This is a genomic window from Corynebacterium tapiri (assembly GCF_006334925.1).
Lineage (GTDB): Bacteria > Actinomycetota > Actinomycetes > Mycobacteriales > Mycobacteriaceae > Corynebacterium > Corynebacterium tapiri.
In genome coordinates this window covers 173014-230684 of the sequence record NZ_VDHJ01000002.1, presented here as the reverse complement: position 1 = coordinate 230684, position 57671 = coordinate 173014, and the positions used below count along the sequence as shown (strand labels likewise).

At 60.6% G+C, this 57671-nt stretch carries 51 protein-coding genes and 1 tRNA gene (1 of these 52 running past the window's edge); 16 read left to right on the top strand and 36 right to left on the bottom strand.

The window, feature by feature from the left end:
• Positions 1-247: 247 nt before the first annotated feature.
• The 13 genes from argS to uvrA all read right to left on the bottom strand — a co-directional run bounded on the left by argS (position 248) and on the right by uvrA (position 15185).
• A complete protein-coding gene (gene argS / locus FHE74_RS02125) occupies positions 248-1900 on the bottom strand; it encodes an arginine--tRNA ligase (RefSeq protein WP_139464770.1) in 1653 nt (550 codons plus the stop codon).
• 103 nt (positions 1901-2003) lie between these two features.
• Complete coding sequence (locus tag FHE74_RS02120) at positions 2004-3335, bottom strand: dihydroorotase (RefSeq protein WP_139464769.1); 1332 nt, start codon at positions 3333-3335, stop codon at positions 2004-2006.
• A gap of 59 nt (positions 3336-3394) precedes the next feature.
• Positions 3395-4327 carry an aspartate carbamoyltransferase catalytic subunit gene (locus FHE74_RS02115; protein ID WP_139464768.1) on the bottom strand — a complete coding sequence of 311 codons (933 nt, stop codon included), beginning with the start codon at positions 4325-4327 and terminating at the stop codon, positions 3395-3397.
• Positions 4328-4347: 20 nt separating this feature from the next.
• A complete protein-coding gene (gene pyrR / locus FHE74_RS02110) occupies positions 4348-4923 on the bottom strand; it encodes a bifunctional pyr operon transcriptional regulator/uracil phosphoribosyltransferase PyrR (protein ID WP_139464767.1) in 576 nt (191 codons plus the stop codon).
• A 137-nt stretch (positions 4924-5060) separates the two neighbouring features.
• Positions 5061-5540 carry an arginine repressor gene (locus tag FHE74_RS02105; protein ID WP_139464766.1) on the bottom strand — a complete coding sequence of 160 codons (480 nt, stop codon included), beginning with the start codon at positions 5538-5540 and terminating at the stop codon, positions 5061-5063.
• Positions 5541-5686: 146 nt separating this feature from the next.
• On the bottom strand, positions 5687-8203 hold the full coding sequence (gene pheT, locus FHE74_RS02100) for a phenylalanine--tRNA ligase subunit beta (protein WP_139464765.1): 2517 nt from the start codon (positions 8201-8203) through the stop codon (positions 5687-5689).
• 18 nt (positions 8204-8221) lie between these two features.
• Positions 8222-9283, bottom strand: coding sequence for a phenylalanine--tRNA ligase subunit alpha (gene pheS, locus FHE74_RS02095; protein WP_139464764.1), 1062 nt, complete (start codon positions 9281-9283; stop codon positions 8222-8224).
• A gap of 86 nt (positions 9284-9369) precedes the next feature.
• Positions 9370-10179, bottom strand: coding sequence for a TrmH family RNA methyltransferase (locus FHE74_RS02090; protein WP_139464763.1), 810 nt, complete (start codon positions 10177-10179; stop codon positions 9370-9372).
• A 111-nt stretch (positions 10180-10290) separates the two neighbouring features.
• Positions 10291-10680, bottom strand: coding sequence for a TM2 domain-containing protein (locus FHE74_RS02085; RefSeq protein WP_139464762.1), 390 nt, complete (start codon positions 10678-10680; stop codon positions 10291-10293).
• Between the two features lie 151 nt (positions 10681-10831).
• Complete coding sequence (gene rplT / locus FHE74_RS02080) at positions 10832-11215, bottom strand: 50S ribosomal protein L20 (protein WP_139464761.1); 384 nt, start codon at positions 11213-11215, stop codon at positions 10832-10834.
• A gap of 58 nt (positions 11216-11273) precedes the next feature.
• Positions 11274-11468: a 50S ribosomal protein L35 gene (rpmI, locus tag FHE74_RS02075; protein ID WP_139464760.1), complete on the bottom strand. Its 195-nt coding sequence runs from the start codon at positions 11466-11468 to the stop codon at positions 11274-11276.
• A 45-nt stretch (positions 11469-11513) separates the two neighbouring features.
• Positions 11514-12035 carry a translation initiation factor IF-3 gene (gene infC / locus FHE74_RS02070; RefSeq protein ID WP_139464759.1) on the bottom strand — a complete coding sequence of 174 codons (522 nt, stop codon included), beginning with the start codon at positions 12033-12035 and terminating at the stop codon, positions 11514-11516.
• 300 nt (positions 12036-12335) lie between these two features.
• Positions 12336-15185, bottom strand: a complete 2850-nt coding sequence (gene uvrA / locus FHE74_RS02065) for an excinuclease ABC subunit UvrA (RefSeq protein WP_139464758.1) — start codon at positions 15183-15185, stop codon at positions 12336-12338.
• A 124-nt stretch (positions 15186-15309) separates the two neighbouring features.
• Between uvrA and FHE74_RS02060 the strand changes: the two genes are divergently transcribed.
• The 6 genes from FHE74_RS02060 to FHE74_RS02035 all read left to right on the top strand — a co-directional run bounded on the left by FHE74_RS02060 (position 15310) and on the right by FHE74_RS02035 (position 21059).
• A complete protein-coding gene (locus FHE74_RS02060; protein ID WP_139464757.1) occupies positions 15310-15918 on the top strand; it encodes an MBL fold metallo-hydrolase in 609 nt (202 codons plus the stop codon).
• Positions 15919-15986: 68 nt separating this feature from the next.
• Complete coding sequence (locus tag FHE74_RS02055; RefSeq protein WP_139464756.1) at positions 15987-16982, top strand: DoxX family protein; 996 nt, start codon at positions 15987-15989, stop codon at positions 16980-16982.
• 135 nt (positions 16983-17117) lie between these two features.
• The gene (locus tag FHE74_RS02050; RefSeq protein WP_139464755.1) at positions 17118-19310 is read left to right on the top strand and encodes a HelD family protein; all 2193 of its coding nucleotides are present in this window, start codon (positions 17118-17120) and stop codon (positions 19308-19310) included.
• A 78-nt stretch (positions 19311-19388) separates the two neighbouring features.
• Complete coding sequence (locus FHE74_RS02045; protein WP_139464754.1) at positions 19389-19919, top strand: hypothetical protein; 531 nt, start codon at positions 19389-19391, stop codon at positions 19917-19919.
• Positions 19920-20123, top strand: a complete 204-nt coding sequence (locus FHE74_RS02040; RefSeq protein WP_139464753.1) for a helix-turn-helix domain-containing protein — start codon at positions 19920-19922, stop codon at positions 20121-20123.
• A 36-nt stretch (positions 20124-20159) separates the two neighbouring features.
• Positions 20160-21059, top strand: a complete 900-nt coding sequence (locus tag FHE74_RS02035; protein ID WP_139464752.1) for a hypothetical protein — start codon at positions 20160-20162, stop codon at positions 21057-21059.
• Between the two features lie 149 nt (positions 21060-21208).
• Here FHE74_RS02035 and FHE74_RS02030 read toward each other — a convergent pair whose 3' ends face one another.
• Genes FHE74_RS02030 through coaE form a run of 4 tightly spaced genes read right to left on the bottom strand, consistent with a single transcriptional unit; the run spans position 21209 to position 24859 of the window.
• The gene (locus FHE74_RS02030; RefSeq protein WP_139464792.1) at positions 21209-21646 is read right to left on the bottom strand and encodes a universal stress protein; all 438 of its coding nucleotides are present in this window, start codon (positions 21644-21646) and stop codon (positions 21209-21211) included.
• A gap of 35 nt (positions 21647-21681) precedes the next feature.
• On the bottom strand, positions 21682-22128 hold the full coding sequence (locus tag FHE74_RS02025; protein WP_139464751.1) for a universal stress protein: 447 nt from the start codon (positions 22126-22128) through the stop codon (positions 21682-21684).
• 14 nt (positions 22129-22142) lie between these two features.
• Entirely contained in the window at positions 22143-24227 is a 2085-nt protein-coding gene (gene uvrB, locus FHE74_RS02020; protein ID WP_139464750.1) for an excinuclease ABC subunit UvrB, read from the bottom strand.
• A gap of 41 nt (positions 24228-24268) precedes the next feature.
• Positions 24269-24859, bottom strand: coding sequence for a dephospho-CoA kinase (gene coaE, locus FHE74_RS02015; RefSeq protein ID WP_139464749.1), 591 nt, complete (start codon positions 24857-24859; stop codon positions 24269-24271).
• 51 nt (positions 24860-24910) lie between these two features.
• Between coaE and FHE74_RS02010 the strand changes: the two genes are divergently transcribed.
• The gene (locus FHE74_RS02010; protein ID WP_139464748.1) at positions 24911-26023 is read left to right on the top strand and encodes an AAA family ATPase; all 1113 of its coding nucleotides are present in this window, start codon (positions 24911-24913) and stop codon (positions 26021-26023) included.
• Here the strand turns inward: FHE74_RS02010 and FHE74_RS02005 are convergent.
• Entirely contained in the window at positions 26020-28083 is a 2064-nt protein-coding gene (locus FHE74_RS02005) for a glucose PTS transporter subunit IIA (protein WP_139464747.1), read from the bottom strand. The two genes, FHE74_RS02010 and FHE74_RS02005, sit on opposite strands and share 4 nt — an antisense overlap.
• 175 nt (positions 28084-28258) lie before the next feature.
• Positions 28259-29722, bottom strand: coding sequence for a 30S ribosomal protein S1 (gene rpsA / locus FHE74_RS02000; RefSeq protein WP_139464746.1), 1464 nt, complete (start codon positions 29720-29722; stop codon positions 28259-28261).
• A 247-nt stretch (positions 29723-29969) separates the two neighbouring features.
• Between rpsA and FHE74_RS01995 the strand changes: the two genes are divergently transcribed.
• Positions 29970-30725: a class I SAM-dependent methyltransferase gene (locus FHE74_RS01995; protein WP_139464745.1), complete on the top strand. Its 756-nt coding sequence runs from the start codon at positions 29970-29972 to the stop codon at positions 30723-30725.
• Here the strand turns inward: FHE74_RS01995 and FHE74_RS01990 are convergent.
• Both FHE74_RS01990 and polA read right to left on the bottom strand, forming a co-directional pair.
• Positions 30722-31417, bottom strand: a complete 696-nt coding sequence (locus FHE74_RS01990) for a DUF2786 domain-containing protein (RefSeq protein ID WP_139464744.1) — start codon at positions 31415-31417, stop codon at positions 30722-30724. The two genes, FHE74_RS01995 and FHE74_RS01990, sit on opposite strands and share 4 nt — an antisense overlap.
• A 148-nt stretch (positions 31418-31565) precedes the next feature.
• A complete protein-coding gene (gene polA / locus FHE74_RS01985; RefSeq protein WP_246049149.1) occupies positions 31566-34172 on the bottom strand; it encodes a DNA polymerase I in 2607 nt (868 codons plus the stop codon).
• 158 nt (positions 34173-34330) lie between these two features.
• On the opposite strand from polA, the gene FHE74_RS01980 reads away from it, so the two are divergent.
• The 5 genes from FHE74_RS01980 to ehuA all read left to right on the top strand — a co-directional run bounded on the left by FHE74_RS01980 (position 34331) and on the right by ehuA (position 37502).
• Positions 34331-34407 (top strand) — tRNA-Leu (locus FHE74_RS01980).
• A gap of 88 nt (positions 34408-34495) precedes the next feature.
• A complete protein-coding gene (locus tag FHE74_RS01975; RefSeq protein WP_139464742.1) occupies positions 34496-34864 on the top strand; it encodes a hypothetical protein in 369 nt (122 codons plus the stop codon).
• 43 nt (positions 34865-34907) lie between these two features.
• Positions 34908-35807 (top strand): ABC transporter substrate-binding protein, encoded by a 900-nt coding sequence (locus tag FHE74_RS01970; protein ID WP_139464741.1) that lies wholly within the window; start codon positions 34908-34910, stop codon positions 35805-35807.
• Positions 35804-36739: an amino acid ABC transporter permease gene (locus tag FHE74_RS01965; RefSeq protein WP_139464740.1), complete on the top strand. Its 936-nt coding sequence runs from the start codon at positions 35804-35806 to the stop codon at positions 36737-36739. The genes FHE74_RS01970 and FHE74_RS01965 overlap by 4 nt, the downstream gene beginning before the upstream one ends.
• Positions 36732-37502, top strand: coding sequence for an ectoine/hydroxyectoine ABC transporter ATP-binding protein EhuA (gene ehuA, locus FHE74_RS01960; RefSeq protein ID WP_139464739.1), 771 nt, complete (start codon positions 36732-36734; stop codon positions 37500-37502). Before FHE74_RS01965 ends, ehuA begins: the two co-directional genes overlap by 8 nt.
• Here the strand turns inward: ehuA and FHE74_RS01955 are convergent.
• Genes FHE74_RS01955 through FHE74_RS01920 form a run of 8 tightly spaced genes read right to left on the bottom strand, consistent with a single transcriptional unit; the run spans position 37495 to position 44812 of the window.
• Positions 37495-38247 (bottom strand): sulfite exporter TauE/SafE family protein, encoded by a 753-nt coding sequence (locus tag FHE74_RS01955; RefSeq protein ID WP_139464738.1) that lies wholly within the window; start codon positions 38245-38247, stop codon positions 37495-37497. The genes ehuA and FHE74_RS01955 overlap by 8 nt on opposite strands.
• Positions 38244-38720, bottom strand: coding sequence for a pantetheine-phosphate adenylyltransferase (gene coaD / locus FHE74_RS01950; RefSeq protein WP_139464737.1), 477 nt, complete (start codon positions 38718-38720; stop codon positions 38244-38246). Before coaD ends, FHE74_RS01955 begins: the two co-directional genes overlap by 4 nt.
• Before the next feature lie 3 nt (positions 38721-38723).
• Positions 38724-39293, bottom strand: a complete 570-nt coding sequence (locus tag FHE74_RS01945; RefSeq protein ID WP_139464736.1) for an RsmD family RNA methyltransferase — start codon at positions 39291-39293, stop codon at positions 38724-38726.
• Positions 39290-39499, bottom strand: a complete 210-nt coding sequence (locus tag FHE74_RS01940) for a biotin/lipoyl-containing protein (protein ID WP_139464791.1) — start codon at positions 39497-39499, stop codon at positions 39290-39292. The genes FHE74_RS01945 and FHE74_RS01940 overlap by 4 nt, the downstream gene beginning before the upstream one ends.
• A gap of 26 nt (positions 39500-39525) precedes the next feature.
• Positions 39526-41619 carry an ATP-dependent DNA helicase RecG gene (locus FHE74_RS01935; protein ID WP_139464735.1) on the bottom strand — a complete coding sequence of 698 codons (2094 nt, stop codon included), beginning with the start codon at positions 41617-41619 and terminating at the stop codon, positions 39526-39528.
• Between the two features lie 6 nt (positions 41620-41625).
• Complete coding sequence (locus FHE74_RS01930) at positions 41626-43194, bottom strand: DAK2 domain-containing protein (protein ID WP_139464734.1); 1569 nt, start codon at positions 43192-43194, stop codon at positions 41626-41628.
• 11 nt (positions 43195-43205) lie between these two features.
• On the bottom strand, positions 43206-43850 hold the full coding sequence (locus tag FHE74_RS01925; protein WP_139464733.1) for a uracil-DNA glycosylase: 645 nt from the start codon (positions 43848-43850) through the stop codon (positions 43206-43208).
• 2 nt (positions 43851-43852) lie between these two features.
• Positions 43853-44812, bottom strand: coding sequence for a thiamine-phosphate kinase (locus tag FHE74_RS01920; RefSeq protein WP_139464732.1), 960 nt, complete (start codon positions 44810-44812; stop codon positions 43853-43855).
• Positions 44813-44850: 38 nt separating this feature from the next.
• On the opposite strand from FHE74_RS01920, the gene FHE74_RS01915 reads away from it, so the two are divergent.
• Positions 44851-45786, top strand: a complete 936-nt coding sequence (locus tag FHE74_RS01915) for a DUF3515 domain-containing protein (RefSeq protein WP_180339650.1) — start codon at positions 44851-44853, stop codon at positions 45784-45786.
• Here the strand turns inward: FHE74_RS01915 and FHE74_RS01910 are convergent.
• Both FHE74_RS01910 and FHE74_RS01905 read right to left on the bottom strand, forming a co-directional pair.
• Positions 45761-46870 carry a D-alanine--D-alanine ligase family protein gene (locus tag FHE74_RS01910; RefSeq protein ID WP_180339649.1) on the bottom strand — a complete coding sequence of 370 codons (1110 nt, stop codon included), beginning with the start codon at positions 46868-46870 and terminating at the stop codon, positions 45761-45763. The genes FHE74_RS01915 and FHE74_RS01910 overlap by 26 nt on opposite strands.
• A gap of 20 nt (positions 46871-46890) precedes the next feature.
• A complete protein-coding gene (locus tag FHE74_RS01905; RefSeq protein ID WP_139464731.1) occupies positions 46891-47946 on the bottom strand; it encodes an NAD(P)H-dependent glycerol-3-phosphate dehydrogenase in 1056 nt (351 codons plus the stop codon).
• Positions 47947-48024: 78 nt separating this feature from the next.
• On the opposite strand from FHE74_RS01905, the gene FHE74_RS01900 reads away from it, so the two are divergent.
• Positions 48025-49047 carry an NUDIX hydrolase gene (locus FHE74_RS01900; RefSeq protein WP_139464730.1) on the top strand — a complete coding sequence of 341 codons (1023 nt, stop codon included), beginning with the start codon at positions 48025-48027 and terminating at the stop codon, positions 49045-49047.
• Between the two features lie 7 nt (positions 49048-49054).
• Here the strand turns inward: FHE74_RS01900 and leuD are convergent, their stop codons facing one another.
• Together leuD and leuC are read right to left on the bottom strand one after the other, a co-directional pair.
• Positions 49055-49642 carry a 3-isopropylmalate dehydratase small subunit gene (leuD, locus tag FHE74_RS01895; protein WP_139464729.1) on the bottom strand — a complete coding sequence of 196 codons (588 nt, stop codon included), beginning with the start codon at positions 49640-49642 and terminating at the stop codon, positions 49055-49057.
• Between the two features lie 31 nt (positions 49643-49673).
• Positions 49674-51101 carry a 3-isopropylmalate dehydratase large subunit gene (gene leuC / locus FHE74_RS01890; RefSeq protein ID WP_139464728.1) on the bottom strand — a complete coding sequence of 476 codons (1428 nt, stop codon included), beginning with the start codon at positions 51099-51101 and terminating at the stop codon, positions 49674-49676.
• Positions 51102-51175: 74 nt separating this feature from the next.
• Here leuC and FHE74_RS01885 point away from each other — a divergent pair, with 74 nt between their 5' ends.
• On the top strand, positions 51176-51910 hold the full coding sequence (locus FHE74_RS01885) for an IclR family transcriptional regulator (RefSeq protein ID WP_139464727.1): 735 nt from the start codon (positions 51176-51178) through the stop codon (positions 51908-51910).
• Here FHE74_RS01885 and FHE74_RS01880 read toward each other — a convergent pair.
• The 3 genes from FHE74_RS01880 to FHE74_RS01870 form a co-directional block, all read right to left on the bottom strand.
• Complete coding sequence (locus FHE74_RS01880; protein WP_139464726.1) at positions 51907-54528, bottom strand: FAD/NAD(P)-binding protein; 2622 nt, start codon at positions 54526-54528, stop codon at positions 51907-51909. The two genes, FHE74_RS01885 and FHE74_RS01880, sit on opposite strands and share 4 nt — an antisense overlap.
• On the bottom strand, positions 54525-55502 hold the full coding sequence (locus FHE74_RS01875; protein ID WP_139464725.1) for a pyridoxal-phosphate dependent enzyme: 978 nt from the start codon (positions 55500-55502) through the stop codon (positions 54525-54527). The genes FHE74_RS01880 and FHE74_RS01875 overlap by 4 nt, the downstream gene beginning before the upstream one ends.
• Positions 55503-55574: 72 nt before the next feature.
• Positions 55575-57671: the 3' portion of a vWA domain-containing protein gene (locus FHE74_RS01870; protein ID WP_139464724.1), read on the bottom strand. The gene runs 942 nt beyond the window's last position; only the last 2097 of its 3039 coding nucleotides appear in the window; its start codon lies beyond the right edge, outside the window; the stop codon is at positions 55575-55577.

Below are 57671 nucleotides of genomic sequence, written 5' to 3'. Positions count from 1 at the left end.
TAGACTCCCCCATCGCTGCACGTCCACCGGCCGAACGGTCATTTCCAGGCATGCAAATATTCCACTTCGGGCAACTTACTAACCCCAAGTGGATTTTGTGAGATGGTGCACAGTGCGCGATCCAAGCGTTCCATCCCACTTCAAAAACCGCCCCGCGCTCATTCTTCTGTTCCCACGACGACGGTCCTCAAAAAAAGAAAACCCGCTGGCCAGGAGGCCAACGGGTACAGATGAAGCGAAGTACGCGTTACATCTTTTCGGGGGCAGACACACCGATCAGGTTCAACGCATTGCGCAGGACCTGGCGCGTCGCCAGTGCCAAGGCGAGGCGAGCCACGTGGATCGGGGCCACGTCTTCGTCCGACTTAGGCAGGATCGGGCAGTTGTCGTAGAACTTGTGGAACGACGCAGCCAGAGTCTCTGCATAACGGGCGATGCGGTGCGGCTCCCGCAGGTCAGCCGCAGTCTTCACCACTCCCGGGAAGTCTCCGAGGGTCCTGATTAGGTCGCCCTCAGTCTCGTGCGTGAGCAGCGAGGTGTCTGGGTTCTCGGCCGAGATGCCCAGTTCCTCCGCCTTACGTGCCAGCGAGCACAAACGGGCGTGACCATACTGCACGTAGAACACGGGGTTATCTGAGGACTGCTTAGCCCACAGCTCCATGTCAATATCCAGGGACGTATCCACAGAGGAACGAAGCAACGAGTAGCGCGCAGCGTCGACGCCCAGCGCCTCGACGAGGTCCTCAAGCGTGACGACGGTTCCCTTTCGCTTGGACATACGAACGGCCTCGCCGTCGCGGACCAAGTTCACCATCTGACCGATCAGCACCTCCAGCTGGTCCGGGTCGTACCCCAGGGTTCCAGCGGCGGCCTTCAGACGGGTGACATAACCGTGGTGATCGGCACCCAACATGTAGATGAGGAGGTTGTGCCCACGCTCAAACTTGTCGACGGCGTAGGCGAGGTCGCCAGCAATGTACGCGTGGTTGCCATCAGACTTGATGACGACGCGGTCCTTTTCATCGCCGTATTTAGTCGTCCGCAGCCACCAGGCCCCGTCCTCGGGGTAAAGGTTGCCGCTCTCCTTCAAGTAATCGATGGCCTTTTCCACGGCTCCCGCCTCGAAGAGCGAGTTCTCGTGGTAGTAGACGTCAAACTCGGTGCCGAAGTCAGACAGCGACTTCTTGATCCGGTCGAACATCATGTTGACGCCGAGCTCGCGGAAGATCTCCTGACGCTCTGCCGGATCCTTGTCCACTACTCCGGGTGACTGCTCTACGACGGCCTGAGCGATTTCATGAATGTACTCTCCGCCGTACCCATCCTCCGGAGTGGGCTCGTTCAACGCGGAGGCAACAAGGGAGCGCGCGAAGCGATCGATCTGCTCACCGTGGTCGTTGAAGTAGTACTCACGGGTAACCTTGGCGCCGTTGGCCTCGAGAACCCGACCCAAGGAATCGCCAACAGCTGCCCAGCGGGTGCCACCAAGGTGAATCGGGCCAGTGGGGTTAGCAGAAACGAACTCCAGGTTCACGGACAGATCCTGGTAACGAGTGTTCCGTCCGAACTTCTCCCCCTGTTCCAGGATCGTCTGGACGATCTCACCCTGGGCTGCTGCAGCCAGGCGAATGTTGAGGAATCCAGGACCCGCAATCTCCGCCTGGGAAATGGCAGCATCCTCTTGGAGCAGATCGGCAATCCACTGTGCCAGATCTCGCGGAGCCACCCCGGCCTGCTTAGCGATACGCAGGGCGATGTTCGTCGAGTAGTCACCGTGCTCCGGATTGCGCGGACGCTCGACGACGACGGTATCGGGGATGAGGCTGGCATCGAGCTCGTGGACCTCGAATGCACGCTTCACCGCGCGAACAATTAACTCTGATAGCTCTGAAGGGGTCATAGTTAATTACCTTACTCTCTCGGGTTTTGCGATATTGCGTGGAATAGAAAAACTGCCTCCTCGAGGAAACCCCAGGAAGCAGTTCACGCGGAGACGATTCGGCCTATTGCTCGTTAAAGGTGACCTTGCCTCGCAGGATGGTGGCGGCTACGCGGGTGTGGAACTCCATTCCCTCGAAAGGAAGGTTGTTGGCCGGCGATTCCACATCCTCAGCCTTAGCAGTCCACGTGCAGTCCTCGTCCACCAGAGTCAGGTTGGCCGGCTCACCCTCGGCAATGGGCCGGCCGTGGCCCGGAAGCTGGGTAATCTCAGCAGGCTGCTCGGACATGACCTTGGCCACAAAGCGCCAGTCGGCCTTACCAGACTTGACGAAGGTGTCCGCGATGATTGCCAGGGACGTCTCCAGCCCAAGCATGCCAGGGTTAGCGTGCTCAAACTCGCAGGCCTTGAACTCGTCCGCATGCGGAGCATGGTCGGTGGCAACTGCCTGAATAGTGCCGTCCAAAAGCGCCTCGCGAAGCGCGTCGACGTCACTCTGCTCACGCAACGGCGGGTTGACACGGTTGACGGCATCATAGGTTCGCAGGCGCTCGTCGGTCAGCAACAGGTGATGGGGCGTGACCTCGGCCGTCACCTTGATTCCCTGGCTCTTTGCCCAACGCAGCAGCTCGACGCTACCCGCGGTGGAGATGTGGCAGAAGTGGATGCGAGCTCCGTAGTCGCGGGCGATCAAGATGTCGCGGGCTACGATCGACTCCTCTGCAGCGCGCGGCCATCCCTCGAGGCCGAGCTCGGATGCAACCGGGCCCTCGTGGGCAACAGACTTGGCGGTGAGGGTACCTTCCTGGGCGTGCTGAGCGAGCAGAACGTCCACACCGCGAGCGTACTCGGCGGCACGACGCATGAGGGCGGCGTTCTGGACACACTTGCCGTCATCCGAGAACATGCGCACTGCAGCGTCAGACTGCTTCATCATGCTGAATTCGGTGATGTGCTCACCTTCCAGACCGCGGGTGATGGCGCCCACGGCATGCACGTCGCACAGGCCGACCTTTTGTCCCTTGTTCCAGATTGCTTCGGCAAGAGTCGGCTCGTCGGTGACCGGGGTGTTGTTGGCCATGGTGAACACGGCGGTGAATCCGCCCCGAGCCGCGGCACGGGAGCCAGACTCGATGGTCTCAGCTTCCTCGTTGCCAGGCTCACGCAAGTGAACATGCATATCCACGAGGCCGGGGAGCAAAACGCGGCCCTTGCCATCGATCTCGCGATCTGCGGAAGTGTCCTCCGCAGCATCAAGGGAGGCGATGACACCGTCTTGAACGAGGACGTTGCGAGCCTCGCCCTCGCCGTATGGGCGCACGTTGCGGATAAGCAGGCTGCCCTCTCCCGGGTCGGAAAGCGGACCAGTGGCCGGGAAGTTCTTATCAGAGGTCATGGTGATGGATGCTCCTTCGAGAGTAAGTGATGCTTGGTTATTCAATGCAGGGTGAAGTACTAGCTATCCTCACCAACGAGAGTGGCAAAGAGCACCGCCATACGGGACAGGATGCCGTTGTGTACCTGTTCCAAGATCACCGAGTTCGGAGCATCTGCAACGGGGTAGTCGATCTCAACACCGCGGTTCATGGGCCCCGGGTGCATGACCAGCGACTGCTTGCTGAGCTTGGCGTGACGCTCCTTGGTCAGGCCGAACAGCGAGGTGTATTCACGCAGGGACGGGAAGTAGCCACCGTTCATGCGCTCTTTCTGGATGCGCAGCATCATGACCACATCGGCGTCGCTGAGTTCGGCGTCGAAGTTGTGGGAGATACGAGAAGGCCAGGTCTCTGCGCCCACCGGAATCAGGGTCGGCGGAGCAACAAGCACGACCTCAGCGCCCAGGGTGGTAAGCATCTGGACATTGGAGCGCACCACGCGGGAGTGCTTACAGTCGCCGACGATGAGGACCTTCTTGCCGGCCATATCGCCAAGGTGGCGAGTCATCGTAACGGCGTCCAGGAGAGCCTGCGTCGGATGCTGGTGGGCACCGTCACCACCGTTGATAACGGACGGGCCGTCACCGTTCGGTGCTACCCAGCGAGCGAGCTGATCCGGAGCACCAGACAGCGGGTGGCGGATAACGATTGCGTCCGCGCCCAGAGCCTTCAGGGTCAGGCCAGTATCGCGCAGGGACTCACCCTTCTGAACCGAAGAAGACGAGGCAGAGACGTTCATTGTGTCGGCACTGAGCATTTTTGCTGCACGCTCGAAGGACACACGCGTACGAGTGGAGTTCTCGTAGAAGAGGGTCACAACCGTGCGCCCGCGCAGCGTCGGCAGCTTTTGGATCTCGCGGCCCTCGAGGGCGGAGCGGAAGTTCTCCGACTCCGTAATCAGGTAGTTGATCTCGTCCTTGGACAGACGAGAGGCGTCGATAAAGTGCTTCATTTTCTGTGCTTCTCCCCTAGTTAGTTCTGTACAGCTGCGCGCGTGAGCAGGACACGATCTTGTCCGTCGAGTTCGGTGAGCTCAACATCAATGTCCTCGTTGATGTTGGTGGGAACGGACTTACCGATGTAGTCAGCCTTGATCGGCAAGCGACGGTGCCCGCGGTCAACGAGGGCAGCGAGCTGGATGATGTTGGGGCGGCCAAGGTCACGCAGCGCGTCGAACGCGGCGCGGATAGTACGGCCAGAGAAAAGCACGTCATCTACGAGAATGACAGCAGCTTTATCGATTCCCGTCTTAGGAATCTGAGTGGGGCGGAGTGCCCGGTGCGGGGTATTGCGCAGATCGTCGCGGTACAGCGTCACATCAAGTGCGCCGCATTCGATCTTCTCCCCCGAGAATTCTTCGATCTTTCGAGCCAGGCGCTGCGCCAAAGGGACGCCACCCGACGGGATACCCAGCAATACGACTGGTTCCGCGTCGGCAGAGCCGATTGCTCGGTTTTCAATGATCTGGTGCGCGATGCGCGCTACGGTGCGGTCCACGTCGTCAGCATTCAAAAGCTCGACCTGACCGGCGGTGCCGTTTTCGCTCATCGTGACCTCCTTCCCCGCCTCACTGGACGGCTTGTTAAAGGATGTTGCACTTATCTGAAGTTATTGGGCCTGGGGGTTCGTACCCCACACGTGGCTCGGGCTCAGACTAACAGAGCGAAAATAAGTGAGCAACCGCTTTAGGCCTGTGCCGCGCGCATCCTTTCTACAAGGTCCTTGCCGGAAAGGGGTTCCCGCGCCAGGACAAAAATTGTGTCGTCACCCGCGATACAACCGACGATCTCTTCCATTTCCACACGATCGACATAGCTGGCCAAGAACTGTCCCGCCCCCGGAGGAGTGCGCAACACGGCTATCGGTCCGGAGTGATCGATAGCCACGACAAGCTCGTCGATCATCCGACGAAGCTTGTCAAACGCGGCGCTTGACTCCTCGCCGTAGATGTCTTTGATGCCGCTGACAACATAGAAAGAACTGCCCTCAGCCGAACGAACCTTGCGAGCGCCTAGCTCATCTAAGTCTCGGGATAGTGTCGCCTGCGTAGTCGCGATCCCCTCCTCTTCTTCCAAGAGTCTCGAAAGTTGGGCTTGGGAGGTAACTCGGGTACGTCGCAAGATCTCAATGATCTTGCCATGACGAGCAGATCGCGAACTTATCACTTTTCAAATCCTTCGATACCAGGACAGGCGAACGGAACGATACTTAGAGATGAAAAACCTATGCCCTGAGATTACTCCTGCAGGCAGGCGCTTCTCGGGCCAAGGTGAGCGACGGCGTCTTTAACCCGAGACACGTAAACCGTCTTTTAGGCACGCATTTCAGCGCCGAGCTCAACCCTCGCCTTCTCAGCGGCAGCAAGCCGACGCTCACTGGCCTCCTCGTCTGTCAGCGTGCGATCGTGGGCACGGAAAATCAACTGCAAAGCCACCGACTTCTTGCCCTCGACCAGCTGGGCACCGCGGAATACGTCGAATACCTGCACTTCTTCCAACAGATCGCCGGCTGCATTGGCAACCACAGAGCGCACCTGTTCGACCGGAGTAGATTCATCGACAACCAATGCCAAATCCTGATGCAGCGCAGGGTAAGCACTCAGAATGGGAGCAGGCATTGGCTCGGTTACCTCAACTGCGCTGAGGTTTAGCTCCATCGCACAGGTTCGTTCCGGCAGGCCAAGCTTCTCCAGAACCTCCGGATGCAGCTCTCCGGCATAGCCGACCAGCTGATTCTCGATGAAGAGCCCTGCGCAACGTCCCGGGTGCCAGGGCTTGTGCTCGGCTTGGCGCACTTCCAGATCAACTCCGGCGGCCCGGGCCACGATGCGTGCGGACTCGATCGAGTCCGCATAGGAATAAGTTCGCCCTTCGCCCCAAGGCCCGGGCCGGTCCTCGCTGCCCACGCCAACTGTGGCTACGTGCTTGTCCTGCCGAGGCAACGACTGCAGCAAGGCAGACAGCTCTGCTGCATCGGGACGAGCCGTGACATCTGGCATCGGCGTGGTAGCAGCGCCTTGGAAGGCAACCTGCTGAATTCCGAAAACGCTGAGGTCACGGCGGCCTCGGGCCACATTGCGAGACACTGCCTCGAGCATGCTCGGAAGCAAGGTCGTTCCGATCACGCTGTAGTCGGCATCCAACGGGTTCTGCACGCTGACCGCGTTGCGGCGATCATCGTCTGCATCCAAATCCCACGCATCAAAGACCTGTGGGTTCACGAACGGGGTAGGCAGAATCTCCACATAACCGTGGTAGGCCAGCGAGTGCCCGACCGCACGATCTCGACGCTGAGCAGGGGTAAGCCCCCGGCCGCCCTGCGGCGACGCCAATGCCAGCGGTACGTTATCGATGCCTTCCAGTCGCACGATCTCTTCAATGAGATCCACGTCCATTCCCAGGTCAGGGCGCCACGTGGGAGGAGTTACTGCGAGTTCCGAGCCAGTGTCTACAACTCGTGCACCGATCTCCTCTAGCCGCTTGACGACGGTCGCATAGTCGTAGTCCACACCGATCAGCTGACGTGGCCGTTGCGGATGCAGCACGATGGGCTCCGGGAGATTGGTCTCCCCTACCAAAGTTCGCGCGGAATCGGCCGAGCCGCCGGCGATGGAAACCAGCAGAGCGCAGGCATAGTCCAGAGCTGACTCGACCAGCGCCGGATCCACCCCACGCTCAAATCGACGAGAGGACTCGCTGGATAGCTTGTGACGGCGAGACGTACGAGCTACTGTTCGCGGATCCCAGATTGCTGCTTCAAAGATGACGTTCGTGGTCGAGTCGCTGACCTCGGAACGCGTTCCTCCCATCACACCGGCCAGTGATTGGATGGAGGAGTCATCGCAAATGACTACATCTTCGCTGCTGAGAGTGCGCTTGACGTGGTCGAGAGTCTCAAATATCTCGCCCTCCTGCGCCTGACGCACGTGCAAACCACCCGAGATCGCATCGGCATCGAAGGCGTGCATGGGCTGCCCCAACAAGAACATCACATAGTTGGTGACATCCGTGGCCGCATTCACTGGCCGGGCACCGCACAGCATGAGCTCGCGCTGCAACCAGAACGGGCTTTCTGCGGCCGGATCAATTCCCGATACGCGTCGCAGGCCAAAGCGCTGGACCGTGGCGTCGGTCTGAATATTGACGTCGAGTAGCGCTGCCTCAGGCTCGGGCACCACTGAAAGGTCGAGTCCTGCCACCTTCGCGTCGAGGGCAGGATCGCGGAACTGCAGGGAGTACGCACTGGCTACCTCGCGGGCCAGGCCTCGAGCAGACAATGCGTAGCCGCGGTCGGGAGTCACGTTGACATCGAAGACGGTGTCGTCGTTAGCGATGATCGGGCGTGCCTCATCACCAGGTTCAGCCTCCCCCGGAGCTAGCGTGATGATCCCGGAGGTTTGCTTCTCTGTGAAACCGAGCTCGGCAGCAGAGCACAGCATGCCTGCGGAGATGTGGTCATAGGTCTTGCGGGCAGAGATCTCGAAGCCACCAGGCAGGACAGCACCCGGCAGTGCCACAACTACGAGGTCACCTTCTGCGAAATTTCGGGCACCACAAATGATCCCCTGCGGCTCGCCCGTGCCGTTAGCCTCACCAACGTTGACCTGGCAGAAGCGAATTGGCTTTTTAAAGCCGGTGAGCTCCTCGATGTGGTCAACGCGGCCGACGACCAGCGGGCCTGTGATCTCCGGCAGTTCGCGGAATCCTTCAGTCTCGAAGCCAACGCGAACGAAAGCAGAGTCGAGCTCCTGAGCCGTGGTGTCAAAGGAAGACTGCCCGGTGTCCATGGCGCGCAGCAGGTTCGTTAGCCATTTCTGAGAGATGTACATCGCTAAATTACCTTTCCTTTACGCCTGGATGCCGAACGGCTGGGAGAAACGAATATCGCCTTCGACCATGTCTCGCATGTCAGTCAGGCCGTTGCGGAATTGCAGCGTGCGCTCTAGCCCCATACCGAAAGCAAAACCGGTGTATTCCTGCGGATCGACGCCAACTGCTCGCAAGACGTTTGGGTTGACCATTCCGCAACCACCCCACTCGATCCAGCCTGCGCCACCCTTCTTATTGGGGAACCACACGTCCACCTCAGCGCTGGGTTCAGTGAACGGGAAGTAGTTCGTGCGCATACGAGTCTTTGTCTCCGGCCCGAAAAGCACCTTTGCTAGGTGATCCAGAGTTCCCCGCAGATGGGCCATCGTGAGCCCCTTATCAACGGCAAGTCCTTCGATCTGGTGGAACACCGGGGTGTGGGTCGCATCCAGCTCATCGGTGCGGAAAACACGTCCAGGACACGCGATATACACGGGGACGTCGCGCTCCAGAAGAGTCCGTACCTGTACCGGTGAGGTATGAGTGCGCAGGACCTGCCTGGATCCCTCTTCGCCCACATGAAAGGTGTCCTGCAGCGTACGGGCTGGGTGATCGGGCTTGAAGTTCAACGCATCGAAGTTGAAGTACTCGGCCTCGATCTCCGGCCCCTCGGCAATCTCCCACCCCATGGCAACGAAGATGTCCGCGATTCGCTCTTTGAGAGTGGTAATCGGATGAAGCGCGCCAACCTGGCGACGAGTGGTTGGCTCCGTGACGTCTACAGTCTCGGCGGCGAGCTTCTCGGCGCGTTCCTTTGCTTCTAGAGCTTGAGAGACCTGTCCGTAGTGCTTCTCGACGCGTCCACGAGCCATGTTTACTGCCTTGCCAGCGTCCTTGCGCTGCTCCTTGGGTAGCGACCCCAACGACTGGCGAGCTTGAGGGATATAACCTGTCTCCCCTAGATGTTCGCGACGTGCAGCAGTCAGCTCAGCCATGCTGGTGGCGGCTGTAAAGCTGGCAATAGCAGCCTCAGCTGCTCGATTAAGGGCGTCTTCAGTCAGTTCAACATGTGGGCTCTCGGACACGCGGTCCCCCTTCATCGCTATCTATTAAGGTGCGGACATAGCTGAACTACGAGTGTAGCCCGCACCCCGCGCGAACTACCCCGCAGCCCCAACCATGCTCGTTATTCTTCGGCTTCCTGAGCTTGCGCGGATTGGTAAAGGCAGATTGCTGCTGCCGTAGCCAAGTTCAGTGATTCCGCGCGCCCACGGATGGGAATGCTCACGCGAATGTCCGCCTCATTAAGCAAATCATCGTCTAGGCCGTGGGCCTCGTTGCCAAGCAACCAGGCAGTTGGCTTAGCCAAATCGACCTGATCCAACGTGACGTCACCATCCGCCGCGGTGGCAAGGATTTGTAGACCTGCGGAGCGCAACTGCCCTAAGACTTGTTTGATATTGGGCTCCCTGGCGACAGGAATGTGGAAGAGCGAACCAGCGGAGGCCCGGGCGGCCTTGTTGGACTGGGGATCGACCGTGTTGCCAGCGAAGATGACTGCGTCTGCACCCATGGAGTCTGAGACGCGCATCAAAGTGCCAGCGTTACCAGGCTCCGAGGTCTCCACCGGAACGGTAACCAGCTGCGGCTTTCGGCCTAACGCTTTGCCAACAGTCCACAGGACCGGGCGACAAACTGCAAAGATTCCCGGCGTGGTAACTGTCTCCGAAAGGCTAGCCGCCGCTTTGTCGTCGATCGCGTGGACATACACGTCTAGGTACCCCGCAGCGGTAACGACATCGGCATAGCGCTCTGCGGCTGACTGCGTCACAAACAGGTCGGTTGCCGCACCTGTAGAGATCGCCGCATCCACGCTATTGAAACCCTCCACGAGGATTCGTCCCGCCTTCTTGCGTTCCTTTGCGCGGTGCAGCTTCGCAGCATTGACGACGCGCGGAGTGCGCTCAGTAAACGGAGACGAGAAATCCAACTTCATAGGATCAAACCTAGCAGCGCGGATGCGCCATATTGCAACAGTCCGGGACACTGCAAAACGACGAGAGACCCCGCCAAAAGCAGGGCCTCGATTTTTACGTCCGCTGTAGCCTTATAGATCCCAGGTGAGCTCTAGGCCGTTGCTGTCGTGGCTGAAGTATCCGCTGCCTAGGGCGATGAGTACCAGATCCACCAGGATCCACACTCCAACAATCGCCAAGAAGAAAAACCCGATGAGCACCAGGCTGAGAGCGAAACCGACAACCGAGCACACGAGCTGGGCAATGCCCGGCCCCTTGTTGCCCACATAGAAGTGGTGGATGCCGAAGTAACCGAGGAAGAAGCACAGCGCCAGAGCGATCAGCTTGGACTTGGGCTTGACTCCCATGGGCCCGAAGCCTGCTCCGTAATAACCCGGAGTCGGCACGGCTCCCTGCGGGGAAGCCTGCGACGCTAGCGGGTTATTGAAGTCGTACTGTCCGTGGTTACCAGGGGTGCTCATGATGTCTCCTCACATTGTTTTGTGCCAATACTAACCAAACCCATTGCGATATGGCAGAGGGCCCGGAAGATGCACTAGTTGGATTGAACGGACGTCGAAAAGCAAAAATCCCCCAACCACAGTGTGGCTGAGGGAAGTTAGCTCGACTGGCTTAGGCAGCCTTCGGAGCGTTGACGTCCTCCGGAAGTGCGGCCTTGGCAGCCTCGCAAAGAGCGGAGAAGGCAGCGAAGTCGCTGACAGCCAGCTCGGCGAGGATCTTGCGGTCAACCTCGATCTCAGCCAGGCGCAGGCCGTGGATGAGACGGTTGTAGGTGATGTCGTTCAGGCGAGCTGCAGCGTTGATGCGCTGGATCCACAGCTTGCGGAACTCGGACTTACGGGCGCGACGATCGCGGTAGGCGTAAGTCTGGGAGTGCAGCCACTGCTCCTTGGCCTTGCGGTACAGGCGGGAGCGCTGGCCGCGGTAGCCCTTAGCGGACTTGAGGATTGCGCGACGCTTCTTCTTGGCGTTAACGGAACGCTTCACACGTGCCATTGGGGTACTTCCTTAACTTCTCGTGCTGGGTGAGTCGGTTGCGGTTGAAGGCGGAAACTTACGCCTTGCCAAGGAGGCGCTTTGCGCGCTTGACGTCAGCCGGTGCAACGGCCTCGGTGCCCTTGAGGTTACGACGGCGCTTGGAGGACATTGCCTCCATGAGGTGGCGCTTGCCAGCCTGCTCACGACGAAGCTTGCCGGAACCGGTGACCTTGATGCGCTTTGCGGTGCCCTTGTGCGTCTTCTGCTTCATGGCTTAAGAATTCCTAACTCGAGCGTGGTTGTCTCTTGCGGGGTGCTACTTCTTGCCCTTGCGATTCGGTCCGAGAACCATCGTCATGTTGCGACCATCCTGCTTGGGACGGTTCTCAACGACGCCGTACTCAGCAACCTCTTCAGCCAGACGGTCGAGGAGGCGGTAGCCGAGCTCCGGACGGGACTGCTCACGACCGCGGAACATGATGGTGACCTTGACCTTGTTGCCCTTCTCCAGGAAGCGGACAACATTGCCCTTTTTGGTCTCGTAGTCGTGATCGTCGATCTTGGGGCGGAACTTCTGCTCCTTGACCACGGTCTGCTGCTGGTTCTTACGGGACTCGCGGGCCTTCTGGGCCTGCTCGTACTTGTACTTCCCGTAATCCATGATCTTGGCGACCGGCGGCTTAGCGTTCGGGGCAACCTCGACCAAGTCGAGGTCAGCCTCGTAGGCGACCTTGCGGGCATCGTCCGTGCGGACTACACCCACCTGTTCACCGGACGGACCAATGAGTCGGACTTCCGGGACTCGGATTCGCTCATTGATGCGAGCTTCAGCGCTGATGTGGACTCCTCAATTCGAAGGGCAGAACGTAGACGCTACCGCGTCGCAGGTGAGGTTATCCCCAGGCACACAAAAATCCCGCTGCCCTCCAACGAGGGGCAAGCGGGGAGATGCCACTGTCGCAGCCAAGAACTATCTTGGCCTTAACCTTAACCCCATAAACCAACCCTGTCGGCGGTATGGGGTGGGAGAATCTCCGCTTGCGACCCGAGGCAACAATTCGCTGCTACGGGTGGTAGTGCCCAAAAGGTAACACACCGGGCGCGGAGCCTCCAAATCGCCGCGCACAGACGATCCGCACTACACGAGCTCGGCCAGGAATCGTCCAGTGTGCGACTCGGCCACCTTGGCCACATCCTCCGGAGTTCCCTCTGCGACAACGGTGCCGCCGCCCGAACCACCTTCCGGCCCCATGTCCACAATCCAGTCTGCAGCCTTGATCACGTCGAGGTTGTGCTCGATAACCAGGACGGAATTTCCCTTGTCCACGAGCGATTGGATCACCGCCATGAGCTTACGAATGTCTTCAAAGTGCAGACCCGTCGTCGGCTCGTCCAGGATGTAAATAGTCCTGCCGTTGGTCCTCTTCTGCAGTTCCGAGGCGAGCTTCACACGCTGTGCCTCACCACCCGAAAGGGTCGTTGCGGATTGCCCCAGACGCACATAGCCAAGACCGACCTCTACCAATGTGTTCAGGTAACGGTGGATGGAAGTAATGGGCTCGAAGAATTCGGCAGCCTCGGAGATGGGCATGTCCAAAACTTCCGCGATGTTCTTGCCCTTATACAGCACCTCGAGGGTTTCGCGGTTGTATCGCGCTCCCCCACAAACTTCGCAGGGAACGTAGACATCTGGAAGGAAGTTCATCTCGATCTTGAGCGTGCCATCGCCTTGGCATGCTTCACAGCGGCCGCCCTTAACATTGAAGGAGAAGCGCCCCGCCTTGTAACCACGCACCTTGGCTTCCTGTGTCTCGGCAAACAACGTGCGGATTTTGTCAAACACACCCGTGTAGGTCGCCGGGTTGGAGCGCGGTGTGCGACCAATGGGTGATTGATCGATCTGGATGAGCTTGTCCAAATGCTCTACGCCGTCGACGCGCTTGGCTCGCCCCGGAACCTGGCGAGCCCGATTGAGCTTATTGGCCAACGTCTTGGCCAGGATCTGGTTGACCAACGTCGACTTACCTGAGCCAGACACCCCCGTCACGCAAGCGAGCACACCTAGTGGAATGTCGACCGTCACGTTATCCAGGTTGTTTTCTCGCGCGCCGACGATGGTCAACACCCGATCCTTGTCTATCGGGCGACGGCTGTCCGGGACACCGAGCACGCGACGTCCGGCCAAGTAGTCACCAGTGATCGACCCCTCGGCATCCACCACGCCGGCAGGATCACCCTGGTAGATGACCTGGCCGCCGAACTCACCAGCCCGCGGGCCGATGTCGACGAGGAAGTCGGATTCTCGGATCGTCTCCTCATCGTGTTCAACGACGATGAGGGTGTTTCCCAGATCCCGCAGCTTCTTCAGCGTGGAAATCAATCTCTGGTTATCACGCTGATGCAGGCCAATTGAAGGCTCATCCAAGACGTAGAGCACACCGGCCAGACCGGACCCAATCTGGGTGGCCAGTCGGATGCGCTGGGCTTCGCCACCAGAGAGTGTGCCGGCCGCGCGGTCGAGTGTGAGGTAGGTCAGCCCGACGTCAATGAGGAACTGTAGACGCGCTTGAATCTCGCGCAGCACGGCTTCAGCGATCATGGCCTCTCGGCTTCCCAGCTTGAGATCGCTCAGGAACTCCGCAGCATCTTCCACGGACAGGGCGGATAGCCCGGCGATGGAAAGTTCCCGCTGGTCTGCGCCGGCGATGCGTACGGCGAGGATCTCCGGCTTGAGCCGAGTTCCCTCACAGGTCGGACACGCTACCTGTCGGGTGTACGCCAAGAAGCGCTCCTTGGCCGATTCGGAGTCCGCCTGTTCCAGCTTGCGATCCATCCAACCCCGCACGCCCTCGTAGGGTGCAGACCAATTGCGCATGCGGCCGAAACGGTTCTTGTAACGGACAGCGACTTCTACATCGGAGCCTTCTACCAGCGCTTTCTGATGCTTCTTCGACAGCTTCGAGAATGGCGTGGTGGGATCAAAGCCAAGAGCTTGCGCAAGGCCGTCGATAAGCTTCTCAAAGTATTTCCGATTCGGGGAACTCGTCCACGGCTGCACACAATTGTTCGCGGGCGCGTCGGGGTCTGGGATCAAAAGATCTATGTCGACCTCGTTACGCGTGCCGATGCCCTCACAATCGGGACAAGCGCCATAAGGCGAGTTGAAGGAGAACGCTCGCGGCTCGTACTCGTCCAAGTCCAGCTGGTGGCCATTGGGGCAGGCCATCTTCTCGGAAAAAATCCGGTAGCGCGCTGGGTCGTCGTCATCACGGCCAACCCAGTCGATAACCACCAACCCATCGGCGAGCTTGAGCGCTGTCTCCACCGAGTCGGTCAGTCGCTGCTTCTGAGACTCTTTGACCTGCAGACGGTCAACCACCACGTCAATATCGTGCTTGATCTGCTTCTTCAACGTTGGTGGTTCTGACAGCGAGTACATCTCGCCGTCAACGATGACGCGGGCGAAACCCTCGGACGCCAGATCCTGAAAGAGGTCGACAAACTCCCCCTTGCGTGTACGCACGACGGGTGCCAGCACCTGAAACTTGGTTTTCTCCGGATTCTCCAGGACCTGGTCCACTATCTGCTGCGGAGTTTGCCGATCTATCGCGGCGTCGCAGACCGGGCAGTGAGCGGTGCCCGCCCGGGCAAAAAGGAGGCGCAGATAGTCGTAGATCTCAGTAATGGTTCCCACGGTGGACCGCGGATTACGGTTGGTGGACTTCTGGTCGATCGAAACTGCCGGAGACAAACCGTCGATATAGTCAACGTCCGGCTTATCCATCTGCCCAAGGAACATGCGGGCGTAAGAACTCAACGACTCCACATAGCGCCGTTGCCCTTCCGCAAAGATTGTGTCGAAGGCCAAGGAGGACTTTCCCGAACCCGACAGGCCGGTGAACACCACCATCTTGTCGCGCGGGAGGTCAACGTCGACTCCCTTGAGGTTGTGCTCCCGAGCTCCATGCACGGTGATGCGATCAGCCACTGATGTTTGCCTTCCTCTTCACTACTGAAGAAACCTTGTAAAGCTAGGTTCCGAACATACCAGCGAAGATGCGCACAAGCCTCCTCAGCGTGAGGAGTACGGATTGACCGCTAGGCTAAACCCCATGACCGCACAAGAAGAGCTTCAACTCAAGCACATCTCGGTATCCAGCATGGACAACAATTGCTACCTGCTCCATGATGAACATGAGGGATTGCTTATCGACGCCGCCGATAACCCGGACGATCTCCTAGCGCTCGCGGAACAAGCCGGAGTCACCATCACCGCCGTTCTGACGACACATCGTCACAATGACCACGTGCGCGCCCTACCCGAGGTGCTCAAGCGCACCGGAGCGACCCATTACGCGTCATTCTTGGATGCCCCGGCCCTTCCTGCCCCCGTTGATGTGGAGCTCGATCAGGGAGACCATATTGATTTCGCCGGGCACGAACTGCCGGTTTTCATCTTGCGGGGGCACACCCCCGGAGGCGTAGGCGTAGCCGCACGAATCGATGGAGTTCCCAACCTCTTTGTCGGGGACAGCATCTTCCCGGGTGGGCTCGGCAAGACCCACTCAGAGGGAGACTTCGTTCGCCTATTTAAGGACGCCAAGGAGCGGGTGTTCGACGTGTACCGCGACGAATCCATCATTTACCCGGGTCATGGAGATTCCACGACGATTGGGCAGGAGCGTCCGCATCTCGATGAGTGGTGGGAGCGTCGCTGGTAGAGTAGGCGCAGCGAAACAGTGAGCTGGACGGATAAAGAATGTCCTCCAGCAGAAAAGGAGCATGAGACATGATTCGCAAGATCGCCCGGCCGATGCTCGCGTCGGTCTACATCGCCGAAGGCGTGGACAACCTCAAGAACACCCAGGCCCACGTCGAAGAGACTGAGTACGTACTGAAGAAGGTGCGCACCCTCGTTCCCCCGCCGTACGACGCCCAGATCCCCGGCGATGCTCAGCTGGTCACCCGCGCCCTTGGTGGTGCGAAGGTTGGTGCCGGCTCCCTGCTCGCCCTGGGTAAGGCACCGCGCCTGTCCGCCAGCGTGCTCGCGCTGACCGCAGTTCCGACCATCATCGGCCGCCACGCTTTCTGGGAGGCCAAGGATGCAGAGGAGAAGGCTGCCAAGCGCAGCGGTTTCCTTACCAGCATCGCGCTGCTGGGCGGCCTGGGCATTACCTCCATGGATACCGCCGGCAAGCCGGGCCTGGCTTGGCGTGCGTCCCACGCAGCCAAGGTGGGCAACAAGAAGCTGCAGGCTGCTTTGCCGACGCAGTCTCAGACCGAATCCGCCCTGGATCAGGCAGGTTCCTGGATCAACGAGAAGGCTGAGCAGGCACAGGAGACCGCCAAGCAGGCTTCTGAGGCCGTCTCCTCCTACGTCGATGACAACAAGGACGACTGGAAGAAGACCGCGGCCACCGCTGCTGCAGCCGCTTCCGGTTTCATCGGCAACGCTGCTGAGCAGGGCAAGTCTTTAGCTTCCGACGTTCAGTCTGAGGCCCCGAAGTGGGCCGAGCAGGCCCGCGAGCGTTCCGCTGAGCTGCTGGATCGCGCGGACAAGAACTCTCGCGCTTGGTTGGAGCAGGCACAGAAGGACACCAAGACCGCCCGTAAGCGCGTCGTGAAGGCTGCTGGCAAGGCTCAGGACCGTGCTCAGAAGGCACAGTCCAAGCTGGAGAAGAAGGCCAACGGTCGCGGCGCCAAGAAGGCTGCCCGTAAGGCCGAGGATCTGCAGGCACGCGCAGACGCCGCTATCGGCCGCGCTAAGGCTCGCATCGAGGGCTAGTCTTAGCTCCTACTTCGAACCCCGTTTCCATCGGCGATACTCCGCCGCTGTGGAAACGGGGTTTGCTTTTACCTCTGCACATATTTTCACGGTAAAATTCTCGGTTCAAGATTTACGCCGTGAGGAGGACATTAGGTGAGCGAGAGCCCGAACCAGGAGCAGGAGATAGCACTTGAACAGAGCTACGCTGACTCGCTATTCGCACGCCTAGATGCTGAGGTCACGCGCGCTCAACAGCGCTTGGAACAGGTCCAACAAGACGTAGACCCAGCCAACCCAGACAACGTCGACGCGCTGATGCGCCGCGAAACCGAGTTCCATTCCCTTAACGCCAAACTTGATCGGCTCAACGTCGCACAGATGGGGTTGGTGTTCGGACGCATTGACATCGAGGCTGCGGAGGCAGAGAACCCTGTTGAGGAGGGAATCGATCGCCGCTACGTCGGCCGCATGGGTCTCGACGACAGAGATGACGGTTATCGCACTCTCCTCCTGGACTGGCGCGCACCGATGGCCCGCCCCTTCTACTTGGCCACCACCGCCCAGCCCGAGGGGGTACACGTTCGCCGCCACATCCGCACCAAGGGCCGCCAGGTCACTGGCGTCGACGATGAAGTCTTACAAGGAGAACCTACCGGCCAGGGCGTTGGCGGGGTGGGTTCGGAAACCGCATTGCAGCGAGCCATCTCGGCCGCCCGCACCGGCCACATGGCCTCGATCGTGGAAACCATCCAGCGAGAACAAGACGAAATCATCCGGGACGACACTCGTGGCGTCATGGTCGTCCAAGGCGGTCCTGGCACCGGCAAGACCGCGGTGGCTCTGCACCGCGTGGCATACCTGCTGTACACCTATCGCGAGCGCCTGGCCGCTACTGGTGTGTTGATCATTGGGCCAAACTCGACCTTCCTGGATTACATCTCGCGCGTGCTTCCTGAGCTTGGCGAGACCGGCGTGGTGCTGTCCACCATCGGTGAACTCTTTCCCGGAATTTCTCCGCAGGCCGAGGACTCCCTCGAAGCGCGCGAAATCAAGGGTTCTGCCGAAATGGCCACCATTCTCAAGGAGGCAGTGCGCGCCTATCAATCCCTGCCCGACTCCCCTGTCGAGCTTCGAATCGGCTCAGTGCGCCTGACTGCCGATGCCACGATGGTCAAAGCAGCTCGTACCCGGGCTCGGCGATCTAGGAAGCCGCATAACCAGGCCTGCGGGGTTTTCGCGGAGCACCTCACCGAGCAGTTGGCACAGCAATTGGCCCAGCGCATCGGCGAGGACCCGCTGGGCGGAGCCAACCTGCTTTCCCAGGCAGACGTCGACCAGCTGCACGACGACCTGGTGGAAGAACCGGATGTGGCTGCGCTCGTCGATAAGCATTGGCCCGAGCTCTCCCCCACCCAGGTACTTAGCGAGCTTTTGAGCTCCCCCGAGGCCATCGCCGTCGCCGCCGCCGACTACGACGAGGACACGCAAGCAGCGCTGTGGCGGGAACACGGGGCACGGTGGACTTCCGCGGATGCGGCGCTTCTCGACGAACTTGCCCACCTGATTGGACCGGCCCTCACCGAGGAAGTCGAGGAGGCGGAATGGTCGCAGGAGCTCGAGGACGCTCGCGAGGCCATCGATATCCTTTCTTCCTCGGACTCCACAGATAACGACGATGACCTGTTCGAGGCTGAGATCCTCTCCGCCCATGACGTTATCGATGCCGAGACGCTGGCTAGGCGACAAGAAGTGCGCGACGTACGCACTACGGCCGAGCGGGCTCGGGCTGATTTGGAATGGGCGTACGGTCACGTCATTGTCGATGAGGCCCAGGAACTTACTCCCATGGAGTGGCGGATGGTCTTCCGCCGCACGCCCGCGCGTTGGATGACCCTGGTGGGCGACATCGCGCAGACCGGTTCGCCCGCCGGTGTGGACTCTTGGGAGGAGTCGTTGGCGGAGTACGTGGGCACGCGCATGCGCCGGCACGAGTTGACGGTGAACTACCGCACCCCCGCGGAGATCATGGAGTTGGCGAATCGTATCTTGGGCCAGATCGATCCTGGCGCGACGCCGGCGGAGTCCATTCGCTCCACGGGGGTACCGGTGACCTACGCGCCGTCAGGTACCTCGCCTGATGAGTTCACGTTCGGGGAAGGCATTGTCCAGGTCATTAGCGCCGATAATGTCTCCAGCATCAAGGGGCTGGAATTCGACCACGTAATCGTGCTGGAGCCCTCCGAGATTGTCTCTGCCTCGCCGCAGGGTATGCAGGATCTCTACGTTGCGGTAACGCGCGCAACGCAAACGCTGACGGTCATCGGGGACCTGCCTGCGTGGGAGTGATTGCACGGCGTATCGTTTAGCGATACATTGATATTCGATGCATCGTTTTCCGATACCTTCCACCTTTCTGGAGTCCCCATGAAAACCAGCAGCCCCAAAGCCCCAACGATCGGGTTTGGATTCCTCCTCACCATTCTCGCCATCTACATCCTGCGCACCCTCGTCTTCGACCAAGGATTTCCCCACCCCGTCGCCTCCGTCGTCGAACCGGGCGAAACGATCGTGCACTTCGACCAGCTCACATCTGGCCCACTCGGATACTTCGCCGTTGGGTATGCGCTGAAGATCGGCACACTGATTTCGTCGGCAACACTCCTGCTCGTGTCCTCTCTCCGGTTCAATCGGGAGGGAAGGATTACCCCACACGTGAGCAAACCCATCACCTTATCCGCATGGACCTTGCTGCTGTACCCCCTTGGGCCCTTCGTCCAACACATGGGCGCAAACTGGTACTCCGCACAACACGGAGTTGATGATTTGTACAACACTCAGGCCTTGGGCCCCGACCTCTTCCCGCTCTGGCTACTGGGCCTCTACGCACTCACACTCGCTGGCGTCTACTTCTCGCGGGCGGCCGCGTTGGAGGAAGACCACGAAGGACTGGTGTAAATGGCTGAAATCGTCTGTCACCTCGACCGCTTCCTCGAGGAGCGCGACATCAAGGTCAAGGACCTAGCCGACGCGGTGGGGATTACGCCGGTGAACCTCTCCGTACTTAAGAACAACCGAGCCAAAGCAGTGCGCTTTTCCACCCTCGTGGCTTTATGCGAGGAGCTAGGTTGCCAGCCAGGAGACCTCTTCACCGTGGAGTAACGGAACCTCGAGGGGCAGCGCAACGTCCAAGTAGGCATGGACCAAATTCTTTCCCGCGAGGAACTCCGCGCACGATTCACCCGCCGCGAGGTGGAGCAGCTCGTCCGCGCGGGCGAGCTTTTCCACGTTGCCCGCGGCGTGCACACCACCGCGCCGCCGCAGGGGCTTGTGCTCGCGCGTGCGCTGCTGCTCGCGTACGCGGGGCTGATCTATTCCGGCGACACCGCCTGCCAACTTCACCTCGGGCAGCCGCTGAGCCTGCCCCTGCAGGCGATTGGTTCTATGAAGTGTCGCGCGATAGATACTGATTTGCTGGTGAGGAAGGCGTCGAGGTGCAGAGAACACGTGCACGTCAAGGGCGTGCCGGTTACGCCCGTCGCGCACACGCTAGCGTGGCTCGCCGAATTTAGACGAATCGACGACGCGCGGGCGCTCTTGCAGCACTCAGCTAAGGATCGCTCACATGTACCCGTCCTCTTAGCCGCCATCCACGCACTCCCGCGGATTCCCACTGAGCTACGCGCGTTGCTGGATACGACCCCGATTGCGCAGGACAGCGCCGCCGAAACCCGGCTGCATGGAGTGCTCGAGCGCGCGGGTTTTGCGCTGCGCTGCAACGTGAAGGTCGGGCATTACTTCTACGACCTTCTCGTCGAGGACCGTGTGCTCGTCGAGCTCAACAGTCGCACCTATCACTCAACATGGGATCAGCGCACCAAGGACGCCTGGAAGGCCAACGAAGCGCAAGCCGCCGGGTACATGCTTATCGCCGTCACCGTCGAGGATCTAGATAGGCATCCCGCGCAAGTCATGGAGATAGTGCGTCTAGCGCTGGAGCGACCGCGTTCTCCTGAGCAGAGTCCCGTGATGCCGCGCCCGGTGTGGGAGTGGAACGCCCAGGTCCGGTTCGGTGACGGCGCTCGGGACTTCTACTAGCCGCTCGCAGGAGTGCTCGTGGCAACTTTGTCGGACGGGCGGCGCTGCTTCCGGCACTGAGCGTCCTACAAAGTTGCCAGATCCCCAGCCACCCGGCAACAGCGCAGCGAAAAGCGGCGCCGCACAAGCGACGCCGCTCGAGCTCAGAACTACTTCACAGTGTGCACGATCATGACGTCGCAGTCAGACTGGCGCGCGACGTCGGCAGGAACGGATCCCAGCAGACGACCAGTCAGGGAGTTGATGCCACGGTTACCCACGATGAGCAGGTCAGCCTTGTTGTCGTTGACAATGGACATCAGCGCCTGCACCGGCGTGCCCGGGCGGATGGCAGTCTCCACCTCGGAAGCACCTGCAGCGCGCGCATGGTCAGCGGCGGCGTCCAGGTTCTTCTGGGCGATGTCGTCGCCGAGAATGGTGACGGAGTCCTGACGCAGGGTCTTGGACGCCTCCTCCTTGTTCTCGTAGTACGCACAGCCGATGATCAGAGTCGCGTTAAACGCGGCAGCAAGCTCAGCAGCACGCTCCACGGCAAGCATGGAGGACTTGGAACCATCGGTTCCGACGACAATCTTCTGGTAGCTCATGGTGACCTTTCGCGAGTTCACGGGACGAAGCTATTTTAGCGCTGTGTATTTACCAAGACCACGTCGACCGTCGATCGGCGTGCGGTTTCCGTGGGGATGTTGCCAAACACGCGACCAGTCAGGGAGTTCACACCTTGGTTTCCCACCACAACGGCGTCCGCATCATGCTCATCAACGCAGGTCAATAGGGCATCGACGGGTGTGGCGGAGATGCATTCCAGCTCGATGTCCGCAACACCTTCGTCCTTGGCCACAGCAAACGCCGAAGTGAGATACTCCTGAGCCAACTCCTCGCTCACCACCGGCAGCGTGGACACTTCCCGGTTCGGGGAGTTCAACAGAGATCCGCTATTCCCATAAGATCCGCACGCAATGATCAGCTTGGCCTCAAATGCTCGAGCAAGGGCTGCAGCGTGGCGTACCGCGATCTCAGCGGTGTCCGTGCCGTCGGTTCCAACAACGATGGTCGAGTACGAGTACATGACGTACAAGCGTACTAAATTCCGGCTTCCTTCACGCCCCGCAATTCCTTCTTCAAATCGGCGATCTCGTCACGCAGACGCCCGGCGAGCTCGAACTTGAGGTCGCCGGCGGCTGCCCTCATTTGGTTGGAAAGATCGTCGATAAGCGACTGCAACTCTCCCTCGGCCATGGAGGACGTATCTCGCTTTTCGACGATGCTGGCAGGGTCAGATTCCTCGACCGGGGCCTCACGGACTTGGTCGAGGATGTCCGCAATCTTTTTACGCAGCGGTTGCGGATCGATCCCGTGCTCCTTGTTGTAGGCAATCTGCTTCTCGCGGCGACGCTCGGTTTCTTCGATCGCGTACTGCATGGAGTCGGTCACCTTATCGGCGTACATGATGACTTCACCGGAGACGTTTCGGGCAGCACGGCCGATCGTCTGGATCAGCGAGGTGGTCGAGCGCAGGAAGCCCTCCTTATCGGCGTCGAGAATGGCAACGAGCGAGACCTCCGGAAGGTCCAGGCCCTCGCGCAGAAGGTTGATGCCCACCAGCACGTCGAACTCGCCGAGTCGCAGCTGTCGCAGCAGCTCTACGCGCTGCAGGGTGTCGATGTCCGAGTGCAGGTAGCGGACCTTAATTCCGTTTTCCAGCAGATAGTCGGTGAGGTCCTCGGCCATGCGCTTGGTCAACGTGGTGACCAGGATGCGCTCCTGCTTGGCGGTGCGCTCCCGGATTTCGTGGATCAGATCGTCGATTTGGCCCTGCGTGGGCCGCACGGTCACCTTGGGGTCGATCAGACCAGTCGGGCGGATGACCTGCTCGACGAACTCGCCCCCGCTGGCCGCCAGCTCGTAGTTACCGGGCGTGGCGGATAGGTACACCGTTTGGCCCACGCGCTCCTCGAACTCCTCGAATGTGAGCGGGCGGTTGTCCATGGCAGAGGGCAGGCGGAAACCGTGCTCGACCAGGTTGCGCTTGCGCGCCATATCACCTTCGAACATGCCGCCGATCTGCGGGACGGTCACGTGGGACTCGTCGATGATGGTGAGAAAGTCCTCCGGGAAGTAGTCGATGAGCGTGGCGGGCGCACTACCTGGCTGGCGGCCATCCATGTGCAGCGAATAATTCTCGATGCCTGAGCAGAAACCGACCTGCTCGATCATCTCGATGTCGTACTCCGTGCGCATGCGCAGACGCTGGGCCTCAAGCAGCTTGCCGCGATTCTCCAGACTCTGCAGGCGATCCGCGAGCTCCGCCTTAATCGACTCGATGGCCTTGGCCATGCGCCCCTCTGACGCCACATAGTGCGTGGCTGGGAAGATGCGCAGCTCATCGACCTCGCGGATGACATCGCCGGTCAGCGGATGAATGTAGTAGAGGCGGTCGACGTCGTCGCCGAAGAACTCGATGCGTACCGCCACTTCCTCGTAGGCCGGGATGATGTCCACGACGTCGCCCTTGACGCGGAATGCGCCTCGTTTGAACTCATAGTCATTGCGCTCGTACTGGATGTCCACGAGCAGGCGCAGAAAACGATCCCGGTCGATTTCTTCGTCGACACGCACCACCAGCGAGCGATCCAGGTACGACTGCGGGGTACCCAGACCGTAGATGCACGAGACAGACGAGACCACCACTACGTCACGTCGGCTGAGCAAGGCGGAGGTGGCGGAGTGGCGCAGACGCTCCACGTCCTCGTTGATTGAGGAGTCCTTCTCGATGTACGTATCGGTCTGGGCGATGTAGGCCTCGGGTTGGTAGTAGTCGTAGTAGCTGACGAAGTACTCCACCGCATTGTTGGGCAGAAGAGCCCGCAGCTCGTTGGCCAGCTGGGCCGCTAGCGTCTTGTTCGGTGCCATGACCAGCGTCGGGCGCTGCTGCTTTTCGATCAGCCACGCAGCCGTGGCTGACTTACCCGTACCTGTGGCACCCAGCAGCACCACGTCCTCTTCCCCGTTTTTGAGCCGCTCGTCGAGCTCCTTAATCGCGGCGGGCTGGTCACCGGAAGGCTCGAACTCGCTGACGACTTCAAACGCCGCGCGGCTTCGTTCCACCTCGCCCACCGGGCGGAAATCCGAATGCGGGATGACGGGGTGTTCAGCTGCAAATGCCATAGCGCTCAGGGTAGCGCGCTCAGCCAAGCAGCCCCGAAAAACTAGCTAAGACGTGCTGCCAGCTCGTCTACTTGGGCGTAAAGCTCCGGCAGCCCGACGTTGTTGTCGATGACCACATCTGCCGCTTCTCGACGCTTCTCATCCGAGATCTGGGCAGCGATTCGCCGTCGGGCATCGTCCTCCTCCAGTCCGCGGCTTTCCACGAGCCTGCGCACCCGGGTTTCCGCGGCAACGTCTACGACGACGGTGAGATCCATGTCATTGTGGAGCCCTTGCTCTACCAGCAGAGGCATGTCGTAAATGACCACGCGATCCCCGCACTGCTCAGCCTCAGCGAACTGCCTGTTCGTTTCCTCTCTAATACGCGGGTGGGTGATCGCGTTCAGCGCCGCGGTGGCCTCTGCGGTGGCGAATGCCCGTTGCGCCAGTACGGACCGGCGTAGCGCTCCGTCTTCATCGAGAATGTCCGCTCCGAACTCTTCTGCGAGCTCAGCGAGAGCGGGTTGGCCGGGCTCGACGACTTCACGGGCGATGGCATCCGCGTCGACGATGGTGAATCCATGCTCTACCAGGCGACGGGCCACGGTGGACTTACCGCTGCCGATACCTCCAGTTAGGCCGATCAACTTCATGGCCAGGATTCTACCCCGCGGTGAGATTTATACCGGTTTATACTAGAGTCCATGAAAAATCCATTCCGCCCCAATTTTGGTCTATCCCCTACGGAGCTAGCCGGCCGCGAGCAGTTGACCAGCGAGTTTGATCTGGCTTTGGCGGAAGGTATCGGATCCCCGCTGCGTACCACGTTGATTAGTGGGGTCAGGGGAAGCGGCAAAACGGTGCTTCTCAATGAGTTTGAGAACATTGCCGCCAGCAACGGTTGGGTCGTCATCCGCGCGTACCCAGACCGTGCCATGATCTCCGATCTCATCGAGGTGACAATTCCTCGCGCTTTGAGTGCTTTGGACTCCCACCCCATTCCGCCCCGCCGAAAGATCACCGGGGCAACTGTTGCCGGGGTTGGAATTCGCACTGAGGTCGTGGATACGCCTACTCCCCGAGCTACCCTGATTACAGCGCTGCGTGAACTTGTGGCTGCCGCCGAAGAGCACGACGCGGGGGTGTTTATCACCCTGGATGAGATCCAATCCGCCGATACGGATGACCTAGCTTCCCTAGCCACAGCACTGCAAGATCTAGTCCGCGACGAGCGCGAAATTGCTTTGGCTGCTGCGGGGCTGCCCGAAGGCATCCACGCGATGTTGAATCATCGCGGGACGACCTTCCTCCGGAGAGCGGAACACGTCGTTCTCACTCCCCTGTCGGATGAAGCCGTAGCTCGGGCTGTACGCACCACTGTCGAGGATCATGGTCGTCAGATCACGACTGAGGCTCTGGACGACGTGGTCACACTCGTCAAAGGCTATCCCTACCTGCTACAGGTGGTGGGGTCCCTAGCGTGGGCCCGAGCTACCCGCACAGAAAGCCTGACGATCGAGAGTGCCCACGTGCACGACATCGCTGAGGTAGCAATCCAGCGAATGTACTCCCACGTCCATGCTCCGGCGCTTCACCACATTTCCCCGAGCCAGTTTGAATTCCTCAAAGCCATGGCCGCATGCTCGACTCCCGTGCGCGTGGCAGAGATCGCATCGGAGTTAAAAACAACAACGACGGCGCTTTCGATGCGCCGTCGTGCGTTGTTAGACGCGGGGCTCATTCACGCGCCCCGCCATGGAGTACTCGAGTTCTCGCTCCCCTATCTCAGAGAGCGAATCCTCGAAGAGGAGGACTAGACGTTCGCCTCCTGCTTGGCCGCCACAGAAATCACCGGAACGCCAGTTCCAACGTGATCCGCAGGACGCGGGGTGACGGATGCGAACTTCTTGGTATTGCTGACCAGGACCATAGTCAGCGGCGAGTAACCGGCAGCCTCAATTGCCGAGCGGTCGAAGGTGATCAGCGGATCGCCAGCCTTGACCTTCTGCTTCTTCTCCACGTGGGTTTCGAAGCCCTCACCGTTCATCTTCACGGTATCCACACCTACGTGGATGAGTAGATCGATGCCGTTGTCGAGACGCAGACCAACAGCATGGCCAGTCTTCTGGACGGCCAGCACCGTGGCGTCCGCAGGAGCAACCACCGTGTCACCGGTGGGGTCGATGGCTACGCCTCCCCCCAGGGCTCCGGAAGCGAAAGCCTCATCCGGGACCTCGTTGAGCTCAACAGCGCGTCCCTCCAGCGGAGCAGGAACCTCGGTCACCGCGCCAGATTCCAGCGCGCGCGCAACCGGAGCCGTACCCGCAGCAGCTGCACCACCAGCGGTGGCAGCCGCGGCAGCCTCGACGCGATCGTCCTCAGCCTGGTTTGCTGCTTCGCGCTCAGCAGCCAGCTTGGCACGGACCTCGTCGCGCTCGGCCTTGGTGCGGTAGTCGAAAACCAGGACCAGAATCATGGAGGTGAAGAAGGCCGCGGCAATACCCAGCGTGTAGCCGCCCCACGGATCCATGGCCGGAATGGTCAGCAGGCTGGTGAAGACGAAGGCGTAAGCCTTGACGTCGAAAAGCCCCATGATGATGCCACCGACGACACAGCCCGGCAGCAGGCGTGCGTAGGACATACGGAAGCGCAGCAGGATGCCGTACAGAGACGGCTCGGAGATACCACCCAGCAGACCGGCGAGCATGCCACCCGTGGCCACGTTGGCCATCGGGCGGTTGCGCTCCATGGCGGAACGGATCAGCACACCAGTAACCACGCCAAAGCAGGCGAAGTTCCAAGCACCCATCGGGCCCTGGATGAAGTCGTAACCCAGGGTATTGATGTTGATGATCATGATGGCGTTGAGCGGCCAGTGCAGACCCAGCGGGACCAGGAAGGGGTACAGCAGCGGGATCACGATCGCCAGGACGAACGGGGAGAAACCGTTGATAGCAGAAAGGATGTGCGTAATGCCGTTACCGATGCCGATACCGAAGGGGCCAACCACGAAGGCGGTGAGCGGGATCATGATGAGCAGCGAGATGAACGGAACAAAGACCATCTGAACTGCAGACGGGATAATCTTCTTCAGCAGCTTTTCCAGGAAGAACAGAAGAATTGCGGCGAAGATCGGCGGGAAGACCTGTCCACCGTAGTCCTGAATGACCATGGGAAGGCCAAACACATGCTGGACGTAGGTGTTCACGCCCTCCACGGCGGTGGGGTGAACCTCTGCAGTCTCCTTCATTCCCATGAACTCCGGGGTGAAAAGGGCCGCGGGGATAGCCGCACCCACCCATTCGTTGGCGCCTAGCTTTCGCGCTGCCGTGGCACCGACGAAGATCGGGAGGAAGTAGAACACGCTTCGCCACATCGCGTGCAGGAACTGGAAGGTTGCCGGCTGCTCCTCCAGAGGAGCACGGAAGTCCTGTACTCCGAAGGTGTCCAGCAGCACCAAAGAGGTGATGATCAGCGACGCACCCAGCAGTGCCCATAGCACGGGGCGGAACGTGTCGGAGAGGAACTCGAAGCAGTAGTCCACCCAGCCAAAGCGGCCACGGACTCCGCCGTACTCCTTGGAGGAGCTGGCAGCCTTGGTGCTGGACGAGCGCTCCTCGCCCATGCCATCGAGACGGTTGATGGCGTTGTAGTACTCTGCAACGCCTCCGCCCATGATCACCTGCATGCCATGTGTTCCCTGAGTCATGACGCCCAGGACCTTGGGATCAGTCTCGAGGGCAGACTTATCTACCTGAGTGGGGTCAGCAACTTGAAAACGCAGGCGCGTGGCGCAGTGCGTCAGGCTGGTGATGTTGTCCGGACCGCCCAGATTATCCAGAATGTGCTGGGCGGTGGACGTGGTACCTGTAGCCATGGATCCACCTTGTGAATATGAAAATAGTGACATGTCATGACCCGTAACAGTCACCGGGTATGACCTGTATCGGAATTTACCCCATGTTCATGTTCACCCGTAAATGATGACCCTTTGCAATAGGCAACAAAAAATGGGCCCCACAAAAGTGGGACCCATTTTCCTAGTTTAAGGCTTAGTTACCAGCCAGCTTCTCGCGCAGCGCTGCGAGCTGTGCGTCGGAAGCCAGGGAACCTGCCTGCTCGGCCGGCTGCTCCTCCGTGGATGCCGGAGCAGCATCCTCAGCGGAGTCAGAGGAGTAGTTGGACGGCTGAGCTGCGGCCTCGGCGGCAGCGGCACGGTGGCGCTCGATCTGAGCAGAGTGTGCCTGGTAGCGACGCTCTGCCTCAGCGTAGCGAGCCTCCCATGCAGCACGCTGCTCCTCGAAGCCCTCCATCCACTCGTTGGTCTCCGCGTCGAAGCCCTCGGGGAAGATGTAGTTGCCCTGCTCGTCGTAGGAGTCGGCCATGCCGTAGCGGGACGGATCGAACTCCTCGGAGAAGTCCTCGTCGGCCTGCTTGAGGGACAGGGAGATGCGACGACGATCCAGGTCGATGTCGATGACCTTGACCATGACCTCTTCGCCAACGTTGACAACCTGGTCCGGGACATCCACGTGGCGCTGAGCCAGCTCGGAGATGTGAACCAGGCCCTCGATGCCCTCCTCGACGCGAACGAAGGCGCCGAACGGAACAAGCTTGGTGACCTTGCCCGGCACGATCTGGCCCACAGCGTGAGTGCGGGCGAAGACGCGCCACGGATCTTCCTGGGTGGCCTTCAGCGACAGGGAAACGCGCTCGCGGTCGAGATCGACGTCGAGAACCTCAACGGTGACCTCGTCGCCAACGGTGACAACCTCAGACGGGTGGTCGATGTGCTTCCAGGACAGCTCGGAAACGTGAACCAGGCCGTCGACACCGCCGAGATCGACGAAGGCGCCGAAGTTGACGATGGAGGACACGACGCCCTTGCGGACCTGGCCCTTCTGCAGCTGGTGCAGGAACTCGGAGCGGACCTCGGACTGGGTCTGCTCGAGCCATGCGCGGCGGGAGAGCACGACGTTGTTGCGGTGCTTGTCCAGCTCGATGATCTTGGCCTCGATCTCCTGGCCGATGTACGGCTCGAGATCGCGAACGCGACGCATCTCCACCAGGGAAGCCGGCAGGAAGCCACGCAGGCCGATGTCCAGGATCAGGCCGCCCTTGACGACCTCGATGACGGTACCGGTGACCGGCTCGTCCTTCTCCTGCAGCTCCTCGATGCGGCCCCAAGCACGCTCGTACTGAGCGCGCTTCTTGGACAGGATGAGGCGACCTTCCTTGTCCTCCTTGGTGAGGACGAGTGCGTCAACCTCGTCGCCAACCTCGACAACCTCGTCGGGGTTCACGTCGTGCTTGATGGACAGCTCGCGGGACGGGATAACGCCCTCGGTCTTGTAGCCGATGTCGAGCAGAACCTCGTCGTGATCGACCTTGACCACAGAACCGGTGACGATGTCACCGTCGTTGAAGTACTTGATGGTCGCGTCGACTGCGGCGAGGAAGTCCTCAGCGGTGCCGATGTCGTTGATGGCAACCTGAGGGGTGTTAGAAGTGGGCATATGTATTAGTGCTCCGGAAAATATAGGAGGTCGAAAATGGACATGTTCCGTGTCTCTTACACACACGAATCCGGCCCAATGAACAGGGTGAGGAACGCGCGGTAATCTCGCATGGACGCCGCCGGGATCCTCCTATCCGATCCACAACCGCGCCGATACCTAGACACGCCTTGCCAAGGTTACCTCATTTCCCCAGCTAGAGACAAACGCTAGGGCAGTATTCTTTTGCTGAATTATCAGGAGTCACATGTACCCCACTGATCCAGATCAGGAATCGATCTCCCTTGCCGGGCGCCAGCATTGGGACTCGGACGCACAGCGCTACCAAGAGGCTCACGCAAACTATCTCGCCGACTTTCATTGGTGCCCAGAACGAGTACGCGAGGCTGACGTTCATTTGCTTGGCGACGTCCGGGGCGCCCGCGTCCTGGAAGTTGGCTGCGGCACCGCGCCGTGTTCGCAGTGGGTAGCAAACCAGGGAGCACAACTCGCCGTGGGCGTGGACATTTCCCGTGAAATGCTGCGTGGCGCGGAGTCCGGACCGGTACTCGCCCAAGCCGACTGCCTGCATTTGCCGTTTGCAGATTCCAGCTTCGACATCGCCTTCTCAGTTTTTGGCGGGCTCCCCTTCGTACGCGATGTAGACGCTGCTCTGCAAGAGATTCACCGGGTCATCGGCCCGGACGCACCATTCGTCTTCTCTGTTAATCACCCGATGCGCTGGGTTTTCCCAGATGATCCCGGACCACACGGACTTGTTGCTTCACTGTCCTACTTCGACCGGGAGTACATCGAGCGAGATGCCGACGGCGCCATCACCTACGCCGAGTTTCATCGAACATTCGCCGACTGGATAGCGGTGCTGACCAGAACGGGTTTCCGGGTAGAGAAGGTGATCGAGCCGGAGTGGCCGGATGGCCTAGAAGAAAACTTCGGGCAATGGTCTCCCCTGCGAGGGCGTATCTTCCCGGGAAGCATCATTTGGTCGACCCGAACGTTTTAGGCGCTCAGAGCCCTAAATCCTGAGACCCTCGTTTGGCCTAGGTCTGCCCGGTCGGCGGCTGCTCCTCCCGCTGCGAAAGCTCCGGCGTGGTTGCTTCGCCTACTCGTATAACTGGCCACAGACATTCCCTGTGCGCGTGCCCACTCGTTGAGCAGAACGGTAGCTTTTTCGAAATCGTTGATAAGCACGAGTGAGTATGAGGTTGACTCGGTGGCGACCTGGCTCTCAGCGGCAGCGAGTCTATGGAAGATGCCCACGGAAAACCCGTGCATGAATGACCGCCGGGCACGCACCGTACGTCCAACCGTCTGAGCTTGGGCCACCATCGTGGCATTGAGCACGGAAAAGAGCAGCTCCACGCGCTCTACGTGTCTGCGCAGGCCAAACAGGTTTGCCTGGTGAACAACGGTACTGCGGTACTTCTTCGACGCCACGACCCGGCAGTGCAGGGCCTGAGCCAGGTGATGCAGCAGGCCGAACTGCATGTCTGTGTAGGAACCGGAGAGGTCCATGGTCCGGTGAACCACGTCGGGTTCAGAAGAACCCAGCTCCACCTGGTGTTGCTCCAGCCCGTAGCGGGCCATGAGGTCAAAAGCCTTGGAGTAGAAAGCGTCAGCCTCCGGTGTGCCCTCCTGGTCACGCGCGAGCGCGAGGAGCTTGCGGACTTTTTCTTCGATGGCAAGTGCGGGCATGTCAGTCTTCTTTCGCAGCAATGTAAACGGGTGATTGCTTAAAAGAGACTGCGTGAGCCAACGCACCAATCCAAGTCAGGACTGCAGGCATGTGTGGATAACCTCGCGAGCGAGTGGTTATCCACAGCGTCGAGAAGCGCCCCTTGCGTTAGTGAGCTGCATCCTCCCAGTTCTTGCCAGAACCAGCCGAGACTTCCAAGGGCACGCGCAGGCTAATGGCGGCGTCCATTTCGCGCTCGACAATCTCGCGAACTTTCTCCAGCTCGCCGGGAGCTACTTCGACGACGAGTTCGTCGTGGACCTGGAGAAGCACACGGGACTTCACCTTCGCTGCGGTGAGCTGCTTATCCACGCGCAACATCGCCACCTTGATGATGTCTGCGGCGGTGCCCTGGATCGGTGCGTTGAGGGCGGCGCGCTCGGCGTTGTCGCGGGCTACTCGGTTGTCGCTGGTCAGCTCGGGCAGGTAACGCCGCCGTCCGAAGACTGTTGCGGTGTATCCGGACTTACGGGCCTCGTCGACTACGGAGGCGAGGTAATCACGCACTCCGCCGAAGCGGTCGAAGTAGCTGTTCATGATCTGCTTAGCCTCACCCGCCGGAATCCCTAGCTGTTGAGATAGACCAAAGGCGCTCAGCCCATAGGCGAGTCCATAACTCATGGCCTTGACCCGACGACGCAATTCCGGGGTGACTTGGTCAATCGGGACGTCGAACACGCGCGAACCGACGAAGTTATGCAGGTCCTCCCCTTCTTGATACGCCAGGATCAGACCGGGATCCTGCGACAGATGCGCCATGACGCGCATCTCGATCTGCGAATAATCCGCGGTCAGCAGACACTCGAAATCTTTGCCGGGAATGAATGCAGAGCGGATCTTGCGACCAGCATCAGTTCGCACAGGGATGTTCTGCAGGTTGGGCTCGGTCGAGGACAAGCGACCGGTCGAGGCCACGGTTTGATTGAAGGTGGTGTGAATGCGCGAATCGTCGCGCACTGTTTTGATGAGTCCTTCGAGGGTGGACTTCATCTTCTGAAACTCGCGATGCGCAAGCAGCGCGTCTAAGAACGGGTGCGGGTTCTTCACCGCCAGGGCTTCAACTTCCTTGGCGGCAGTGGAATACCCGGTTTTGGTCTTCTTGGTCTTGGGCAGATCGAGCTTGTCAAACAGCACTTCCTGGAGCTGCTTCGGGCTCGACAGGTTGAGCTCTGGCATGTCCACCAGACCGCGCGCCTGAGCTTCTACCTCAGAAACCTGCTCGGTGAAGCTCTCTAGCTGTTCATTAAGAACCTCGACGTCCACCGCAATTCCCACGGCCTCCATGCGGGCCAGCACCGTTACCAGCGGAATCTCCAGCTCGCGGTACAACTCGTAACCGTCGATGTCGCCCAAGCTACGAGTCAGTTCCTCGGCCAGCTCCAGAATGGCGGCGGCGGAGTCGGTCAGGGTCGTGTCGTCGTCGAGAAGCGACAGTTGGTCACTGGCTTCCGGAAGCTGGCGTTGCAGGTGGCGCTGGTAGACGTCCTTGAGTTCGTAGGTGCGCTGCCCGGGACGCAGCAGATACGCCGCCAGTGCGGTGTCGTGCTCGATGCCGCTCAGCTCGATGCCGCGCCCCGCCAGCATGTGATAGACAGCCTTAGCCGAGTGCAGATACTTCGGGTCAGCCGACTCCAGCCACTCGCGCAGGGCTGCGTCTTCTGCCGGGGAGAGGTCCGCAAAATGAAAGGCGAGTGCGTGGCGCTGCTTATCGACGATTCCCGCGCTCGTCGCATCGCCGCCAGCCGGAGTGGCGCTTCCCTGCACAAACAGTGCCAAACCCTGGCCCGCACGCTTCTTAAGCCAGGCATCCAGTGGTTCGTCATCGACCACGACGTCAGAGAGCTCGACGCTAACCTCCGGGGCCTGACTATCGGTTGCCACCACACCGAGAATGCGCTCGCGCAGGTTGGTGCCGAACTCCAGCGCATCAAACTTTTCGGCCACCTCAGCGACATTCGCTGTCCGGGGTGCGAGGTCGTCTGGGCCGACCTCCAACGACATGTCCGTGACCATCTGGGTGAGCTTGCGGTTCATGCGCACCTGCTCAATGCGCTCGCGCAAGGCGTTTCCCGCCTTGCCCTTGATTTCATCGGCGTGAGTCAGCAACGACTCCAGATCCCCATACTGCTGGATCCACTTGGTGGCAGTCTTCTCGCCTACGCCTGGAATGTTCGGGAGGTTATCTGACGGGTCGCCGCGTAGTGCAGCAAAGTCCGGGTACTGCGCGGGCGTGAGGTGATACTTCTCCTCTACCGCTGCCGGGGTGAACCGGTGCAGCGTGGAGACACCGCGCATGGGGTACAGAACCGTCGTGGATTCGGTGACAAGCTGCAAGTAATCGCGGTCACCGGTGACAATCAGGGTGTCATAATCCAGCTGCTCGGCGGCGGTGGTGAGCGTGGCCAGAATGTCGTCTGCCTCGAAGTTCTCCACGCTCAGGGTGGTGATTCCCAGTGTGTTCAGCAGATCATCAATGATGCCCACCTGGCCCGCGAACTCCTCAGGAGCAGCCTCTCGCTGCGCCTTGTACTCCGGGAACATCTCGGTGCGGAAGGTCTTGCGCCCCACATCAAACGCCACTGCGATGTGGTCTGGCTTCTCTTCCGCCAGGATCGTACTCAGCATGGACAAGAACCCATACACAGCATTGGTGTGTTGCCCACCGGTGGTGGAGAAGTTCTCGGCGGGCAGTGCATAAAAGGCCCGGAAGGCCATCGAGTGGCCGTCGATAAGCAACAAACGCTTGCGTGCGGTGGCGGAGTCCTTAGCTGAAGTGTTCACGCGCTCCGAGTGTACTTCTCGCGTGAGCGCGCGGACGATGACCCCGATTCTTAATACAGAGCAGTTGTGAGTTATGCTCATTGGCGTTGTTCGCCCCAGTAGCCCAATTGGCAGAGGCAACGGATTCAAAACCCGTCCAGTGTGAGTTCGAGTCTCACCTGGGGCACCAACTACGATCCCCGAGTTCGCCACATCCCGGCAGCTCGGGGATTCTTTTTACCCAAGCCACCTGAGGTGCCCGCACCTAGTATGTGGCTATGAAGACTTACTTGCAGACCCTTATAACCGGCCCCTCCGAGCTTTTGCATGCGTTTCTATCTCGCCGCGAAGAGCTCATGCGCGGGCAACCTTCTCAGTTGTGGGAGATGCGCCGCCACGCGCATAGAGCCTATTTGGTGAATGTTTCCCGCGATATTGGGGTGCAAGAGGCGTGGTTTACAGATGAAGAAGGAAACCGCCAGGCGCTTGGTCGCATCCGCCCGGGCGAGCGGGCTGAGATGAGGAGTCTGCGCGACTCCACTAACACCGTGACCAGTGGAAAACTCGAGTGGCGGGTGCGCTCCATGCTGCTTCCCGGGCGAAGCATCTGGCGCTCAGTGAATATTCACAACTGCCCTATTCACTGATTCGATTACTCCTGCCGCCACCTGTGGCGTAGTGTAGGCGGCAATGAAAATTATACGTTCGGTCGCAATTTTTACCGCGACTTCCCTCACCCTGGTCGGATGCGTGACCAACATGGAAAAAGGCGTGCCCGACGCCTGGCAACCCGTGAGCGCGCGCGAAGAGGCAGCCGTGTCCGCGCTCGTTCCACCCGAGGTCGCTGCCGACGGCAAACTCACTGTGGGTACTAATCCCCCGTTCGCCCCACTGGAGTTCAAGAACTCTTCTGGTGAGCTCATCGGAGTGGAAATGGACCTTGCGCAGGCCATTGCACAGACCATGGGGTTGGAATTTGCACCCGTGGAGCAGGACTTTAGCCTTATCCTTCCCTCCATCCAGGCGGGGTCAGTCGAGATGGGCGCCTCTGGCTTTACGGATAACCCAGAGCGTCGAGAAGCCTTCGACTTCATTGACTTTCTTTATGCAGGCATCCAGTGGACGCAACAGCCCGGAGACTCGGTCGATCCCGACAACGCCTGCGGGCTCACGGTGGCAGTCCAGCGCACGACGGTATCCGAGACCGATGACGTACGCCCCAAGTCCGAGCAGTGCGAGCGCGAGGGCAAGGAGCCGATCACGGTGCTCTCCTATGACACCTCTGACAACGCGGCGCTCGCTCTGATGGTCGGCCGGGCAGATGCCTACAGCGCGGACTCTCCGGTCGCTGCATATGCCGTTGAAAAGTCCAGGGGGCAGATCGAACCAGTGGGTCAACCCTTTGACTCCGCTCCGTTCGGTTTTGCAGTCCCCAAGGACTCTGCCCTGGGACCGGCCGTGGCCGCTGCCCTCAATCATTTGATCGAGACCGGCGAATACCAGGAGATTCTTGATCGATGGGGCATCCGAGAGGGCCTCGTTGACCAAGCGCTCATGAACGAACTTCCAGTAGAGGAACACACCGCATGACTACCGCCGCCATGACACCCAAAGCGCCCAAAGCCATTCGCGCAATTCCCCAACGCCACCCAGGGCGCTGGATTTTCGCTGCAGTCCTCGTCGTTTTCGGGCTCTTGTTCTTCTATGACGCCTTGCGCAACGACGCGTACGGCTGGCCCATTTACCGCCAGTACCTGTTTGATGCTCGAGTAGCCACAGCCGCACTGCATACCTTGGCCATCACTATTCTGGCCATGATTATTGGCGTTGTTCTAGGAACTATCCTCGCCGTTCTACGCATGTCCCCCAATCCCGTGCTGCGCAGCATCTCCTGGCCGTTTCTTTGGGTCTTCCGAGGAACCCCCGTGTACGTGCAGCTCGTGTTCTGGGGTTTGCTCGGCGCCATCTACCAGTCGATCAACCTGGGTTTTGCGGAAGTTTTACTCGAGGCCGTTCTCACCAGCGCCTTCTGGCTCGCGGTGCTGGGACTGGGGCTGAATGAGGCGGCCTACATGGCAGAGATCGTCCGCTCTGGCATTTCATCGGTCCCGGAGGGGCAGGTCGAGGCATCCAAGGCACTCGGCATGGGCTGGTGGATGACCATGCGCCGCACGGTGCTTCCTCAGGCCATGCGCATCATCATCCCGCCCACCGGCAATCAGCTCATCTCTATGTTGAAGACGACTTCCCTGGTGGTGGCCATCCCTTACACGCACGAGCTCTATGGGCGTTCCATGGACATCGCGGCTTCCTTGTTCCAGCCGGTGCCGCTGCTGTTGGTCGCAGCAACGTGGTATCTGGCCATTACCTCCGTGCTCATGGTTGGCCAGCACTACCTGGAGAAGTACTTCGAGCGCGGTGCTACCCGCACCCTGACTTCCCGCCAACTGGCCGCCTTGGCTGACGCGGAAGCAGCCTCCCCGCACGCCTCCAACACAGGACAGGAACACGACAATGCCTAACACCCTCATGGTTGAAGCCCACCAGGTGTGGAAGTCCTTCGGTCGCCTCGAAGTCCTCAAGGGCATCGACCTGGCTGTCCCCGCAGGCAGTGTGACCTGCATTATCGGCCCCTCCGGTTCCGGCAAGTCCACCCTTCTGCGCTGCGTCAACCACCTGGAGAAGATCACGGCGGGTCGCTTGTACGTCGACGGTGAACTCATCGGTTACCGGGAGAAAGACGGAAAGCTCTACGAAATCTCCGAGAAGGAGGCCGCACGCCAACGCACGGACATCGGCATGGTGTTCCAGTCCTTCAACCTCTTTCCCCACCGGACTGTGCTGGAAAACATCATGGAAGCACCCATCCAGGTCAAGGGCGTCAGCGCCGAGGCGGCGCGCACCCGTGCGATGGATCTGCTCGAGCAAGTAGGTCTTGCGCACAAAGCCGAAGCCTTCCCTGCGCAGCTATCAGGTGGCCAGCAACAGCGCGTGGCCATCGCCCGGGCGGTAGCCATGGAGCCGAAGCTCATGCTTTTCGACGAGCCAACCTCAGCCCTGGACCCCGAGCTCGTGGGTGAGGTCTTGAACGTGATGAAGTCTCTCGCAGCCGAGGGAATGACCATGCTGGTGGTCACCCACGAGATCGGTTTTGCCCGGGAGGTCGCTGACGAGGTCGTATTCATGGACCGCGGCACGATCATCGAATCCGGCTCCCCCGCGCAGATACTGGATAACCCGCAGCACGAGCGCACCCAGGCCTTCTTGTCGACCCTTCTCACATAAGGCCAATTGCTCCACGCACGATCGCAGTGAGCCCTCCCAAGGCGGCAAGCCCCAAGGCCACCGCGCGTCCAAGGTCACGGCTCACTCGCGGCGCCACTTTCAGGCCAGCCACGAGTCCCAGCGCCAGCGAGGCCACGCCCACGCCCCACACCATCGTGGGAATTGCGGTAACACTTCCGGCGCCGATGGCGCTTTTGATGCTTAACGACGCCGCCCCGGCCACGAAAAACAGCGGCTGCAGCGTGGCAGCATATGCCCGCTGATTCCACCGCGCGGCCTGGGCGTATACCGTAATCGCCGGTCCTGCCACGCCGGCCACGGTGTTCATGAATCCTCCGATTACGCCCGCGATTCCTGCAGGTATCCACCCAGTGATGTGGGGAATGTAGCGCTTGCCCAGGGTGACTACCCCCAGGGCAGCTAATAGGAATGCTCCCACGACGATGAGCAGCGGGGCGCTGGGCAGCATGCGCACAACGAATGACCCTGGAACGACTCCGAGCACCAGAGCAGGAGCAATCACACCAAAGGCTTTCCAGTCGACATCGCGGTGTTGGGTAGCGGTGGACGCCATGGCGTTGATGAGGGCCAAGGCGTTGACAAGCAAGATGCCCTCGACGGGCCCGAAGATCACCATCAGGATGGGAGCGGAGATAAGCCCCAGCCCCATTCCGGAGACGCGCTGCAACAGGGCCCCGGCGAAGACAGCCGCGGCCACAACTGCCACGATGACGCCACCGCTCACTGCAGCTTGGCCTCCATCGCCGCTTTAACTGCAGGGGGCACGAGTCCCGCGACGTCGCCGCCGTATTTAGCGACCTCCTTGAGCAGCGAGGAGGAGACGTAGCCGAACTTCTCGTCCGTCATGAGGAAGAGGGTATCTACTCCCGAGAGGCGGCGATTCATCTGCGCCATGGGTAGTTCGTAGTCATAGTCCAAGGAGGACCGCAAGCCCTTGACTATCGCGCTGACCTGGTGGGCGGTGGTGTAGTCCACCAAAAGCCCGGACCAATGGTCTACCTCGATGTTGGCGATGTCGGAGGTGACCTCGCGGATAAGCTCCATACGCTCTTCCACGGTGAATAACCCGGTCTTCTTCGCGGGATTGCCCGTCACCAGCACGATCACGCGATCGAATTGGCGCGCCGCGCGGGTAAACACGTCCAAGTGGCCGTTAGTGACCGGGTCGAAAGATCCTGGGCAGACAGCAATAGTCAACGTTTACTCTCCCGGGTAGAAGTAGGCCATGTCCATGCGGGCGATACCAAAGGTTCGTTTCTTAAGCTTTTGGGTAGTTGGCTCAAAGCCTTCTGGCCATACAAAGGGGGCGGAGTCTGCTCGGCGCTCAACAACTACTCCGGCACCCGACGCTAGGTAGGGGCGAATCCGTTCGAGCAGCATCTCTACTTCCTGGTTATCCACTGCATAGGGTGGGTCCGCCAGTACCAAGTCAAAGGTCTGATCGCTGAGGCGCTCCACAAAGTCAAGGGCTGATGCTTGATGGACGTGCACCGGGACGTCGGGAACGACCTGTGTATTGCGGGTAATGATGTCGCATGCATCGCGATTAGCCTCCACGAGGTCAACCCGGCGCGCTCCCCTGCTGGCGGCCTCCAGCCCAAGTGCTCCTGAGCCCGCGTAAAGGTCGAGGACGCGGGCGTCGATAAGCGGAAAGCGCGCTGCGATGGAGCTAAAGAGACCCTCGCGTGCACGGTCTGCTGTGGGGCGTGTGCCTGCGGGCGGGATAGCTAGTTCCCGTCCGCGGGCGCTACCCGAGATGATGCGGGTCATGGGCGCACCTCCACGATTACGTCGCCGCCGAGGACGTCGGAAAAGTCTTGTGCATGCACGCGATCCACCGTACCGGGCCCCGGCGCGGGCACGGGGGCTTCAAGTTTGACCGTTTCGATGGTCGCGAGGTTGTCCCCGGTATCCACTCGCTGCCCCTCGTGCACGTGGTAGCGAATGATGCCGGCGAACGGCGCACAAATTTCCATGGAGTCTACTTTAACGGGCATGCCTGCTAGGCCTTGTCCAGGTATTCGCGGGCGCTTTCCTTGACATCTGCGGCCAGCTCGCGTGCGCGGTCAATATCGCGTTCGGTCAATTCGGCCGCATCATGTTGCGCACGAGCGATCACCTCATAGTCTTCAATCAAGTCCAGCAGCTTCAGGGAGCGGCGTGTGCCGGATTGGCTCGTGCCCAAAACGTCACCCTCGTGACGGTGGCGAAGGTCTACGTGTGCGAGCTCAAAGCCGTCGTTGGTGGCGGCCACGGCAGCCACGCGTTCGAAGGCGGGGCTTCCGTTTTCCGCAGCGGTGTGGAACAGGCACAGGGAGTGATTGCCTCCTCGGCCAACGCGGCCGCGGAGCTGGTGGAGCTGGCTCATCCCGAAGTTCTCTGACTCGCGCACGAGCATGACGGTGGCGTTGGCGACGTCCACCCCCACCTCAATCACGGTGGTGGCTACCAGGATGTCGATCTTGCCGGCGGCAAACGCGCCCATCACGCTGTCTTTGTCCTCGCTGTGTAACCGTCCGTGCAAAAGCCCGACGGTGAATGCTCCGAAACGCGCGGAGAGCTCCTCGTGCATCTCTTGCGCTCCGCCCTCACCCTCGATGCGGGGGCAGACTACATAGGCCTGGTAGCCCGCGCTGACTTCCTCGGCGATGCGCTCCCATGCTCGATTCACCCAGGACCGATTGAACTCGGGTACCACCGCGGACTGAATGGGTTTTCTTCCACCAGGTAACTCGCGCAACGTGGAGACTGCCAGATCCCCAAATACGGTCATGGCGATCGTGCGCGGAATGGGCGTGGCCGTCATGACGAGCACGTGCGGGGTAATGCCCTCGCGTCCCTTGGAGCGCAGGATGTCGCGTTGCTCAACTCCGAAGCGGTGCTGCTCGTCGACGACCACCAACCCCAGGTCGAAGAACTCCACGGTGTCTTGAATCAGGGAGTGCGTACCGACGACGATGTCCACCTCGCCCGAGACCACCTTCAGCAGCGCCTCCCGCTTTTGGGCGGTAGGCATCGAACCCGTGAGCGCTACTACGGTCGCTGCCACCCCAGCTTGAGCCAGGGTGTTGGTCAGCGATCTCGCGTGTTGTACCGCGAGGACCTCCGTGGGGGCGAGCAGCGCGGATTGGCGCCCGTTGTCGGCGGCTTGCAGCATGGCCAGCAGGGCAATGATTGTCTTGCCAGAGCCAACTTCTCCCTGCAGGAGTCTGCTCATGGGGTGAGGCAAGGCAAGATCCTTGGTGATCTCCTCCAGGACCTCCTGTTGTCCCTTGGTCAGGCTAAAGGGCAGAGCCCCGCGAAGGCTGGCCTGATAACCATCCGGAACCGGCGGGAGGACGTGCGATGATTTTTCGCTTAGCTCCTGCCGCCTAACTGCCATGGTCAGCCCCAGGGACAGCGCCTCGTTGTACTTAAGGCGTTCAATCGCCGGCTCGGGCCCGCGGGCGTCGGGGGCGTGAATCAGGCGGTAGGCCTCATCGAAGCTGAGGAGGTTCTGGGGCACCTCAGGCAGGGGCTCCGGAATCGGCCCGAGAGTTTCCAGGATGCGCCATACCGCCCCCATGATGCGCCACGTGTTCATGGACGAGGTGGCCGGGTAGATGGGAATCCACTGGCGGTGAGAAAGGTCGTCGAGAAGCGAGCCATACTGAGACAACGCTTTCAGCGAACCGGTTCCGCTTCCGGCAGAATCCACCACGTAGAAGTCGGGATGCTGTAATTGCGCCTCGCCGCGGAAGCGGGTGACCTTGCCGCTGAACATCGCAGTCGTTCCCTCGCGAAGTGCCCGGCGCGCGTATTGGGCGTTGAAGAAGGTGACGGTGATGATTTCGCTGGCGCAGTGGACGTGCATGCGCAGAATTAGCGTGCGGGGTTTCTGGATCGTCTGTACGCGGGCGACCGTACCCACCACGGTGGCAATGTCTCCCTCAGCGACCTCGCTGAGGAAAGCGGCATCGCCATGCTGCCGATAGGTGCGCGGGTAATGCTCAAGCAGCTCGTAGCAGTGGGTGTAGCCAAAGGCCTTCGTCAGCGCCTTGGCTTCCTTGGCAGGGAGAACCTCCGCGAGCTCCCTTTCGTCGCGCCATCCCAACATGGCGGCTTACTCGATGCCTATCTCGGCGACAATGCCCAGGGTATCGATCCCCTGGCCGTCAAAAAACATGACCTCAACCCCCAGCTGTTTCTCCAGCACCGCCCGGTCAAGTTCCGTCGTGGCCAAGATGGTGACCTGCTCGCCTGCGACTTCGAGCATGCTCTGACATGCCGCCGTGACCGCGCTTGCCAGATCATCCCCAACGGCAATGATCTCGTTCTTGCTGCTGACCACGATGTCTCCCGCAGCGCACGGGCCCGCCGGAGTTAACGACGCCTTGTGCGCAACACGGGCAACAGCCACGCGCATCGCGTGGGCGGCCTCGCTCATCGTGTAGGCGGCCGTGGCCAAAGGCTCCCCGGGATCGTGCATGCCCAACGAGGCGATTCCTGCCACCAGGCGGGTGGTCGGTAGCAGCGCGATCGGATGCGTGACCGACTGGGTCTGCCTATCGATGTCCGTCAGCTCCTCGCGAGTCAACAGACCATTGGGCAAAATGATGAATTCTTTGGCCGGCGCCTCCTCGATCACTGCGACCACCTGGGCCGCCAGGTCAGACTCGTCACGCATTTCGACGACCGTCGCCCCGGCCTGGCGATAGAGCTGCGCCACCGCCCCCGGCGGGGTCACGGCAATAAGCATTCGCTCAGATGCCGCAGAGGTGGGCTCCGCCGCGGGGGCATCGGACAAGGACTCGATGCGCAGGTCGGAGACCTGACCGAGCGCAAAAGCCTGCTCGATAACCTCCCCAGCCTGATGAGTGTGGATATGCACAGTCGCTCCGTGGTCATCTCGAGCGAGCATGAGGCTGTCCCCGCGCTCCGCCAACCACTCCTCGAAAGAGCCCAGGGTCTCCTCTTCGGCGAGAAGATAGAACATCACTTCCAGGTAGAACGCCGCGCCGGCATGAGACATAGCTCCTGACCCCGAATCTGTTGAACCAGCTGCACCGCTAGATGCTGGAATCTCCGCTTGCAGGGACTCCAACAACACTACGAGCCCAGCGCCCCCAGCATCGACCACTCCGGCTGCGCGCAGTTCGGGCAATTGCGAGGGAGTTAGCTCAAGTGCGGTGCGTGCAGCCTCCACGGTGGCGTCGGTGACCGTCGCTAAATCCGACGAACGTTGGGCAGCCTGCGCGGATGCGTTGGCAGCCGCGCGCAGAACCGTCACTACGGTGCCTTCTACTGGATCGGCAATTGCGGCGTCGACAAGCTCGACCGCGTTCTTCAAGCTATGCGCCAGCGTTTGCCCATCCAACGGGTGAGTGCCCACTGCGTGAGCGATTCCACGCAGCACTTGGGACAGCACCACCCCGGAGTTGCCCCGCGCCCCACGCACCGCCCCGGAGGCGAGGGCGTGCGCGACGGTGGAGGCGATACGTTCCTCCTTGCTTGCGGATGCAGCGCGAAAGGCCGATTCCATGGTGTGAGCCATGTTGGATCCGGTATCTGAATCCGGCACCGGGAAAACATTGAGTGCGTTGATCTCAGCGCGCCGGGCATTAAGCTCGTCGGCCGCTCGCTGCGCCCACCGGAAAAGCAGGTCGCCATCATCGGAGACAGATCCACTCATGGGCTTACACCTTACGCACCCCAGTCAACTGGCGAAGCTGACTGTTGACGCAGGGCCTCGTTTGCACGCGAAAAGGGACGCGACCCGAAGAATCCGCGGGAGGCAGACAACGGAGAGGGATGCGCCGAGGTGATGCAGGGAGTATCCCCTAGGAATGCCTGCGCGGTCTGGGCGTCTCGACCCCACAGAATGGCCACCAGCGGGGCGTTGCGCTGCGCCAGGGCCCTGATTGCGCATTCGGTCACTTCCTCCCAGCCCTTCCGGCGGTGGGATCCGGCAGCTTGGGGACGCACGCTGAGGACGCGGTTGAGCAAGAGTACGCCCTGCCCAGACCACGAGCTGATGTCACCGTCGGAACGCGGCGCGATTCCCAGGTCAGACTCGAGCTCGCGGTAGATATTCACCAGCGACCGGGGTGCGGGCACACCCGGCTCCGTCGAGAAGCTCAATCCCATGGCGTGTCCTGGAGTGGGGTATGGATCCTGCCCCACGATCAATACCTTGACCTCATCGAAGGGATCCTGGAAGGCCCTTAAAATCTTGCTGCCCGGGGGCAGGAAGGCCGGTTCGGACCGCAGAAAATCTCCCATTCGATGAATCTGCTCCTCCACTGGAGCAAGTGGTTCGACCCAACTGGGGTGCACAGGAATAGACATGGCTAAAAGCTCACCCAGCCCTTCTGATACTCCGGCGCTTGGCCGTCGACGGTGACGCCCTCTCCTCGGATGACTTCTCCGATCGTGCGAAATTTCGATGGTGCCTCGCTAGCAGTGGTGGCAATCAGGGTGTGGTCCTCTCCCCCGGTCAATACCCACTCCCACGGGTCAACACCGCACAGCTCACCGGCGCGTTGCAGCAGATCGTCAGGCTGGAGCGCATCTGCGTCCAGGTTGATTCCCACATGCGATCTCCGAGCGAGCAGGTCAAGGTCCGGAACGAGGCCATCCGAGTTATCCGTTGCCGCCGTGGCACCGGTAGCGCGTGCTACCACGCCCCGCCCAGGGGTAAGTGCCGGCTGGCAATGCGCTCGTACCAGTTCGTCGAGCTCCTGTGGAACGCGTTTTCTCCCGAACTTCTCCAGCAGCGCAAACCCGGCAGCCGAGTAGCCGATCGCACCATGCGCCACGACCCGCTGCCCCACCCGTGCACGATCCAAACGCAGGGCGTCCCTGTTTCCTCCCAGAGACCCCACCGCAGTAATCGACACGACGAGCTGATCCGAAGCAGTTACGTCCCCGCCGAGCAATTCGGTGGTGTACTCCCGGCATCGCTTATCGACGCCCTGCGCTAACTCCCGCACCGTATCTAGCGGAGTATCGGGGGGAAGGGCGAGGGCCAGCACCGCTCCCACCGGGCGCGCCCCCATGGCCTCGATATCGGCGAAGTTCACGGTGATTGCTTTGTAGCCGACCTCAAAGGGCGTGGAGTAGTCAAAGCTGAAGTGTCGATTGCTCACCAGCATGTCTGTGGCAACCACTGAGCGGGAATTGGGAGACGCGTGGGTTAACACCGCGGCGTCGTCACCGTTGAGCACACTAGGTGCGGCCTCGATAATGGCCTGGATGACGGCGTGTTCTCCTACGTCGCCGACAGTTAAGGCGGATTGCGGGTCAGCCATGGCTGCGGATCAACCTTTCGCTAGACTTGGCACCCATCATGAGCACGAGTGATCCCTTCCAATCTAGCCGGATAGCTGTCTACGTTTGTCTCGGGTTGGCGCTAGCGCTGGTGGCCGCGGCCCTCGGGGGCGCTAAGTGGATCACTGAGCGTGCAGCGCGTACCCCCGTGGCCATGAGCGAGCTACCCGCGCCTCTTGCAGATTCTCAGCAGTGCGACGAGGTGTTGGCGGCGCTGCCTAACGAGGTTGCTGGGCATGAGTCCGTGGCGATTGCGGATCCGCGACCAGCCGGAACCGCTGCGTGGTCCGCCCCGAGCACCGACCGCATTACCTTGCGCTGTGGAGTGGATTTGCCCCTGCAGTTCACCTCGTTGGCGCAGACCCAGGAGATTAGCGATACCGAGTGGCTCGCTGTAGCTGATGAGACTCCGGGATCGAATTTGGTGACCTGGTATTCCGTCGATCGCTCGCCCGTTGTCGCACTGACCACGGACAATCCCGACCTCACTGAGTCGTCCAAGCCGGTAGAGGCCATCGCCCCGGCGCTGTCTGACACAGACAAAACGGATCCGCAGCCCCACCCGGCCCCGCTTAGCCAACTCGAACCGGCCGCCGGTGATACCGCCCAGGTGTGCGAGTCCCTGACCAAGGCATTACCGGAAAACCTGGCAACCTCGTGGAGCCTTAAGTCGCGCACCTCGGACAGCGTGTCCTGGACTCGACCTGGCCATGAACCGATCGTGCTGCGCTGCGGGGTTGCGCCTCCGCCGGGTTATCAGGCCGGCGCTCGCCTGACTCAGATCAACGACGTCCCCTGGTTTGAAGACACTCAGTTGGCCAACGGAGTCACCGCCGGCACCTGGTATGCCCTGGGCCGTGCCACGGACATTGCAGTAAGTGCCCCGCAGTCAGCGACCAGCGAGGCACTTCCAGAGCTCAGCGAGGTAATTAGTCGCTCGACGCCAGAGCAGTAGCGATGAGCTGGTCCAACAGCTGCTCGTAAGACACCCCACTTGCCTTGAACACCTGCGGGTACATGGAGATCGGGGTGAAGCCCGGCATGGTGTTGACCTCGTTGAGCACCGGGCCCTGCTCCGTGACAAAGAAGTCGACGCGCGCCAGGCCCTTGCAGTTCAGAGCATGGAAGGTGCGCACTGCCATGTCTTGCAGCTGCGTGGTCATCTCGGCCGGAATGTCTGCCGGGATGGTTGCAGTGACCGTGTCGTCCACGTACTTGGTCTCAAACCCGTAGAAGCCCTCGTCAGAATCCTCGGTGCCGTTCAACTGCGCCGGTACCGAGGCGATCACCTGGCCGTCCGGCCCCTCGAGCACGCCCACCTCGACCTCGATGCCGTGAATCATGGCTTCGATGATCACCTTGGAGTCATGCTTGCGAGCCAGCGCAATGGCGTCGTCCGCTTCCTCCCACTGCGAGACCTTGGAGATGCCGATCGACGATCCGCCTCGGGCGGGCTTAACAAATACGGGCAGGCCGAGCCGTTGCTGATCCTGCTCGCTCAGGCTTTCGCCTTCTCCGAGGACAACTTCCTCGGTGATCGGCAGACCCTCAGCCTGCATCAGCTTCTTGGTGTACTCCTTGTCCATACTGGCAGCGGAGGCGAGGACACCCGGGCCTACGTAGGGCACGCCCGCCATCTCAAACAGGCCTTGGATCGTTCCGTCCTCGCCGAAGCGGCCATGCAGCACTGGGACGATGACATCGACTTCGGCATGCACAGTGGATTGGGTGACGTTAATGATCTGCCCACTGTGGTTGGGGTTGAGGCTTAATGCGAGCTCGTCGCGCAGCGCAACGTGCGGCATGTCGGCGCCGTGCGCTTCCAGCTTGCTGTAATCAGGCTCTCCTACCGTCCATACGCCGTCTGGGGTGATGCCCACCGGGACAACCTCGTAGCGCGCTGCATCCAGGTGCGACATGATCGCTCCAGCTGAGATGCAGGAGATGGAGTGCTCACTGCTGCGTCCGCCGTAGACGACGGCCACGCGGGTGATGCCTTGGGGGTTACGGGAAGCGGTATTGAGCGCGGTATCAGTCACCGCTGAAACTTTACCGCCCTTTATTCCGACTTTTTAGAGCGACCCATGAGCATCGCCACAGTTTCATCCACCGCCACGGATTCGTGGCATACGGCCAGCACTGCGCGCGTAATAGGCATCTCGACCCCTTGCTGCTGAGCCAACTGGTAGATCGAACGTGAAGAGATCACACCCTCGGCCACCTGCCCGTTGGTAGCCTTCTTGGCCTCGTCGAGCGTGCCGCCACGCCCCAGCCGCTCACCGAAAGTACGGTTTCGCGATAGCGGGGACATGCAGGTGGCCACCAGATCGCCTAAACCTGCCAGGCCGGCAAACGTGCGCGGGTCAGCCCCGAGGGACTCCCCCAGACGGGAAATCTCGGCCAAGCCGCGGGTGATCAGCGTGGCCAGGGTGTTATCGCCCAGGCCGCGACCGGCAGCGATGCCACATGCCAGGGCGATGACGTTCTTACATGCACCACCGATCTCCGCCCCCACGACGTCAGTGTTGGTGTACGGGCGTAGGTAGTCGGTCGACACCGCTGCCTGAACCATCTGGGCGCGGGCCTCGTCGATACCCGCGATCACCGTGGCTGCGGGATGCTCCTGCGCAATCTCCTTGGCCAAGTTGGGGCCCGAGAGCACAACGATGCGCTCTGCGGGGATGTCGGCGGACTCCGCGATCACCTGACTCATCCGCAGGTGGGTGTCAGCCTCAATGCCCTTAGAGATGGAAACGACGGTGGCATCCGGTGAAATGCTTGTGCCCCAGCTCGCCAGATTCTTGCGCAGCGTCTGGCTAGGAACAGCGCAGACTACGATTTCTGCCCCACTCAGCGCTTCGGCGGCGTCCGTGGTGGCCACCAGGGACTGCGGCAGGGCGATACCCGGGAGGTAGTCAGCGTTTTCGTGCCGCTGCTGAATCGCTTCCGCGAGCTCAGAGCGGCGGGCCCACAAAGTGACAGGGTTTCCCGCATCCGCGAACACCTTGGCCAGGGTTGTCCCCCACGAACCTGCTCCCATCACGGCGACGTTGACCACTATGCGTAACTCCTTGCCCAGATCGAGAAGGCCCCGGAGGGCATGAACAGAATCCATAGTCTAGGTGATCGGCGGTATCGTTAGCCATGAAATCTCAAACCCTGATGACCGACGCATGCTGGCAAAGGAAGTGGAATGGCTGTGAAGTCCTCGTCTGCAAAGAAGTCCCGACCTCACGAGGTAGACAAGGATTCCGGTCCCCAGCTGGCCATTACTGGGCGCTACCAGGAGATTCTGCGCGATCCGGTGGAGGGGCTGGGCAAGACGACGCTCGCTGCCGGGGCCGTGCTCTGGCGAGGCAACCCACAAAAGCCAGAATCGATCGAGTATGCCGTCATCCATCGTCCGCATTACGACGATTGGTCGCTGGCCAAAGGCAAGGTTGATCCGGGCGAATCTCTTCCCGTCACCGCAGTGCGCGAGATCGCGGAGGAAACCGGGTACACAGTGGAGCTCGGCAAACTGCTCGGCCGGGTGATGTACCCCGTGGCTGGGCGAACCAAAGTGGTCTTTTATTGGACGGCGCAGGTGGTGGGAGGCAAGTTCAAGGCCAACAACGAGGTTGACGAGCTCACGTGGATGAGCGTGGACGAGGCGGCACAACGCTTGAGCTACGTCGTGGATCGAGACGTCCTGCTCAAGGCCCATAAGCGCCTAGGACTTCCGGCCCAGGCCCGTATCCTCCTGGTCCGCCACGGGCGAGCCCACCAGCGAGGCAATTGGGCAGGCGATGACAATCTTCGTCCGCTGGATAAGAAGGGGCGCCGCCAGGCGGAGATGCTGGTCCCGCTGCTTTCCGCGTGGGGCCCGGAGCGCATCTACACGGCGGAGCCTGATCGCTGCCAAGACACGGTAGCGCCGCTTGCCGACGAGCTCGGGATCTCTGTGAAGGTCAAGCCCGAGTTTGGCGATGTTGCGTGGGAATCCCGCCCCCAAGATGTGCAGGACGCGATCACCAAGGTGATCAAGAAGGGCGGGGTGTCCGTCATCGCCAGCCAGGGCGGAGCAATCGAGGGCCTGCTGGAGTGGCTTTCGGCCTCGGGACGGCTGCGGCTGGAACAGATTAATGCCAAGAAGGGCAGCGTCTGGGTGCTTTCCTTCAACGGCGGTGAGTTGACCGGGGCGGACTACCTGGCCTCCCCGCTGCCGGTGAAATAACCAGTGGCTAGCTCACGCTCGGCTTGAACGCCGGGCGCTCGGCCTCGAAGGCGGTGATGTCTTCGTCTTTGCGCAGGGTCAGCCCGACGTCGTCAAGCCCCTCCATCAAACGCCAGCGGGTGTAGTCGTCGATGTCGAAGGACACCGTGACTTCACCGGCGTGAACCAGGCGGTCCTCTAGCGATACCGTGACCTCCAGCCCGGGGCTTGCCTCGAGGGTCTTGAGCAGCAGCTCTGCGTCAGACTCGCTGATCTGACCGGCGACGAGACCAGCCTTGCCCGCATTGCCACGGAAGATGTCGGCGAAGCGCGGGGACAGCACGACGCGGAAGCCGTAGTCCATCAGCGCCCACACCGCGTGCTCGCGCGAGGAGCCAGTTCCGAAGTCAGGACCCGTCACCAGTACGGATCCCTGAGCATAGGGCTCTTGGTTGAGGATGAAATCCTCGTTGCGGCGCCAGTTGGCAAAAAGCCCATCCTCGAAGCCAGTTCGGGTGACCCTCTTGAGGTACACGGCGGGAATGATTTGGTCGGTGTCCACGTTGCTGGCGCGCAGCGGAACGCCCACGCCGGTATGCGTCGTGATCTTTTCCATGAATTCTCCTTGGGTAAAGGCGTGGGAGTACTTACAGGTCGGCCGGGCTGGCAAGGTGACCAGCCACCGCGGTCGCTGCGGCGACGACCGGGCTGACCAGGTGAGTGCGACCCCCTGGGCCCTGGCGTCCTTCAAAGTTTCGGTTGCTGGTTGAGGCGCTGCGCTCTCCGGGCTGCAGCTGATCTGGGTTCATGCCCAGGCACATGGAGCAACCAGCCGTGCGCCACTCGGCGCCGAAGTCGCGGAAGATCTGATCCAGGCCCTCCTCCTCTGCCTGATTCTTCACGAGCGTTGACGAGGGAACCACCAACATGCGCGTGTCAGCAGCGATGGTCTTGCCCTTAACGATCTCCGCAGCGGCGCGCAGGTCCTCGATGCGCGCGTTGGTACACGAGCCCAGGAACACCGTATCGATGGCGATGTCCTTGATCGGGGTGCCAGGTGCCAGGTCCATGTAGGCCAGAGCCTTTTCGGCCGCTGCCTTGAGGCCCTCGTCTCCGAAGGACTCCGGATCCGGCACGGTCTCGCCCAGTCCCACGCCCTGGCCGGGGTTGGTTCCCCAGGTGACAAATGGGGTCAATTCATTTGCGTCGAGGTGCACCACGGTATCGAACTGCGCGTCTTCATCGGTGGGCAAGGTCTTCCAGTACTCGACGGCTGCGTCCCAGTCGTCTCCCTTTGGCGCGTACTCGCGGCCCTTGACGTACTCGAACGTCTTCTCGTCCGGTGCAATCATTCCGGCTCGAGCGCCCGCCTCGATGGACATGTTGCACATGGTCATGCGTGCTTCCATGGACAGCTTCTCGATCGCTTCTCCGCGATATTCGATCACGTGCCCCTGACCGCCACCGGTGCCGATCTTGGCGATGATCGCCAAGATCACGTCCTTGGCAGTAACGTCCGGAGCCAGCTCACCCGAAACTTCTACCGCCATTGTTTTAAAGGGCTTCAAGCTCAAGGTCTGGGTGGCCATCACGTGCTCGACCTCGCTGGTACCAATACCAAAGGCCATTGCGCCGAATGCACCGTGGGTGGAGGTGTGCGAGTCTCCGCACACAATGGTCATGCCCGGCTGCGTAATCCCCAGCTGCGGACCCACGGTGTGCACGATTCCCTGCTGCACGTCGCCCATGGGGTGCAGCGTGACGCCGAATTCCGCGCAATTCTTGCGCAGCGTTTCCACCTGGGTGCGCGACGTGGCATCCAGGATTTCCTGGATTCCGCCGGTAACGATTCCTTCTGTGGGAACGTTGTGGTCCTCGGTGGCTAAGTGCAGGTCAGGCCGGCGCATCTTACGGCCATTAAGCCGCAGCCCGTCGAAGGCTTGTGGGCTTGTTACCTCGTGGAGCAGCTGGAAGTCGATGTAGATGAGGTCGGGCTCGCCTTTCTCACCTGCAGTAATCACGTGGTCGCGCCAGACCTTCTCGGCCAGCGTGAGTGGGCGATTGTTCTCACTCATGTGCCTCACCTGCTTTACTAGTTTGTTGTCTCCCGCTTGAGCATCGGATGCACGGCCGGTTTGAAACCACGACTATGCATCCCATGTTGCGAGACGGTACCATCCATTACATGGGACACTATACCGCAGAGTCCGGCATCAAGGTTCTCGATCGGGCAATCGCCATCGCCGCGGCCACTGCTGGCGGGCCCCGCTCCCTCGCGCAGCTGTGCGAGGACACCGGTCTTCCTCGCGCCACGGTCCACCGTCTGGCATCGGCGCTGGAAGTCCATCAGGTCCTGGAACGCACTCCCGCTGGTTTGTGGCAGTTGGGGTCAATGCTCACCAACCTGGGGCATTCGCTTATCGACGTCGCCACGCCCATCATGAACTCCCTGGTCGAAGTCACCGGAGAGTCCGTCCAACTCTACCGCCACACCGGCGACACACGCACATGTGTAGCGGCCGTCGAGCCCACAAGTGGCCTGCGCAACACAGTTCCAGTTGGGTCGCAGCTAACTATGACCTCGGGCTCCGCCGCCAAAGTCTTTACGGCTTTCTCTGACGAAGCCACCCGGGCTGACCTTCTATCCCGGGCCACCTTTGATGCTGCTGAACTTGAGGTGGTGACTCGCACGCACGTTGCCGAGTCAGTCTCAGAGCGCGAGGTGGGACTAGCTAGCCTGTCCTCCCCGGTGATCGATTCGACCGGCACGCTAGTCGCGGTACTTTCTATCTCCGGCCCCGCTGAGCGCCTGCGACCCAGCCCCCGCCACGTCTGGGGCGCGGAGTTGGCAGGAGCGGCGCGCAGACTTTCCGGTGCTCTTTAGTGGGTAGCCGGGGTGTCGATCTGATCGAGCTCCCAGCCTTGCTCACCTCGCACCACATTCTTGGCCAAAGGAATCTGGTGCGAAGCCGACTCCAGGATGTGCATGAAGTAACCGGCGGTGTTGGGAAAAGCCACGATGTCCCCCACGCTCACTCCCTGAGCAAATCGAATCCGACGGCGCAGGATCACTTCATCCTCGATGCAATAGGCACCCACTAGAAATGCCTCCAGCTCCTCACCAGGCGCAGGGCGGCTGCGAATGAGCAGCGGGTCGATGAGGCAATCGTCGCTGGTGGTGCGCAACTGGGTGCGATTCATGTCCAGGCCGACGAGCGGAAGCCCGTCGCTACGCTCCTTGATAAATGCCACCCGAGCCAAGGTCATACCGCAGCCGTCGAGCACGCTCCGACCGGGCTCAAGGTGTAGTCGAAGGCCCTCCGCTTTGAGTTCTTGGCCTGCCTGCGAGCTCAAGAGCTCGCGCAGCCAGGGACCTCGCACCGGCGATTGGTGGAACGGGTAGGTGTTGTTGAGCGGATCGCTCTTCCACGTAAAGGGAGGTGTGCGCCCCTCGACCATGGCCTCGCGGGTGCGCTGATAGTTCTCCCATTCCGTGGTGTGATCCAAATAGGACATGGGAACTCCCCCGCCCAAGTCAACGAACTCCACCTCGTGGCCTTGCTCCCGGCACGCGCGCGCAAGCTCGAGGGCCTCTGACAAGGCGATTGCACGATCGGCGGCGCTATAGCCATGCAAGTGAACGTGGACTCCCCGCACGTGAATGTTTTCAGCAGCGTGCGCTAACCCCTTGCGCCACAAATCCAAGCGCTGCCCAAATCGCGTCGGTGGCAAGGTAGCGGGATCGGGCGCTAGCCGGGGCGCGATCGATACCGCAGTACCCTGCGCAACCTCGACGATGCGTGCTAACTCGTCGTCATTATCCACGGAAATGACCGCGCCATGCTCGATGGCCAGGCGAACCATCTCTTCCGGCTTGACCGCGGCCGAGACGATGATGTGCTCGCCGGGAATGCCAGCGTCAATAACCTGCTTGAGCTCGCGATAGCTGGCTACGTCAACCCCATGGCCATTCTCGAAGGCCGTACGAGCAAAGGCGAGCGCCTTGTTGGCTTTGCGGGCGTAGAACACGCGCACATCCACCCCGGCCTCGCGCCCGGCGTCAACAAGCTCTTCGATATTGCGCTGCATCGCGCCAGCATCGAGCAAGTTCACCGGGCTGGAGTGGGTTGAGATCAACTCTTGTGCCTGCTCTGTGTCTGCGAGCACCTGCTCCATCCACGGCTCCCGGCGCCCGGTCAGGGGTGGTACGCCATGCACTCCCCCACGGCCATGCGTGCGGGCTACGCGCCGGGCCCAGCGAGGAATCACGTCGTGCAGGGTGCGGCTCAGGCTGTCGTGCCCCAGGATGTAGGGCTCGCTGGCCCGCCCGATACTGGCCAGTCCGGGGCGAATGAACCCGTCCCGATCGGTGTGCACAGGCCCATCTCCGAGCAAGGAATTGGAGCCAGCTGCAGAACGCACCGAATCCACGGTGACGTCAGCTTCCGGGATTGTCGCGGCCTGGGTTACGTCCAGAATTCCCGCATCGACGAGACCCAGTAGCAACTCAATGGAGCTTGCCGGTGGCCCGAACGTAATCGGCTCCATCACACGCGGCAGCTCACCGAGATCAAGTCCTCCGAAGGAGGATCGCTTGACGACGTCCGCATACAACTCGCGGAAAGCCAACCCCAGAGCCTGCGCCGGCGCGCGGCCGGGCTTGAGCGAGTCGCGCCAGGCAGCGACCGGATCACCCGTCGTACTGGCGTCCTTGAGTAAGACGGGTGCACCGGCAAGCTCTGTGGCACAGGCGCAGATGACTTCCTCGATGTCCTGCGCGCCCGCAGCCCCCGCTATGCGGCGACGATACTGCGCGATGGTAGCGAGCTCGCCCGCGCTGGCAGGCGCCGGTTTCACCTGGATGAGCCGACCGCTGCGGCTATACGGGATGATGCTGCGCGGTTCCCTGCCGCTGGGCGTGTACGTGCTTCCATCCCATTGGCCGCCGCGCCCCACGGTAAGAGCAAAGGCAGTGTCGATGAAGGTCAACGCCGCTCCGCGAACAGCGACGGTGTGCTCGGGCTGAATGCTATCCAGCTCAGAGGAGTACGCCTCGATCATGCCGTCTGGTGTGCGCTGTGGCTCGTGACCTGTAACGAGCAGAACCTCGTCACAGTTCTCGAGCTCGCCGAGGTCTTCGACCTTGTGACGTTCGTGGGTAAACGTGACGTGTTCGGGCAGGAATCGCAGCAGCCAATCCCAGGAATCCTGTAGAAAGCGCCCGACTAACGCGCGCGGAGGAAACTCGTCGGTAACGTCCAACCCATGCTTGCGGCGATAGTCGTCGAAGGTGCCCATGGCTGTCTGGATCGTCTGCGAGCGCACGTTCACCAGGCGATGATCTGGTTGGGACGGATCGTAGGCTGCACCGGTACCTAGATCTTGAGGATCGAAAACCGTGATGTGCATGGGCAGCAAACGCTCGCGTGCCATCACCGCGAGCTCTTCGACGGCCCACAGCCCTCGCGGACCGCCGCCGACAACGGCAATACTCAGTGTCATGCTTGCTCCCCCACGTGCACGTTCTCGTCGACCCAGGATTGGTTGTACATAGTGCCAAGATAGGCGTTGCCGGCGTCGTGAAGCACCACTACGACCTCGCTTCCCTCAGGCAATTCGGGCAGCGCTTGCTGGAGCGCCGCCATCACTGCGCCACCTGAGGCACCCGGCAGAATGGCCTCGGTGCGCGCGAGTGAGTAGGCAGCCTCGATGGCATCGGCAGGCGCGATGCGCGTGACGTTGTCCGGCTGGATTTTTTGAGACAACGCGGTGACCACGCCAGCGCCGTACCCGGGAAGGCAGCGGCTAGATCTTTGCCCTCCGAAAAGCACCGAGCCTTCGGCGTCCACGGCGGTAACGATCGTGGGCTCATCCCGTAGCGTGCGCAGGCATCCGCCGACGGTGCCCGTGGTGGAGACGGCCACGAAGAGGTGATCCGGCGCGTGGCCGAGGGCCTCGAGAATCTCCGCAGCGGTTCCCTCGCTATGCGCTTGAAACGCTGCCTCGTTGGAGTATTGGTCGAAGGAAATCGCACCATCCATCGTGCGCAGCAGCTCACGCACGCGGTTCTGGCGAGCCGCCAGCCAATCACCGGTTTCCGGATCCGGCTCAGTGACCCTGTGGACGGTGGCTCCTAGCGCTTCCATGTATGCGACCGTGGAGCGATTCGCGCGTGGATCAACAACGCAGTGAAACTCGAAGGCATGGGTAACAGCGGCTCGGGCTAGAGCAACACCGAGGTTCCCAGAGCTCGACTCGACGACGGGGGTTCCCTCGTGCAGCTTCCCTTCCTCCCGAGCGCGCTTGACCATGGCCGCTGCAGTGCGGTCCTTGGCGCTGCCCCCGGGATTGAAGCTTTCTAACTTGGCCCAGACCTTTACGTCCGGGCGATTATGCGTGGTAGCCCACTTTTTTAGCTGCACCAACGGGGTGTGCCCAAGAAGGGCATCTACCCCGACGTATAACTTTTCGCTCATATTGCCTCAGGGTAGGCGCACCGGGCAGGTGGTGCGCAGTAAGTGTGTCCTCACTGCGCGGGGCAAGGAAGGCTAGGCCGCAGACTTCTGAGAGCTCTTGCGCGCCCATACTCCACCAGCGGAGAGAATGAGGGCGGATAGCGCTAGCCACGGTGCCACGCCGTTGCCGCCGGAATCCGGCAGGTCACCAATGGAGTAATTGACCAGTCCGATGGACACCGTTGAAGCGTCCTGGCTAATCCTTGTTGAGTCCAGCGCAGGAACTCCCTTGATCGGGGCTCCATCTGCGCCGACGAAAGAACCATTTGCGCCAGACAGAACCACTCCCACTGCTGAGGTGCTGTTTCCCAGCAGCTTCATGCGCAGGACTGTTTTTCCGGACTGATCCTTGGCTTGCTCAAACGTGAAGTCGATCGGCTTGGACAGCAATGAGTAGGGTCGCCCGTCTGCGCCGACCGGAGACTTGGACTCGGTGAGGCGGTAGACCTTGCCCAGCTCGAGGCCCTTGGCCACGTACTTACCTGGATTGTTGGCGTCCTGCTGCAAAGCCACCGGGTCCTTGCCTTGAATCGGGGAAAGCGAACCATTTGCCCCCATGATCATCGGCTGCAGGGTAAAAACCGCTCCCTTGAGTACGTTGTTCTGCTGATCCACCTTGTACAGATTCAAATGCACGTCTACCTGCTTGTTGGTCACAATGCAGTAAGTAAACGACCCCGGCTGAGGAGCCACAGTATTAAACTCCGCCGCGCCAGCTGCCGGCTTGGTGGCCTTAGCTGCGTCGTAGGCAGGGATCGCGGTCCCCTCCTTAAGGTTGGCGGTGCAGGTGTAATCCTGGAATTGGTAGCCGTCTTGAACAACTTCCTTGATCGTGAGCGGCTTACCAGCTGCACCATCGTAAGCAGCTTCCCACCTGCGGTTGTGGTTAGTGATGTAACGCGTCCCCAAGCCACCTTGGGTCACACCAACCGCCTCGAACTCCCAACCAGCACCGGCATCAGAGATGAGCTTTCCTTCACGGTCCACAACTCGCTTCTCGACGATCACGCGACCAGAATCCGGATTCTCCGGGGGCTTCGGTTGGCATTCCGCAAGACCGGATGGGTCGAGACGGAGTTTGTCCACCAACGCTCGCACCTCTGCCACAACATCGGCCTGTTTAGAGACGTGGACAGGGGTGCCTACGCTAGAGATCATCTCTGCAGTTTGGTTTGGCGTTAGTTCCATGGCAGCCCAGCTGGTGGGTCCAAGATCTTGGGCGCGCAATCTTGTAAGTCCAGCAAAGACGGGATAGTACGGATCCCCAAAAGGTGATACCTGCCCTCGACCCCTACCTAATTGATACGCATTCAGCAATCCTTTGCGTACCGCCTGGAACATATAGGACGCAGACGGGTCCAGGTTTTGAACTAGAAAGCTTGGGGCCTTACCGTACGTTCGTTTAAATTCATCAACGTTAGATTTGAACCACCAGGCAGTAAAGTCGTTTAGGATGACCTCACTTTGGTCACTGGGCACATTCACCAAAACAGGTTGAATTCGTGTTCCAAAGTTTCTCTTCAGGGCATCTGCGCTTTCAATTGCTGATTTCACATCCCCCACATGTGACCATGTACCCAATACGTCACCGGCGACTGGAAGATTATTTCCTTGGGTGGTGTTAATGAGAGCACGCGTAGGCATGCCATCGGTGATGAAATAGACGACATCGTACTGCGAATTATTTAGCTGCTTCCGATAATAATTTGCGTAATAGAGATGCTCGAGCGCAGCATCCCAGTTCGTACCACCCGCCGATGTGTTAGTAAGGTTTTTTAGACGATCATAGGTTTCCCCGATCTGGGCTTTAGCTGCCGAAACCCCCTCTGGGGATTTGAGATTGTAATTGACGGTGCCCTTGGACCAATTCACGTTTCCATTCGCGTCGTAATACGCACCGTCAAGATCCTTGAATCGGGGAGCATAGGAAGCAAAGTTATGTACTGAGACGTTAACGTTCGCACCTTTAAGACCGTCCACAATGCCGTTGGCGCTTTCACGCATCAGTCCATATATATTTTGCTCTTTGATCGAGTTGGACACATCCATCATGATGCCCACATTTAGAGTTCGCTCTGCAGGAACACACTTATCGGCAGTCACCAAGCGTCCATCCAGCGTCGGATTGGC

Coding starts and splice junctions, on each gene's coding strand:
- FHE74_RS01945 (WP_139464736.1), bottom strand. CDS start 39,293: ATGACCCGCATCATCTCGGGTAGCGCCCGCGGACGGGAACTAGCTATC.
- FHE74_RS01925 (WP_139464733.1), bottom strand. CDS start 43,850: ATGTCTATTCCTGTGCACCCCAGTTGGGTCGAACCACTTGCTCCAGTG.
- rpsA (WP_139464746.1), bottom strand. CDS start 29,722: ATGCCCACTTCTAACACCCCTCAGGTTGCCATCAACGACATCGGCACC.
- leuC (WP_139464728.1), bottom strand. CDS start 51,101: ATGAGTGAGAACAATCGCCCACTCACGCTGGCCGAGAAGGTCTGGCGC.
- FHE74_RS02040 (WP_139464753.1), top strand. CDS start 19,920: ATGGCTGAAATCGTCTGTCACCTCGACCGCTTCCTCGAGGAGCGCGAC.
- FHE74_RS01995 (WP_139464745.1), top strand. CDS start 29,970: ATGTACCCCACTGATCCAGATCAGGAATCGATCTCCCTTGCCGGGCGC.
- FHE74_RS02085 (WP_139464762.1), bottom strand. CDS start 10,680: ATGAGCACCCCTGGTAACCACGGACAGTACGACTTCAATAACCCGCTA.
- FHE74_RS02055 (WP_139464756.1), top strand. CDS start 15,987: ATGATTCGCAAGATCGCCCGGCCGATGCTCGCGTCGGTCTACATCGCC.
- rpmI (WP_139464760.1), bottom strand. CDS start 11,468: ATGAAGCAGAAGACGCACAAGGGCACCGCAAAGCGCATCAAGGTCACC.
- FHE74_RS02005 (WP_139464747.1), bottom strand. CDS start 28,083: ATGGCTACAGGTACCACGTCCACCGCCCAGCACATTCTGGATAATCTG.
- FHE74_RS01930 (WP_139464734.1), bottom strand. CDS start 43,194: ATGAGTGGATCTGTCTCCGATGATGGCGACCTGCTTTTCCGGTGGGCG.
- coaE (WP_139464749.1), bottom strand. CDS start 24,859: ATGAAGTTGATCGGCCTAACTGGAGGTATCGGCAGCGGTAAGTCCACC.
- pheS (WP_139464764.1), bottom strand. CDS start 9,283: ATGAAGGGGGACCGCGTGTCCGAGAGCCCACATGTTGAACTGACTGAA.
- FHE74_RS01965 (WP_139464740.1), top strand. CDS start 35,804: ATGACTACCGCCGCCATGACACCCAAAGCGCCCAAAGCCATTCGCGCA.
- FHE74_RS01875 (WP_139464725.1), bottom strand. CDS start 55,502: ATGAGCGAAAAGTTATACGTCGGGGTAGATGCCCTTCTTGGGCACACC.
- FHE74_RS01970 (WP_139464741.1), top strand. CDS start 34,908: ATGAAAATTATACGTTCGGTCGCAATTTTTACCGCGACTTCCCTCACC.
- FHE74_RS01900 (WP_139464730.1), top strand. CDS start 48,025: ATGGCTGTGAAGTCCTCGTCTGCAAAGAAGTCCCGACCTCACGAGGTA.
- FHE74_RS01975 (WP_139464742.1), top strand. CDS start 34,496: ATGAAGACTTACTTGCAGACCCTTATAACCGGCCCCTCCGAGCTTTTG.
- FHE74_RS01940 (WP_139464791.1), bottom strand. CDS start 39,499: ATGGAAATTTGTGCGCCGTTCGCCGGCATCATTCGCTACCACGTGCAC.
- argS (WP_139464770.1), bottom strand. CDS start 1,900: ATGACCCCTTCAGAGCTATCAGAGTTAATTGTTCGCGCGGTGAAGCGT.
- FHE74_RS01920 (WP_139464732.1), bottom strand. CDS start 44,812: ATGGCTGACCCGCAATCCGCCTTAACTGTCGGCGACGTAGGAGAACAC.
- polA (WP_246049149.1), bottom strand. CDS start 34,172: ATGGCCTTCCGGGCCTTTTATGCACTGCCCGCCGAGAACTTCTCCACC.
- FHE74_RS02035 (WP_139464752.1), top strand. CDS start 20,160: ATGGACCAAATTCTTTCCCGCGAGGAACTCCGCGCACGATTCACCCGC.
- FHE74_RS02060 (WP_139464757.1), top strand. CDS start 15,310: ATGACCGCACAAGAAGAGCTTCAACTCAAGCACATCTCGGTATCCAGC.
- FHE74_RS02030 (WP_139464792.1), bottom strand. CDS start 21,646: ATGAGCTACCAGAAGATTGTCGTCGGAACCGATGGTTCCAAGTCCTCC.
- FHE74_RS02045 (WP_139464754.1), top strand. CDS start 19,389: ATGAAAACCAGCAGCCCCAAAGCCCCAACGATCGGGTTTGGATTCCTC.
- uvrB (WP_139464750.1), bottom strand. CDS start 24,227: ATGGCATTTGCAGCTGAACACCCCGTCATCCCGCATTCGGATTTCCGC.
- FHE74_RS01880 (WP_139464726.1), bottom strand. CDS start 54,528: ATGACACTGAGTATTGCCGTTGTCGGCGGCGGTCCGCGAGGGCTGTGG.
- FHE74_RS01915 (WP_180339650.1), top strand. CDS start 44,851: ATGAGCACGAGTGATCCCTTCCAATCTAGCCGGATAGCTGTCTACGTT.
- pyrR (WP_139464767.1), bottom strand. CDS start 4,923: ATGAGCGAAAACGGCACCGCCGGTCAGGTCGAGCTTTTGAATGCTGAC.
- leuD (WP_139464729.1), bottom strand. CDS start 49,642: ATGGAAAAGATCACGACGCATACCGGCGTGGGCGTTCCGCTGCGCGCC.
- FHE74_RS02025 (WP_139464751.1), bottom strand. CDS start 22,128: ATGTACTCGTACTCGACCATCGTTGTTGGAACCGACGGCACGGACACC.
- FHE74_RS01905 (WP_139464731.1), bottom strand. CDS start 47,946: ATGGATTCTGTTCATGCCCTCCGGGGCCTTCTCGATCTGGGCAAGGAG.
- FHE74_RS02090 (WP_139464763.1), bottom strand. CDS start 10,179: ATGAAGTTGGATTTCTCGTCTCCGTTTACTGAGCGCACTCCGCGCGTC.
- FHE74_RS02010 (WP_139464748.1), top strand. CDS start 24,911: ATGAAAAATCCATTCCGCCCCAATTTTGGTCTATCCCCTACGGAGCTA.
- FHE74_RS01885 (WP_139464727.1), top strand. CDS start 51,176: ATGCATCCCATGTTGCGAGACGGTACCATCCATTACATGGGACACTAT.
- pheT (WP_139464765.1), bottom strand. CDS start 8,203: ATGTACATCTCTCAGAAATGGCTAACGAACCTGCTGCGCGCCATGGAC.
- FHE74_RS01935 (WP_139464735.1), bottom strand. CDS start 41,619: ATGTTGGGATGGCGCGACGAAAGGGAGCTCGCGGAGGTTCTCCCTGCC.
- rplT (WP_139464761.1), bottom strand. CDS start 11,215: ATGGCACGTGTGAAGCGTTCCGTTAACGCCAAGAAGAAGCGTCGCGCA.
- FHE74_RS01990 (WP_139464744.1), bottom strand. CDS start 31,417: ATGCCCGCACTTGCCATCGAAGAAAAAGTCCGCAAGCTCCTCGCGCTC.
- FHE74_RS02120 (WP_139464769.1), bottom strand. CDS start 3,335: ATGACCTCTGATAAGAACTTCCCGGCCACTGGTCCGCTTTCCGACCCG.
- FHE74_RS02115 (WP_139464768.1), bottom strand. CDS start 4,327: ATGAAGCACTTTATCGACGCCTCTCGTCTGTCCAAGGACGAGATCAAC.
- ehuA (WP_139464739.1), top strand. CDS start 36,732: ATGCCTAACACCCTCATGGTTGAAGCCCACCAGGTGTGGAAGTCCTTC.